Origin of the sequence: Thiococcus pfennigii, assembly GCF_016583835.1 — a bacterium.
GTDB classification, from domain to species: domain Bacteria; phylum Pseudomonadota; class Gammaproteobacteria; order Chromatiales; family Chromatiaceae; genus Thiococcus; species Thiococcus pfennigii.
On sequence record NZ_NRRW01000017.1, the window covers coordinates 1 to 57,671 of the forward strand.

44 protein-coding genes, 2 pseudogenes and 1 riboswitch (1 of these 47 running past the window's edge) are annotated in these 57,671 nt (G+C 68.1%); of the genes and pseudogenes, 30 read left to right on the forward strand and 16 right to left on the reverse strand.

Translation table 11 applies throughout. From position 1 onward, the window contains the following. A pseudogene (locus tag CKO41_RS07800) lies at nucleotides 1-176 on the forward strand (ISKra4 family transposase); the annotation flags it as partial. A gap of 114 nt (nucleotides 177-290) precedes the next feature. Then, nucleotides 291-632, forward strand: coding sequence for a hypothetical protein (locus CKO41_RS07805; RefSeq protein WP_200381751.1), 342 nt, complete (start codon nucleotides 291-293; stop codon nucleotides 630-632). Between the two features lie 608 nt (nucleotides 633-1,240). Here the strand turns inward: CKO41_RS07805 and CKO41_RS07810 are convergent. Next, complete coding sequence (locus CKO41_RS07810; protein WP_207143876.1) at nucleotides 1,241-1,657, reverse strand: hypothetical protein; 417 nt, start codon at nucleotides 1,655-1,657, stop codon at nucleotides 1,241-1,243. 38 nt (nucleotides 1,658-1,695) lie between these two features. Between CKO41_RS07810 and CKO41_RS07815 the strand changes: the two are divergent. Next, nucleotides 1,696-2,744: pseudogene (locus tag CKO41_RS07815) on the forward strand (IS630 family transposase). A 336-nt stretch (nucleotides 2,745-3,080) separates the two neighbouring features. On the opposite strand, the gene tnpC reads toward CKO41_RS07815, so the two are convergent. From tnpC to CKO41_RS07860, 9 genes are all read right to left on the reverse strand, one after another. Then, nucleotides 3,081-4,574: an IS66 family transposase gene (gene tnpC / locus CKO41_RS07820; RefSeq protein ID WP_242464095.1), complete on the reverse strand. Its 1,494-nt coding sequence runs from the start codon at nucleotides 4,572-4,574 to the stop codon at nucleotides 3,081-3,083. Nucleotides 4,575-4,709: 135 nt separating this feature from the next. Beyond that, nucleotides 4,710-5,099 carry a hypothetical protein gene (locus CKO41_RS07825; protein ID WP_200381753.1) on the reverse strand — a complete coding sequence of 130 codons (390 nt, stop codon included), beginning with the start codon at nucleotides 5,097-5,099 and terminating at the stop codon, nucleotides 4,710-4,712. Nucleotides 5,100-5,856: 757 nt separating this feature from the next. Then, nucleotides 5,857-6,147: a type II toxin-antitoxin system RelE/ParE family toxin gene (locus CKO41_RS07830; RefSeq protein WP_200381754.1), complete on the reverse strand. Its 291-nt coding sequence runs from the start codon at nucleotides 6,145-6,147 to the stop codon at nucleotides 5,857-5,859. Next, nucleotides 6,144-6,368: an addiction module protein gene (locus CKO41_RS07835; protein WP_200381755.1), complete on the reverse strand. Its 225-nt coding sequence runs from the start codon at nucleotides 6,366-6,368 to the stop codon at nucleotides 6,144-6,146. The genes CKO41_RS07830 and CKO41_RS07835 overlap by 4 nt, the downstream gene beginning before the upstream one ends. Nucleotides 6,369-6,758: 390 nt before the next feature. Beyond that, complete coding sequence (locus CKO41_RS07840; protein ID WP_242464098.1) at nucleotides 6,759-7,115, reverse strand: hypothetical protein; 357 nt, start codon at nucleotides 7,113-7,115, stop codon at nucleotides 6,759-6,761. 136 nt (nucleotides 7,116-7,251) lie between these two features. After that, nucleotides 7,252-7,551: a nucleotidyltransferase domain-containing protein gene (locus CKO41_RS07845; protein ID WP_200381756.1), complete on the reverse strand. Its 300-nt coding sequence runs from the start codon at nucleotides 7,549-7,551 to the stop codon at nucleotides 7,252-7,254. A gap of 465 nt (nucleotides 7,552-8,016) precedes the next feature. After that, nucleotides 8,017-9,363 (reverse strand): amino-acid N-acetyltransferase, encoded by a 1,347-nt coding sequence (gene argA / locus CKO41_RS07850; RefSeq protein ID WP_200381757.1) that lies wholly within the window; start codon nucleotides 9,361-9,363, stop codon nucleotides 8,017-8,019. 17 nt (nucleotides 9,364-9,380) lie between these two features. Further along, a complete protein-coding gene (locus CKO41_RS07855) occupies nucleotides 9,381-10,730 on the reverse strand; it encodes a sigma-54-dependent transcriptional regulator (RefSeq protein ID WP_200381758.1) in 1,350 nt (449 codons plus the stop codon). Nucleotides 10,731-10,751: 21 nt separating this feature from the next. Then, complete coding sequence (locus CKO41_RS07860; protein ID WP_338115552.1) at nucleotides 10,752-12,383, reverse strand: sensor histidine kinase; 1,632 nt, start codon at nucleotides 12,381-12,383, stop codon at nucleotides 10,752-10,754. A gap of 247 nt (nucleotides 12,384-12,630) precedes the next feature. On the opposite strand from CKO41_RS07860, the gene sucC reads away from it, so the two are divergent. From sucC to CKO41_RS07880, 4 genes are all read left to right on the forward strand, one after another. Further along, nucleotides 12,631-13,812, forward strand: coding sequence for an ADP-forming succinate--CoA ligase subunit beta (sucC, locus tag CKO41_RS07865; RefSeq protein WP_200251154.1), 1,182 nt, complete (start codon nucleotides 12,631-12,633; stop codon nucleotides 13,810-13,812). Next, nucleotides 13,809-14,702, forward strand: coding sequence for a succinate--CoA ligase subunit alpha (gene sucD, locus CKO41_RS07870; RefSeq protein WP_200381759.1), 894 nt, complete (start codon nucleotides 13,809-13,811; stop codon nucleotides 14,700-14,702). The genes sucC and sucD overlap by 4 nt, the downstream gene beginning before the upstream one ends. Nucleotides 14,703-14,715: 13 nt before the next feature. Next, nucleotides 14,716-16,329, forward strand: coding sequence for an NAD+ synthase (locus tag CKO41_RS07875; RefSeq protein WP_200381760.1), 1,614 nt, complete (start codon nucleotides 14,716-14,718; stop codon nucleotides 16,327-16,329). Nucleotides 16,330-16,648: 319 nt separating this feature from the next. After that, the gene (locus CKO41_RS07880; RefSeq protein ID WP_200251159.1) at nucleotides 16,649-16,987 is read left to right on the forward strand and encodes a P-II family nitrogen regulator; all 339 of its coding nucleotides are present in this window, start codon (nucleotides 16,649-16,651) and stop codon (nucleotides 16,985-16,987) included. A gap of 73 nt (nucleotides 16,988-17,060) precedes the next feature. Here CKO41_RS07880 and CKO41_RS07885 read toward each other — a convergent pair whose 3' ends face one another. Beyond that, nucleotides 17,061-17,888 carry an outer membrane protein assembly factor BamD gene (locus tag CKO41_RS07885; RefSeq protein WP_200251161.1) on the reverse strand — a complete coding sequence of 276 codons (828 nt, stop codon included), beginning with the start codon at nucleotides 17,886-17,888 and terminating at the stop codon, nucleotides 17,061-17,063. Here CKO41_RS07885 and CKO41_RS18910 point away from each other — a divergent pair. From CKO41_RS18910 to CKO41_RS07930, 10 genes are all read left to right on the forward strand, one after another. After that, the gene (locus CKO41_RS18910) at nucleotides 17,866-18,000 is read left to right on the forward strand and encodes a hypothetical protein (RefSeq protein WP_274607560.1); all 135 of its coding nucleotides are present in this window, start codon (nucleotides 17,866-17,868) and stop codon (nucleotides 17,998-18,000) included. The two genes, CKO41_RS07885 and CKO41_RS18910, sit on opposite strands and share 23 nt — an antisense overlap. Next, on the forward strand, nucleotides 17,993-19,042 hold the full coding sequence (rluD, locus tag CKO41_RS07890) for a 23S rRNA pseudouridine(1911/1915/1917) synthase RluD (protein WP_420826466.1): 1,050 nt from the start codon (nucleotides 17,993-17,995) through the stop codon (nucleotides 19,040-19,042). Before CKO41_RS18910 ends, rluD begins: the two co-directional genes overlap by 8 nt. After that, nucleotides 18,984-19,733, forward strand: coding sequence for a peptidoglycan editing factor PgeF (gene pgeF, locus CKO41_RS07895; RefSeq protein WP_200381761.1), 750 nt, complete (start codon nucleotides 18,984-18,986; stop codon nucleotides 19,731-19,733). Before rluD ends, pgeF begins: the two co-directional genes overlap by 59 nt. 206 nt (nucleotides 19,734-19,939) lie before the next feature. Further along, complete coding sequence (locus CKO41_RS07900) at nucleotides 19,940-20,461, forward strand: glycine cleavage system transcriptional repressor (protein WP_242464100.1); 522 nt, start codon at nucleotides 19,940-19,942, stop codon at nucleotides 20,459-20,461. 4 nt (nucleotides 20,462-20,465) lie between these two features. After that, nucleotides 20,466-20,999 carry a peptide deformylase gene (gene def / locus CKO41_RS07905; protein WP_200381762.1) on the forward strand — a complete coding sequence of 178 codons (534 nt, stop codon included), beginning with the start codon at nucleotides 20,466-20,468 and terminating at the stop codon, nucleotides 20,997-20,999. A gap of 90 nt (nucleotides 21,000-21,089) precedes the next feature. Then, nucleotides 21,090-23,189: a carboxy terminal-processing peptidase gene (locus tag CKO41_RS07910; protein ID WP_200251168.1), complete on the forward strand. Its 2,100-nt coding sequence runs from the start codon at nucleotides 21,090-21,092 to the stop codon at nucleotides 23,187-23,189. 152 nt (nucleotides 23,190-23,341) lie between these two features. Then, nucleotides 23,342-24,934, forward strand: a complete 1,593-nt coding sequence (gshA, locus tag CKO41_RS07915) for a glutamate--cysteine ligase (RefSeq protein ID WP_338115553.1) — start codon at nucleotides 23,342-23,344, stop codon at nucleotides 24,932-24,934. Between the two features lie 293 nt (nucleotides 24,935-25,227). After that, entirely contained in the window at nucleotides 25,228-27,429 is a 2,202-nt protein-coding gene (locus tag CKO41_RS07920; protein WP_200250132.1) for a TRAP transporter permease, read from the forward strand. A gap of 12 nt (nucleotides 27,430-27,441) precedes the next feature. Continuing rightward, entirely contained in the window at nucleotides 27,442-27,879 is a 438-nt protein-coding gene (locus CKO41_RS07925; RefSeq protein ID WP_200250130.1) for a universal stress protein, read from the forward strand. 138 nt (nucleotides 27,880-28,017) lie between these two features. Next, nucleotides 28,018-29,025: a TAXI family TRAP transporter solute-binding subunit gene (locus tag CKO41_RS07930; protein ID WP_200250129.1), complete on the forward strand. Its 1,008-nt coding sequence runs from the start codon at nucleotides 28,018-28,020 to the stop codon at nucleotides 29,023-29,025. A gap of 82 nt (nucleotides 29,026-29,107) precedes the next feature. Here CKO41_RS07930 and CKO41_RS07935 read toward each other — a convergent pair whose 3' ends face one another. From CKO41_RS07935 to metK, 4 genes are all read right to left on the reverse strand, one after another. Then, complete coding sequence (locus CKO41_RS07935; RefSeq protein WP_200381764.1) at nucleotides 29,108-31,861, reverse strand: phosphoenolpyruvate carboxylase; 2,754 nt, start codon at nucleotides 31,859-31,861, stop codon at nucleotides 29,108-29,110. A gap of 699 nt (nucleotides 31,862-32,560) precedes the next feature. After that, nucleotides 32,561-33,415 (reverse strand): methylenetetrahydrofolate reductase [NAD(P)H], encoded by an 855-nt coding sequence (gene metF, locus CKO41_RS07940; RefSeq protein ID WP_200250125.1) that lies wholly within the window; start codon nucleotides 33,413-33,415, stop codon nucleotides 32,561-32,563. A 213-nt stretch (nucleotides 33,416-33,628) separates the two neighbouring features. Then, on the reverse strand, nucleotides 33,629-35,035 hold the full coding sequence (gene ahcY / locus CKO41_RS07945; RefSeq protein ID WP_200250124.1) for an adenosylhomocysteinase: 1,407 nt from the start codon (nucleotides 35,033-35,035) through the stop codon (nucleotides 33,629-33,631). A gap of 22 nt (nucleotides 35,036-35,057) precedes the next feature. Further along, a riboswitch (S-adenosyl-L-homocysteine riboswitch) is annotated at nucleotides 35,058-35,139 on the reverse strand. Between the two features lie 50 nt (nucleotides 35,140-35,189). After that, the gene (gene metK, locus CKO41_RS07950) at nucleotides 35,190-36,359 is read right to left on the reverse strand and encodes a methionine adenosyltransferase (protein WP_200250123.1); all 1,170 of its coding nucleotides are present in this window, start codon (nucleotides 36,357-36,359) and stop codon (nucleotides 35,190-35,192) included. Between the two features lie 548 nt (nucleotides 36,360-36,907). Here metK and CKO41_RS07955 point away from each other — a divergent pair. From CKO41_RS07955 to putP, 10 genes are all read left to right on the forward strand, one after another. Continuing rightward, nucleotides 36,908-37,471, forward strand: a complete 564-nt coding sequence (locus tag CKO41_RS07955) for a thioredoxin family protein (protein ID WP_200381765.1) — start codon at nucleotides 36,908-36,910, stop codon at nucleotides 37,469-37,471. A 360-nt stretch (nucleotides 37,472-37,831) separates the two neighbouring features. Next, nucleotides 37,832-39,838, forward strand: coding sequence for a transketolase (gene tkt / locus CKO41_RS07960; RefSeq protein ID WP_200381766.1), 2,007 nt, complete (start codon nucleotides 37,832-37,834; stop codon nucleotides 39,836-39,838). Nucleotides 39,839-39,911: 73 nt separating this feature from the next. Beyond that, complete coding sequence (gene gap, locus CKO41_RS07965; protein WP_200250118.1) at nucleotides 39,912-40,910, forward strand: type I glyceraldehyde-3-phosphate dehydrogenase; 999 nt, start codon at nucleotides 39,912-39,914, stop codon at nucleotides 40,908-40,910. Between the two features lie 328 nt (nucleotides 40,911-41,238). Then, complete coding sequence (locus CKO41_RS07970) at nucleotides 41,239-42,420, forward strand: phosphoglycerate kinase (protein WP_200250117.1); 1,182 nt, start codon at nucleotides 41,239-41,241, stop codon at nucleotides 42,418-42,420. Between the two features lie 25 nt (nucleotides 42,421-42,445). Beyond that, on the forward strand, nucleotides 42,446-43,894 hold the full coding sequence (gene pyk, locus CKO41_RS07975) for a pyruvate kinase (protein ID WP_200381767.1): 1,449 nt from the start codon (nucleotides 42,446-42,448) through the stop codon (nucleotides 43,892-43,894). 261 nt (nucleotides 43,895-44,155) lie between these two features. Beyond that, nucleotides 44,156-45,220, forward strand: coding sequence for a class II fructose-bisphosphate aldolase (gene fba, locus CKO41_RS07980; RefSeq protein ID WP_200250113.1), 1,065 nt, complete (start codon nucleotides 44,156-44,158; stop codon nucleotides 45,218-45,220). Between the two features lie 211 nt (nucleotides 45,221-45,431). Next, nucleotides 45,432-45,914 (forward strand): Crp/Fnr family transcriptional regulator, encoded by a 483-nt coding sequence (locus CKO41_RS07985; RefSeq protein ID WP_200250112.1) that lies wholly within the window; start codon nucleotides 45,432-45,434, stop codon nucleotides 45,912-45,914. Between the two features lie 77 nt (nucleotides 45,915-45,991). Next, the gene (locus CKO41_RS07990; protein WP_200250111.1) at nucleotides 45,992-46,387 is read left to right on the forward strand and encodes an OsmC family protein; all 396 of its coding nucleotides are present in this window, start codon (nucleotides 45,992-45,994) and stop codon (nucleotides 46,385-46,387) included. A gap of 40 nt (nucleotides 46,388-46,427) precedes the next feature. After that, the gene (locus CKO41_RS07995; RefSeq protein ID WP_242464101.1) at nucleotides 46,428-48,260 is read left to right on the forward strand and encodes an ABC transporter ATP-binding protein; all 1,833 of its coding nucleotides are present in this window, start codon (nucleotides 46,428-46,430) and stop codon (nucleotides 48,258-48,260) included. Nucleotides 48,261-48,721: 461 nt separating this feature from the next. Continuing rightward, on the forward strand, nucleotides 48,722-50,197 hold the full coding sequence (gene putP / locus CKO41_RS08000) for a sodium/proline symporter PutP (protein ID WP_242464102.1): 1,476 nt from the start codon (nucleotides 48,722-48,724) through the stop codon (nucleotides 50,195-50,197). Nucleotides 50,198-50,220: 23 nt separating this feature from the next. Here the strand turns inward: putP and CKO41_RS08005 are convergent, their stop codons facing one another. Further along, nucleotides 50,221-53,085, reverse strand: a complete 2,865-nt coding sequence (locus CKO41_RS08005) for an adenosylcobalamin-dependent ribonucleoside-diphosphate reductase (protein WP_200381768.1) — start codon at nucleotides 53,083-53,085, stop codon at nucleotides 50,221-50,223. Nucleotides 53,086-53,632: 547 nt separating this feature from the next. Between CKO41_RS08005 and CKO41_RS08010 the strand changes: the two genes are divergently transcribed. The 3 genes from CKO41_RS08010 to CKO41_RS08020 form a co-directional block, all read left to right on the forward strand. Continuing rightward, entirely contained in the window at nucleotides 53,633-54,199 is a 567-nt protein-coding gene (locus CKO41_RS08010; RefSeq protein ID WP_200381769.1) for an OmpA family protein, read from the forward strand. A gap of 449 nt (nucleotides 54,200-54,648) precedes the next feature. Further along, nucleotides 54,649-56,361 carry a SulP family inorganic anion transporter gene (locus tag CKO41_RS08015; protein ID WP_200381782.1) on the forward strand — a complete coding sequence of 571 codons (1,713 nt, stop codon included), beginning with the start codon at nucleotides 54,649-54,651 and terminating at the stop codon, nucleotides 56,359-56,361. A 245-nt stretch (nucleotides 56,362-56,606) separates the two neighbouring features. Next, nucleotides 56,607-57,671, forward strand: the 5' portion of a protein-coding gene (locus CKO41_RS08020; RefSeq protein ID WP_200381770.1) for an ABC transporter substrate-binding protein. The gene runs 1,494 nt beyond the window's last position; 1,065 of the gene's 2,559 nt are visible here — the first part of the coding sequence; it begins with the start codon at nucleotides 56,607-56,609; its stop codon lies off the right edge, out of view.

Sequence of the window (57,671 nt, forward strand, 5' to 3'; positions counted from 1 at the left end):
TCACCGAGGCGGCCTGCAAGACCCTGGTCAAGCAACGGCTCTGCGCCTCCGGCATGCGCTGGAAGAACAAAGGCGCGAAGATCGTCCTCAGCCTGCGCGCCCTCACCCACACCGCCGGGCGGTGGACACAGTTCTGGCAGAAGATCGATCAGTTCGGGGCTCAATGCGCCGGCTGAGCACATTATGCGGAGGCCGCACCCATGCGAGACCTGATCCCAGCTACCGTGACCCCAGCCCCCGTTGGGTGGGCGAGAAGAGACCGTTCCCATCGAGAGAGGTGCGAAAGACTTATGCGTCATCGGTTGGGCTGGCGCCTGATAGGCGCAGTGCTTGGCAGTGCCTGGCTGGCGGCGGGTGTTGCCGCGGTTGACTGGGAGAAGGCGGACGAAGAACAGGCGAAGGCCGAGGCGAACTACGTCGAGGAACGGGCCAAAGCGGAGGCCAAGGCCATCGAAGAACATGAGAGGGCGCGAGCGAAATGGATCGAGGAGCGTGCCAAGGGCCAGCCAAAGTGGATCGAGGAGCGCGAGAAGGCCCGCGCCAAGGCGATCGAAGAGCGCGGCAAGGCAGAGGCCAAATGGATCGAGGAAGAGGGCAACGCCCGCGCCAAGGCCATCGAGGAGGGCTACTAGCGGAGCAAGAGTAAGATGGTTTTGTCCCCCGAGCCTCGGCTCAGGGCGGCTAATCGAGGCTGTCCAACTGCGGCGATTTCTGGGGGCGCCAGTGGGGGCGCCAAGGTCTCGTATCGTAGCAGCGCGCCTCTGCCGAGCACCGTGCCGTCCGGGTCGATGCCATGGCGGCAGGAGCCAGGGGTCAATCGATTCCGGGAAGAGAGATCCGCCTCGTCGTGCCGCCTGAACGGTTCGTCGCAGGCATCGGAGATGGAAAAGCTGAAACTGAGCCCGGGTTCTTTTCCCCCAGCGCCCGCCAGATTGGGTGGGCGCGGACTGAAATTCAGGTCAGGCGGGATGCGCTTGGCTTCCGCACCCTACGGCCCATGTCCGGCAGGGGAGAAATGCTACGATGCGAGACCTGACCCCTGCGCCTGTGTGACCCCTGCGCCTATGCCTGCGCCTGCTCTCGCGCATCCTGACCCCCGCATCCCGCACCGAGTAACGTCTGTTGTTGCGAGGAGAACGTCCTTCCTGGTGAGATTGTCCTGTGCCCGCACAACGTCAGTCAGGTGTGCAATGTGAGACCCGACCCCGGCGGCGCCCCTCCTCGTTGATCAGCTAACGTACTAGCTAACCGGCGCGCCGCTTATCGGCGCGTCCGAGTTGAGCCCCTTGTTGGGCGTAGCTATCCGCGCGAGAACGTACTTACGGAGCAACGCAGCCATTTCATGGACAGGCAAATCCTTCTCTGAAAATGGTTCGCCATGAAAGATTGAATCTCGGAGTTCCTTCAGCTTGCAAAAATCAGAGTAGTTCTTCTCGGCCTCAGCATCCTCGATGCTCGGGAACAGAACTGCCGTCACGGCTATGAATTTATCCGTTAGCCGGTATTTGTCTTTCATCACACCTTTGATACGTGCAAGAAAGCGTTCACGTAACGTCGGTTGATGTGCATTAGTGAATGGAGAGAGGAAGGCCTGTTCGTATACTCTTTTAATGAAAATTTTGAGAAAATTTCCTCTTAAAACATTCTGTTTCGGCAAACCTGCCAGAGAGCATTTAGAGGCACAATACACTCATCATGTATAATTGTGATTTTTCTGCAGCCGAACTACGCGGAATTCGCCGCCATCGTTACCACCACCCGGATCCAGTCGTGCGTAAGCGGATGACGATTCTGTGGTATAAAAGCCAGGGCTTACCGCATCAAGAAATCGCCAAGCTGAGTGATGCGGCGCCGAATACCGTGACAGCGACGATTCGGACCTATACAGAAAAAGGGCTAACGGCCTTGGTGGAACGGAACTTCCACTGTCCCGCGAGTCAACTCGATCCGTATCGCTCGGAGCTTGCAGCCTATTTCGCTGCGCATCCGCCGCGGACATTGAAAGAAGCCGCCGCCGAGATCGAGCGGCTGACGGGTTTGTCTTTCACGCTCCCGCATGTGCGTAACTTCCTCCTCTCGCTTGGCCTTAGCCGAAAAAAACAGGAAGCGTTCCAGGACAGATGGATGATAAGAAGCGAGAAGAGCAAAAATCATTTATTTGCAATCGGTTAGAGTCAAACCTCGAGGAGGCAAAACAAGGTAAAAAGCACGTATACTTCGTCGATGCGGCACACTTTGTGTTGCAACCTTTCCTCGGCTTCCTGTGGTGCTTTCAGCGCTATTTTGTCTACTCTGCATCAGGACGACAGCGCTTCAATGTACTTGGAGCCCTCAATGCGATCACACATGAAGTGGTGACGATCACCAATGATTCTTACATTAATGCACTAAGCTTCTGCGACCTGCTAAGAAAATTAGCAGCAAAGCATGCTGGCGAGGCCATTACATTGTTTCTGGACAATGCGCGCTATCAAAAATGCGAAGTTGTCACGGCGCTTGCCGAGCAACTCAAAATTGAACTGATCTATCTTCCTTCATACTCGCCAAACCTCAATTTGATTGAGAGACTTTGGCGGCATGTCAAGCAGGAAGTCTTGTATTCCCGCTATTATGACTCGTTCCCCAAATTCAAAGCGGCCATCATGGCCTGCGTTGATGCCACAACATCACAAGAGAAAAAGTCGCGGAGAACCCTTTTTTCGCCCAAGTTTCAAATTATAAGAAAATCGCAGATATTGCATTAATGGGGTATAACTTTTGAAGGACTTCGCGATCAGAATTTCAAGCGCAGCCCAGCCCGACAGAAATGCTTTCAATCGATCAGTGCCGTAATCAGACATTTGAGAAAAAAGTCGTTCGACAGAATCGAGATCATTCTCCTGATTCAATGCTACGTAGCGGATACCAATCCGCGCAGCCGCTTCATTAGAAAGGGGAGTGGATACGGAGGTTTCAGCACTCATTGAGAAAGAAATGCTGTAAATGGGTTTTCCCGCGTCGTTAAGCAAGTGCGTTCCGTCGGCCGTAACCATTTAGCCCCCCCCCCGCTTCGGACGGCCTGCCGGGGGTTGGGCGTGCTGTCAGATAGCGGGCGCTGGTAGGGGCGGTGCCGGCAACCCTTGGCGTCGTTGGCCGATGACCTCAGCGATGTACGGCCAAGGAGAGACGCCACGCTTGCGGCAGGTCTCGATGACGCTGGCCAGCAGGGCGAAGGCGCGGGTGCCCTGCGCAGTGCGGGTGCCCATGCCGATGCGCCGGGCGATCACCCAGTGGCGCAGGGCGCGCTCGGCTTCGTTGTTACTCAACGGCAGCTCGGGATGATCAAGTACCACCCAGAAGGTATCCCAGTCATTGAGGAGCTCGCGGGCCAGTGCCCGGGTTTTCTCGTGCGGGCAATCCGCCAGGCGCAGGCAATGCTGGAGCAGCCCGTTGAGTAGCGGTGCATGCGATTCGCGCAGTCCAACCGGCGGGGGCGCGCCGCGGGCCTCGTAGACGGCTTGCATGACGGTGGTGATGACATCGAGCACGTGGCGACCGAGTTCGCAGCCCTGCGCCGCGAAGCCCTCCTCCAAGGCGCGGGCCTTGCGGATGATGTGGGGCAGGCAGCGCAGGCGCTGATCGAGCTCCCGGTAGGCCCAATAGCCGTCGCTCATCAGCCAGTTGCCAAAGCCCTCGCCGAGCACCCGCTGGACCATCTCGCGCGTGCGCCGTCCGACGATGAACAAGGTGGCAGTGGCGCAGGTGAACACCCACAGCCACAGGAGCTTGCCATGCTCCTTCCAGCTGGTCTCGTCGGCATACAGCAGCTCGACATTGCGCACCGTCGCGAGGATCTCCTGCTCGACCACGGGCTCGAGCGCGCGGGCGGCCTCATGGACGCACTGGTTGATCAGCGCCGTGGACAATGACAGGCCCAGCCAGTCGCTCAAGAATTCGCGCACCTTCGCGCGTGACAGACGCATGCGCTGGGTCAGCGCACAGATGAAGGCCACCAGTGTCGGTCCCGCGAGGTGCCATTCGCTCAGCTTGACCGTCCAGGCGGCCTCCTCGTCGCAGCGCCCAGGCAATGCCCGGCTCCAATGCCCGCAGGGGCAAAGCATCTCCCAGTAAATGTGCTTGGTGTGCTGCACCACCAGGCCACTGCCGCCAGCGGCGGCAGGCACCAGATCCAGCATGTAGCGGGCGTTGTGGGGCCGATGCGCGTGAGACGCCTCCTCCAGAGGGCGTCCGCATCGGGCACAGCCGTGCGGCGCGTGGACCTGCTCGGCATCGATCGGAAGTGCTTGGGTGCGGCTGTGCCCCGGTGCGCCCTTGCGTCGACCCGGGCGCGCGGCGTCCTGCTTCGCTGCCTTGTTCGCCGGCGTGCTCCGGGATGGCTTCTCCTGGCACTGCGCACCCGGCTCTCCCGCCGGTTTCGTCTCGTGCTCGCCCGCAGCAGAAGCCACCGGCGTCTCGTCCTGCTCCTGTGTCTGCTCCCACGGTGCCCGTGTGCTCGGCGGCCGCGAGCTGTTGCGCGAATTCTGCGCCAGCTTCTCGCGTGCCGCCTTCAGGTCCGCCAACGCCTTGCCCAGCAACGCCTGCGCCTGCTCCGGCGTGAGCTTCGCCAGGGCCGCCTCGTCAAGTTATCTGAGATCGTGGTCGCTGAGGTGCATTGCCGGGGCGCCGCAGAGGCGCAAATCCAACCTTGCGCGCTATCCTCGCACACCCAATCAGATTTGTCCTGCAAACTGCTGATCCTTCCCGAGCGGCAAGTTTCCGGTCCATCCGGGGTGGGGGGCTAAACGGTTACCGTCGGCCAGATAAGCAAAGCGCGATGGCGCCTCACTTTCGAAAGCAACGGCAACTTTCATGGCTTCGATGTCAGCTTGGTGTAGCTGCCTCACTCGGTTCTTCTCGATTGCATCGAAAGTGACAATAAAAGTGTCGTGCTCGCGGAGTGGCTCCTTGACCGAGGCTTCGATCTTCCCGTGCGCCTGAAAGAGAAGAACTGCCTGCGCACCAGCCTTCTTCTTGCGCTCTGCCTTGATTTCCTCAACCTCTGAAGCGAGTACAGTTTGAAAGTCCGCTGGTCCCCGTTGGCCCACTATGCCCTTCAGCATCAGGCGGCCAACTGCGGAGGCCTCATAAATTTTTGCGAGGAGAGTGTCGGGATCTCGAGTCAACGTGAACCGAGCGCTTTCTGAGCTCGCCAGCTCAATTGGTAGAGAATCTTCCCGGAGAGTTATTCCTCCGACCACTGCCCAAGCCGCTGTGTACGTGTATCTCATCAATCGTTAGACGCCCAAAGTTGACTAGACTGTGGCCTATGCCTTGCGTGCTGCACTGCAGACAGACTGGCGCGATATTTGATCTCTACAATGTCGACCAGGAAGGCAACAAGCTCGCTCAATGCCATTAGGTTAAGTTCTACCGGCATCGCTTTTAGTTGGGTAGGTGCCGGGGTCTCGCATCATTGCATTCCGCCCCGCCAGCCTGTTTCGGGGCAGTTCTTGCGTCGCTGCATTCCGCCCCTCACGATGCGCCCCACGGTTGCCGACTGCCTGGGGAAGCTGGCGGCGATCCGAATGAGTTGCGCCTGATACAGTTCTTCGGCAAAGCACAGGGAGCAGTGTCTTGCGGCTTGCTCGCAACGATCAAGTCGTACCGCATAAGTCCCTGGGGGCACATCGTTGGTCTTGTCCGCAAGGCGCGACTGGCGGCCCCGGGCCGTTTGCCGATCCGGAGGAGGGCGGCGGAGTCGATCGCCCTCGTTGGTGAGCCGCTTAGACAAAAGCCGCGAGTGGTGCTCACGGTCCGCCACCAGCGACCGGGCGCCTCCAGGACGAGCCGATGCATTCGACTTCGGGAGGGGCCGACTCACGCGCGATGCTGCCAGTAGTCGGGAGCCCGGTGAAGGTTCATCACCGCCAGGATCAGGATGCCGTCGCGTACTTCGCTGTACAAGACACCGTAGGGAAAGCGCTTGACGAGTGATCTTCGAACGTCGCCGCCGAGGATGGGCCACGCCTTCGGGAAGTCGACGACGCGCTGGATGGTCTCGTACACTTCAATCGCAAAATCGTAGCCAAGGCCGGACTCGATGGATTCGTAATAGTCGATCGAGAGGTTCAGCTCGGCTTCCGCTTCGGGATGGAAGCGATAGCTCATCGCTTGAAACGCTTCCGGATGCGGTCGAACACCGCCTCTCCAGGGACGGCATCGACCTTGCCCGCGCGCAGCTCAGACAGCCGACGTTTGGCCGCGGTCGCCCAATGGGCATCGATCTCCGACTGCGGCGGATTCAGACTCCGGAGCAACGAGTCCACCAGCAAGGCACGTTCCTCGACGGGCAAGTCGATCGCGTGTTCGATCAGCTCTTTTGTGTTCATCGATCATCACCTCGAAGCGGGTAGCTGGCGTCCGGTCTCCAAATCACGCGAAGTGTCCACGTCCACGTCAAGCCCGCTTCCTCATTGAGCGTTCGCGGGATGGCGCGGCCCGCGCATCCTGATCGATTGCCATCCGTTGGCGGGGCCACCGTTGGCGGGGCCAGATCTCACCGTTGGCGGGGCCAGATCTCACCGTTGGCGGGGCCAGATCTCGCATCGTTGCACTCCACGATGCGCCGCACCGTCGCCAAGTGTATGCCGAAATCGCCGGCTACTTTAAGGAATCGAGCCGACCACCTCTCCTCCCATCGGGCACGCAGCGGGACGGCTCGGCCCTATGCCGGCGGAGACGAACGGCGAAGAGATCCGGTTCCCATAGCGTTGCGCCCTTCAGAGCCAACCGCGTCGACGGATTTCGGCATGCATACGGTCGGCGGCGTCGAGCAACAGTGGGACGCTTTCGTGACCGGTCTGTAGGGCGTCGGCGAGCACGACAGGATCCTCGATGTACGCGTGGATCATCTGATTACGGAGTCTGCGGACGGTCATCCATGCGTCGGCGGACGACAGCAGGCCCAAGCGCTCGGCCCGATCCAGGTTGTCGATGGCCGCTCCGACCCGCTCGCCCAATGCCCGCAATAGCTCGGGGAGAAGCTTATCGCCGAGCGTGTCCTGCAAACGTCCGAATCGGCTGACGAAGGCGTCGACGCGCTCGGCGAGGTCGGGCTGGTGCGCCAGTTGGGCCACGGCCTCAGTTGGGCCACGGCCTCGGCGGTGAAGGGTCGCTGGAATAGACGATGGTCGGTGGTCTGCAAGTGTTTCATTTCCCTCTGCGTGACCCGCACGAGGAAGCGCAGCCGTTGAAGGGCATCGGGAACCGGAGTCACAGCGGAACACCCTCGCGATCAGCGACATCGTGAATCGGCAGGCGCCGAAGCCCGGGGGCACTGACCAGGACGTCGACGCGGCGGCCATCCATCGCGCGGGACACCCGTGCAGACAGGGCCGCGGCGAGTCGCGCTGGATGGTCGATCGGCTCGTCGATCGCGATCAGCAGATCCAGGTCACCACCGCGAACGTCGCCTTTTAGCCGAGAGCCGAATACCCGGACGAGCGCGCGCGGTCCGAAGACCTCGTGCACGGCCTGGCGAATCTGTTGTTGCTGGATTGGAGTGAGGCGCATTGGTGGCCGGTGAAGTCACGCAATTGGTGGGTATGGCGAGTGAAGATCGGTGCCAAGCATTTCTCGGCTCGCGAGGTCAGGGGCCGCGGGTCCATTCCTGGCTTTGGCGGGTCCCACGGCGGAGATTGGGGTCGTGCACGCCAAAATAATCGGCGATGTCGTTGAATGAATCGAGGCCGATGTCGGGTTACGGCGCGCGCGAGCCTGTCCTTTCGCAGCGACCGCTGTGCCGGCGCGCCTAACCCGGTATCTACGGGCCGTGCCGAGCTTCGCCGGGACCGAGGTCGGGTTAGCCCCTCGGGGCGTAACCCGACGGCCGGCTTCTCGGCGATCGCCTGCCCCGATCGCCCGCGAGCGGGCTCCTACCGGCGCAGGCGAAGGCTGCGGGGTGCGCCTTTGCCCGTCTGCATGCTCGCGTCGATCGGAACGGACCCGTCTTGCTTGGGGCTTCTGCCCGACCGCTCGTCACAGCCGTTTGAAATAGACCTGCGAGCGGCGCTGGTAGTTGTAGAGGGCCTGTTTGGCCATCGGCAGGTCGGCGAGGTCGGCGGGTTCGAAGCCGCGCTCGCGGAACCAGTGGGCGGTCTGGGTCGTGAGCACGAAGAGGCGCTCGATGCCCAGCGCGCGGGCCTGTCGCTCGATGCGCTCGAGCAGCTTTTCGCCGCGCCCGCCGCGTTGGTAGTCCTCGTGCATCGCGAGGCAGGCGAGTTCGGCCATGCGGTCGTCCGGGTAGGGGTAGAGGGCGGCGCAGCCGATGATCATGCCGTCGCGCTCCAGGACGGAGAAGCGGTCGATCTCGGTCTCGAGGCGCTCCCGGGAGCGGCGCACGAGGACGCCGAGCGCCTCGAGGGGGTGGAGCAGTTCGAGGATGCCGGCGACGTCGTCGATGCGGGCGGCACGGAGGTCTTCGAAGGGCTCGGCAGTGATCAGGGTGCCGCTGCCGTCGCGGGTGAAGAGCTCGCGCAGCAGGGCGCCGTTCTGGCGGCGGCTGAGGATGTGCACGCGCCGAATGCCGCGCCGGCAGGCCTCGGCGGCGGCGCGTAGCGCGCCGGCCAGGTCTTCGGGCAGCGGCGCCGGGCCGGCGAGGCGGGCGTCGACCTCGGAGACGAGCAGGTGCGGGACGAGCCGCCCCGCGGCGTCGGTGACGCCGGGCTCCTCGGTGAGGAAGATGAGCTTGTCGGCCTCCAGCGCGATGGCCGCCGAGCGGGCGACGTCGGCGGCGCTCAGGTTGAAGACCTCGCCGGTCGGGGAGTAGCCGATCGGCGGCAGCAGGGCGACGGCGCCGCTGTCGAGGCGCTGGCGCAGTGCCTGGCGGTCGACGCGCCGCACGGCGCCCGTGTAGCGGTAGTCGACGCCGTCGAGGACGCCGAGCGGGCGGGCCGTGACGAAGTTGCCCGAGGCGACCGGGATGCGCACGCCCTGCATCGGCGAGTTGGCCAGTCCGAGCGAGAGCAGGGCCTCGATCTCGATGCGGGCGACGCCCGCGGCCTCCTTGACGCAGGCGAGCGCCTCGTCGTCTGTGACGCGCAGGCCGTTGACATAGCGCAGCTCGATGCCGTGCCGCGCGAGGCGCTGCTCGATCTGCGGCCGTGCGCCGTGGACCAGGACGAGGCGAATGCCGAGGCCGTGCAGCAGCGCCAGATCGTGGATCAGCACCGGGAAGTCGGGCGCGGCGACCGCCTCGCCGCCGAAGGCGATGACGAAGGTGCGGCCGCGATGGGTATGTACGTAAGGCGTGGACTGGCGCATCCAGTCCACGAACGGGTCGGTGTCGGTCGCGGGGCGGACCGTCGCGGGCGGCTCGTCGGCCATCGGGGTGCCCTTGCGGTTCAGTCCAGGCCGAGCTTGTTCAGCCGGTAGCGCAGCGAGCGCAGCGTCATGCCGAGCCTCTTGGCCGCCGCGGTGCGGTTCCAGCGGGTCTCCTCCAGCGCCTGGAGGATCGCCTTCTTCTCGATCTCGCCGAGGTAGTCCTCGAGCGGCAGGTCGCTCTGCGTGGGATTGGTGGCCGTCGGCGTCGGCGTCGCACCCTGGGGCAGGTAGACCTCGTCGGCGCCGATCAGGTCACCGTCGCACAGCGCCGCGGCCCGTTCGAGGATGTTCTCCAGTTCGCGGACATTGCCCGGGAAGCGGTGGCCGACCAGTTTCTTTAGGGCGCCGTCGCTGAGCTTGAGGCTGTCGTGGCCGGTCTGCTTGGCGATGCGCCCGAGGATACGGGTGGCGAGCAGCGGGATGTCCTCGGGCCGCTCGCGCAGGGCCGGCATCCGCAGCTCGATGACGTTGATCCGGTAGAAGAGGTCTTGGCGGAAGGCGCCCTTGTCGACCTCGGCGTTCAGGTCGCGGTGGCTCGCGCTGATGATGCGCGCGTCGACTGGCACCTCCTGCTGGGCGCCGACGGGGCGGACGCTCTTCTCCTGGATTGCGCGCAGGAGCTTGACCTGGGCCGGCAGCGGCAGGTCAGCGACCTCGTCGAGGAACAGGGTGCCGCCCTCGGCCGCCTGGAAGAGGCCCTGTTTGTCGCCGACGGCCCCGGTGAAGCTGCCCTTCTTGTGGCCGAACAGCTCGCTCTCGACGAGCTCCTGGGGGATTGCGCCGCAGTTGACGGGGACGAAGGGGCCATCGCGGCGCGGCCCTTCGGCGTGGATCAGCCGCGCCGCGACCTCCTTGCCGGTGCCGCTCTCGCCGGTGATGAAGACCGGCGCCTGGTTGCGCGCGATCTTGCCGATCATGCGGCGGATCTCGCGCATCGGCCGGGAGTTGCCGAGCAGTTGCCCGGAGATCTGGTCACCTTCGCCTTCGCCGCTCGGGGTCGTCTCGCGCAGCCGCAGTGCCGACTCGACGAGGCGGCGCAGCACTTGGAGGTCGACGGGCTTGGAGACGAAGTCGAAGGCGCCGGCCTTCATCGCCGCGACGGCCGATTCCATGTTGCCATGGGCCGTGATCATCGCCGCGGGCAGGTCCGGATAGTGTTCGCTGATGTGCGCGACCAGTTCGATGCCGTTGCCGTCGGGCAGCTGCATGTCGGTCAGGCACAGGTCGAAGCGCTCGCGCGCGAGCAATTGCCTGGCCTCCCGGAGGTCCGCCGCCGTGTGCGCGTTGACGCCCATCCGCGCCAGCGTGATCCGGATCAGGTCGAGGATGTCCGGTTCGTCGTCGACGACGAGGGCTTGTGCTTTGGTCATGCGTTCTCCGACGCTCCTGGCTCAGGTCTGGAAGGTCAGGCGAAAACAGCATCCATGCGGCTGCCGGGCAATATACTCCAGCAGGACGCCATTGGTCTCGGCCAGCTCGCGGGCGATGTAGAGCCCGAGTCCGGTGCCGCTGGCACTGGTCGTGTAGAAGGGATTGAAGATCTCCTGCGCCTTGTCCGGGGCGATTCCGGGGCCGTTGTCGAGGACCTCGATGCGCGTGGTGCCGCGGCGGCGCTCGACCTGGATCTCGACGAACGGCGCGCGCTCGCCGTGGGTCCCGTGCTTGAGGGCATTTTCGCACAGGTTCACGATGATCTGGCGCAGGTGGCGCGCGTCGACGGTCACCACCGATTCGGTATCGGCGCGTTGGCGCAGCGCGACCGTCTGCGGGCCGACGCCGTGGCTCGCGCGGAAGTCCTCGCAGAGTTCGCGCAGCCAGGGGCCGAGGTCGATCGCCTCGGGCTGGGGCTGACGGCGGCGCGAGAGCTGCAGGATGCTCTGGATGATCTCCTCGATGCGCTCGCCGTTGCGCCGAACGATGTCGAGCAGGTGACGGTCGTCGGCCGCGAGCTGCGGCGATTCGGCCAGGAGTTGGGCCGCGTGCGAGATGGCGCTCAGGGGATTGCGGATGTTGTGCGCGATGCTCGCGGTCAGGGTCCCGAGCGAGGCGAGCTTGATCTGCTGGGCCTCCTTCGTGAGTTCCTGCTGGTCCTCGAGGAAGATCACGACGCCGCTGGCGCGGCGCTCGCCGAGCCATTGCAGGCTCGGGCGCAGCTCTCGGTGGCCGGCCAGGATGGTCGCCGTTGGGCGCTGGAGGGATTTCCTCGAGACCTCGACCGAGTGGTCGAGCCAGGCAGCGAGTTGCGGCGCGATCGCGGCCAGCCGGGCGCCGGGATGGACATCGTTTTGGCCGAGCAGTTGCTTGGCGGCGATGTTCAGCATCTGGACCTGGCGCTCGCCGTCGACGATCAGGATGCCCGTCGTCATGCTCTGGATGATGAAGGCGTTGAGTTTTGCGAGGTCCGCGATATCGACCTTGCGCCGGGCCGCCAGCCATTCGGCGGCGCGGATGCGCCGATACAGGACCTGCGCGAGCAAGGCCACGGTGAAGAAGGTGACGCCGAGGAGCCCGGCCTGCGTGTAGTGGGGGCTCGCGAGGTCGTGGTAGAACTGACTGAAGGTCGCCTCGCCGATGACGGCGATCGCGGCCAGCGACGCGAAGAACAGCGACAGTCGGCCCTCCATGAGCAACGCGCCGGCGGCGACGGAGATCGCCAGCAGCAGGCCGAGGCCGCTATCGACACCGCCGGCGGCGTGCATCAGCAGCGTGAAGACGACGATGTCGACGGTGATCGTCAGTTGCAGCTGACGCTCCGGACCGGGCCATCGCCGGATCAGGCCGACGGCGCCGACGAGGAGCATCAGCGCGTAGACCGGCAGGACGATCCAGACCAGCGGGGCCTGCTCCGTGCCCTGCGCGGGCAGCGCCCCGTGGACCGAGAAGACCGACGTGAGGCTGACCGCGAGCAGCAGCCGGAAGAGGAATAGCCAGCGCAGTACGGTCCAATTCGGGTAGGGCTCGGGCTCCGAGGGGAGGGCCCCGCGGTCGGACGCGGCGATACCATGCGGGAGGAGGTCGTTCACGATCGGTGGCACCTGCGCTGGTCGGTTCCGAAGGGCGAGCCTTGGCGGGGAAAGTTACTTGAAGGGGCGCGTACTTGGCAAAGTGCGGGGCGATCCACGGCGATCTCATGGTGTCGCGGTGGGCCGTGCCTCGGGCCGATCGTCGGGCTGTCGCCGTCGGTCGCATCTGCTATTTTGGCAGGCGACGCAATTTCCCGGACAATATCGGTCGGTGCGCCGCGCCCGGTCGCAATGGTGTGAGGTCCCAGTGAATCTGCACGAGCATCAATCCAAGCAACTGCTCGCCGAGCACGGCGTCGCCGTGCCGCGCGGTGTGACGGTCGCCGCCCTCGACGAGGTCCCGTCGGCCCTCGCCACGCTCGGCGGCGCGCGCTGGGTCGTCAAGGCCCAGGTCCATGCCGGCGGGCGCGGCAAGGCCGGCGGCGTCGTCTTGGCGGAAAGCCCGCAGAGGGTGCGCGAGGCCGCCGCACGGCTCCTCGGCGAGCGGTTGGTGACGCATCAGAGCGGCCCGGCGGGTCTGCCGGTGACGCGGCTGCTGATCGAGGAGACCACGGCGATCGCCCGCGAGCTCTATCTCGCCGTCCTCGTCGATCGCGAGGCGCGCCAGGTCGCCTTCATGGCCTCGGCCGCCGGCGGTATGGACATCGAGGAGGTCGCCGCGAGCACCCCGGAGCGGATCCTGCTCGCGCGCGTCGCCCCGGCGATGGGTCTGCAACCCTGGCACGGCCGGCGGCTCGGTTACGGGCTCGGCCTCGATCCCGAGCAGATCCGTGCACTCCAGGACCTGCTGGGCAGGCTCTACCGACTGTTTCTCGAGAGCGATGCGGCCCTCATCGAGATCAACCCGCTGGTCGTCACCGAGGCCGGCGCGCTGGTCGCCCTCGATGCCAAGATCGTGCTCGACGACAACGCCCTCTACCGCCACCCGGCGCTGCTGGCGCTGCGCGATGCGAGCCAAGAGGACGCCCGCGAGGCCGAGGCCCGTGCCCACGACCTCAATTACATCAGCCTCGATGGCAACATCGGCTGCATGGTCAACGGCGCCGGCCTGGCGATGGCGACGATGGACCTGGTCAAGCTCCACGGCGGGGCGCCGGCGAACTTCCTCGACGTCGGCGGCGGCACGACGGCCGAGCGCGTCGCCGAGGCCTTCAAGCTGATCCTCTCGGACCCCAAGGTCGAGGCGGTCCTGGTCAACATCTTCGGTGGCATCGTGCGCTGCGACCTGATCGCCGCCGGCATCATGCAGGCGGTGCGCGAGGTCCATCTCGCCGTGCCCGTGGTCGTGCGCCTGGAGGGCACCAACGCGGCGGCCGGGCTCGAGATGCTCGCGGCGAGCGACCTGCCGATCATCACCGCCGCCAGCCTGAGCGAGGCGGCCGACAAGGTGGTCGCGGCGGCACGCGAGACCGCGGGGGAGGGGCGATGAGCATCCTGATCGACAAGGATACGCGGGTCATCTGCCAGGGCTTCACCGGCCGGCAGGGGACCTTCCACAGCGAGCAGGCGATCGCCTACGGCACCAACCTGGTCGGCGGCGTGACGCCGGGCAAGGGTGGGCAGAGCCATCTCGGGCGGCCGGTCTTCGACACGGTCCACGCCGCGGTCGCCGCGACCGGCGCCGACGCCTCGATGATCTATGTCCCGGCGGCCTTCGCTGCCGATGCGATCCTGGAGGCCGCCGACGCCGGCATCGGCCTCGTGGTCTGCATCACCGAGGGCATCCCGGTCCTCGACATGCTGCGGGTCAAGGCGGCCCTGGCCGGCACCGAGACCCTGCTGATCGGGCCGAACTGCCCCGGCATCATCACGCCGGGTGCCTGCAAGATCGGCATCATGCCGGGGAGCATCCATCGCCCCGGGCGGGTCGGCATCGTCTCGCGCTCCGGGACCCTGACCTACGAGGCGGTCTTCCAGACCACCGAGATCGGCCTCGGGCAGAGCACCTGCATCGGCATCGGCGGCGATCCGATCCAAGGGCTCGACTTCGTCGACTGCCTGGCGCGCTTCGAGGCGGATCCCGATACCGACGGCGTGCTCCTGGTCGGGGAGATCGGCGGTGGCGCCGAGGAGGCGGCCGCGGCCTTCATCGCCGAGCGGATGGAGAAGCCCGTCGTCGCCTATGTCGCCGGGGTCACGGCCCCGCCGGGCAAGCGGATGGGTCATGCCGGGGCCATCGTCAGCGGCGGCCGGGGGACGGCCGAGGGCAAGTACGCCGCCCTCGCGGCGGCCGGCGTCACCGTCGTGCGCTCCCCGGCCGAGATGGGCGCCTGCATGGCCGAGCGGCTGGCGGGGCGGCCCGGCCCGCGTGCGGCCTGAGGAGCAGCCGACGTTGCGCATCCTGTTGGCACAGATCAATCCCCTGGTCGGCGACGTGGCCGGCAATACCGAGCAGGTCCTGGCACTTGCCGCCGCGGCGCGCGACCGCGATGCGGCCGACCTGGTCGTCTTCCCAGAGCTCACGCTGACCGGCTATCCGCCGGAGGATCTGCTGCTGCGCCCCGAGTTCATCGCCCGCGTCGGCGCGGCGCTGGAGCGCCTGCGCGCCGAGTTGCGCGGCATCACGGCCATCGTCGGCTATCCGCAGGCCTCGGTCGGCGGGCTCTACAACGTCGCCGGGGTCATCGGCGATGGTGAGCTGATCGCCGAGTACGCGAAGCAGACCCTGCCGAATTACAGCGTCTTCGACGAGAAGCGCTATTTCCGCCCGGGCCAGGCGCCCTGCGTGTTCCAGCACCAGGGGCGGCGCATCGGTCTGACCATCTGCGAGGACATCTGGGAGGAGGGTCCAGCGCGGCAGGCGGCCGAGGCCGGGGCCGAGGTACTGATCAACATCAATGCCTCCCCGTACCACCAGGGCAAGCAGGCCCAGCGCGAGGAGTTGGTCGGGATGCGGGCGCGCGAGCACGGCCTGGCGATCCTCTACGTCAATCTGGTCGGCGGCCAGGACGAGCTGGTCTTCGACGGCGGCTCGTTCGCCGTCGACGCCGCCGGATCCGTGGTCCGGCGCGCGCCCGCGTTCGAGCCCGCCGAGCTGCTCGTCGAGCTGACCCGCGAGTCGCCGAGCGAGCCGTTGCGGCCCGTGCCCGGCCAGCTGGCCGCGGTGTTGCAGGAGGAGGCGGCGGTCTACCAGGCCCTGGTCCTCGGCGTGCGCGACTATGTGCGCAAGAACGGCTTCAACGGCGCCGTGCTCGGGCTCTCGGGCGGCATCGATTCGGCCCTGACGCTCGCCGTGGCCGTCGACGCGCTCGGCGCCGAGTGGGTCGAGGCGGTCCTGATGCCGTCGCGCTACACGGCCAGGATGAGCATCGAGGATGCGGAGGAGGAGGCGCGCCGCCTCGGGGTGGTCTCGCGGATCATCCCGATCGAGCCGGCCTTCCAGGCCTTCCTCGGGCTGCTCGCCGAGCCCTTCGCGGGGAGTGCGCCCGATGTGACCGAGGAGAACATCCAGGCGCGCTGTCGCGGCGTCATCCTGATGGCGATCAGCAACAAGTCCGGCAAGATCCTGCTGACGACCGGCAACAAGAGCGAGATGGCGGTCGGTTACGCGACCCTCTACGGCGACATGGCCGGCGGTTTCGCACCGATCAAGGACTGCGCCAAGACCCTGGTCTACCGCCTGGCCCGCTGGCGCAACCGCTCGGCGCCGGTGATCCCGGAACGGGTCCTGGAGCGCGCCCCGAGCGCCGAGCTCGCCCCGGATCAGACCGACCAGGACAGCCTGCCGCCTTATGCGCTGCTCGATGAGATCCTGCGCCGCTACATCGAGCTCGATCAGGGGGTCGCCGAGATGGTCGCGGCCGGCCTCCCGGAGGCCGAGGTCCGGCGTGTCGCCCGCCTCGTCGATCGCAACGAGTACAAGCGCCGGCAGGCCCCGCCCGGGGTGCGCATCACCAGCCGGGCCTTCGGCCGCGACCGCCGCTATCCGATCACGAGCGGTTTCTGAGTCGCCTGGCCGGCCGTCGGGTTGCGCCCCGAGGGGCTAACCCGACCTACGGCCACGGCGGAGATCGGCACGGCCGCGTCGGTGGGGTGAGGCGCGCCGGCACGACAAGGAACGGACTCGCGCGCGTCGCAGCCCGACAGCGGCCTCGGTCGGGGCGGTGCTGGTTGCGCCCCGGCGGCTTCCTTATACTGGCGGCATGGTAGGGGCGCGGCCGAGCATGCCCCTTGCGATGGACGGATTCCCGCCCCACTACCGAGGAGCGCGGCGGCGGCCGACGGCCGCCCCTCGCCGGGGCCGATTTCGAGCTTTGGAGATACCCATGAAGAAGGTTGAAGCGATCATCAAGCCGTTCAAGCTCGACGACGTGCGCGAGGCGTTGTCAGCGGCCGGCATCACCGGCATGACCGCGATCGAGGTCAAGGGTTTCGGTCGCCAGAAGGGCCACACCGAGCTCTATCGCGGTGCCGAGTATGTCGTCGACTTCCTGCCGAAGGTCAAGATCGAACTGGTCCTGGCCGACGACCTGGTCGATGCCTGCATCGAGGCGATCACGAATGCCGCGCGTACCGGCAAGATCGGCGATGGCAAGATCTTCGTCTGCGATGTCGAACGCGTCGTGCGCATCCGCACCGGCGAGGAGAACGAAGCGGCGGTCTGATGCGCCGCCCCGACGTGGTCTGCCGCGTCGGGGCCGACCACGCCTCCCTGCCTTCGTGGGGTCGGCGGGGCCGTCAGTTCTCGTCGAGTTCGAGGTAGTTCCAGATCTTGCGCGCCAGGCCGACCTCTTCGGGCGATTCGGTGTCGTCGACGAAGCGACCGGCCTCGCGGTTGACGGCCAGCACCTGCTCGGCGGTGCGGGCCAACTCCTCTTCCCCGAGCGCCTCGTAGGCGTCGATCAGGACGACGAGTGCGTCCTCGACGGCACTGGTGCGCTGGAAGCGCTCGATCACGTAGTTGGCCCGGTTGGCGGCGGCGATGTAGGCGCCGCGCTTCATGTAGTAGCGGGCGACGTGGATCTCGTACTTGGCCAGGTTGCTGCGCAGGTAGACCATGCGCTGGCGTGCGTCCGGCGCGTATTTGCTGTCGGGGAATCGCTGCACGAGGACCGCGAAGTCGTTGAAGGAGTCGAGTGCCGAGCCGGGATCGCGCTGGGATGGATCGGTCGGGATATAACGGTCCAGGAAGCCGACGCTGCGGTTATAATTGACGATTCCCTTCAGATAGTAGGCGTAGTCGACGAACGGGTTCTGCGGATAGAGCTTGATGAAGCGGTCGGCGGCGGCGATGGCCTCGTCCGGTTCGTCCGCCTTGTAGTGGGCATAGGCGGTGTCGAGCTGCGCCTGCATCGCGTAGCGCCCGAACGGGTAGCGGGTCTCGATCTTCTCGAACAGCTCGAGCGCGCGCGCGTAATTGGCCGCATCCAGCTCCTTGGACGCCTCGGTGTAGAGTTCGGCGGCGCTCCAATCCTCCGTCACGTCGGCCCCTTGGCTGAGCCACGCGCAGCCGGAGATCGTGAAGGCGAGGAGGAGGCTGACGATGATCGAGAAGATTTTGGACATGCTCGGCTCGGGTCGCGGAGAGACGCTCGAAGTATACCGCAAGGGCCGCCACGCGGGATCGGCCCGCGCCGCTCGGCCGCGCATCGCCTCACGCGGGGGCCGTGATGGCTGAGCCGCTCCCCGGGACGATTCCAGGACAGATGACCGACGAGCTCGCCCCGCGCACGCTGGAGATCGCCGCGGAGCAGAGCGGCCGCCGGCTCGATCAGGTCCTCGCGGAGGCCTTTCCGCAATTCTCGCGCAGCCGCCTCCAGGCCTGGATCGCCGACGGACGGGTGCGGGTCGATGGGGCGGTGCGGCGCTGCCGCGACAAGGTGAAGGCCGGCGAGCAGGTCGTCCTCGAGCCCGTCGTCGAAGCGAGCGGTGAACTGGTGGCGCAGCCCATCCCGCTGCGCATCGTCTTCGAGGACGAGGAGATCCTGGTGCTCGACAAGCCGGCCGACCTCGTCGTGCATCCGGCCGCGGGCAATCCGGATGGGACCCTGCTCAACGCCCTGCTGCACCATGCCCCGCAGTTGGCGCGGTTGCCGCGTGCCGGCATCGTCCATCGCCTCGACAAGGACACGACCGGCCTGCTCGTGGTCGCCAAGACGCTGACGGCGCACCGCTCCCTCGTCGCCCAACTGCACGCGCGCACGGTGCGCCGCGAGTACCGGGCGCTGGTGAGCGGTGTCGTCGTCGCCGGCGGGCGCGTCGACGCGCCGATCGGCCGGCACCCGACGCAGCGCACGCGGATGGCGGTCGTGCGCGACGGACGTCCGGCCGTCAGCCACTATCGGGTCTTGGAGCGCTTCGCGGCCCATAGCCTGCTCGCGGTGCGCCTGGAGACCGGGCGGACCCACCAGATCCGCGTCCACATGGCCCATGTCCAACACCCGCTGGTCGGCGACCCCGTCTACGGCGGGCGGGTTCGGGTGCCGAAGGGGGCATCGCCGCGCGCGGGGGCCGCACTGATCGCCTTTCCCCGTCAGGCGCTGCAGGCCATCGCGCTCGGGCTGGCGCATCCGCGCACCGGCGCGCCGCTGCATTTCGAGGTCCCGCTGGCCGCCGATCTGGCCGCCCTGTTGGCCTGCCTACGCGAGGAGGAGGTTGCCGATGACGCGCTGCGAGCCGAGCTGGATCGTCCCGACCTGGCCGGCGCCGCCTGGCGTTAGGGCGCTGGCGACGACGCGCCTGGGCGGCGTGAGCCTGGGCCCCTACCGGGGCCTCAACCTCGCCGACCACGTGGGCGACGATCCGGCGGCGGTCGCGCGCAACCGTGCGCTGCTGGCGGGCCAGGCCGGGCTCCCGGCCGAACCCGACTGGCTGCATCAGGTCCACGGGTGTACGGTGGCGACCGCCGGCACCGCCGAGGCCTGTGCCGAGGCCGACGCCATCGTCGCCGAGCGGCCGGGGCTGGTCTGCGCCGTGCTGACCGCGGACTGTCTGCCGGTGCTGCTCTGCGACCGGGCGGGCGAGCGGGTGGCGGCCGTGCACGCCGGCTGGCGGGGTCTCGCCGGCGGCGTCCTCGAGGCCGCGATCGCCCGCCTGGGCGGCCCCCCGGAGCAGGTGCTCGCGTGGCTCGGCCCGGCGATCGGTCCGCGCGCCTTCGAGGTCGGCCCCGAGGTCCGCGCGTGCTTCATCGCCGCCGACCCGGCCGCCGCGCAGGCCTTCCGCCCGCGGCCGCCGGACAGGTGGCTGGCCGACCTCTATGGCTTGGCCCGCCAGCGGCTCGCGCGCGCCGGCGTGACGCGGGTCTGGGGTGGGGAGTACTGTACCTATGGCGACGCCGGGCGTTTCTTCTCCTATCGGCGCGATGGGACCTGCGGGCGCATGGCGACGCTGATCTGGCGCGACGCGGCTTGACGGGGTGCGCTGCGCTAGGGTAAACCCGAATCGAAGGCCGCCGGTCGCGCACCCGTCAGCGCACCCGCGTCGCCGCGACCGACGAAGACGGACGGGTCTGGCGTGCCGGCCTTCCCCGCCTCGCCCTCTCGCGGAGGGCTGGCGAGCGAAGGGGCGCCTGCGGCGCATTCCCGCGGTAACCCGACAAATCCCTATCGAGGTGTCCATTGGCTGACTGGAACATGCTGACGCTGGTCGGCGAAGATCGCCCCGGCATCGTCGCCGCCGTGACCCGCGCCCTGTACGATGCCGGTTGCAATCTTGGCGAGGCCTCGATGATCCGCCTCGGCGGCAACTTCACGATCATGTTGATGGTCAATGGCGGACAGCCGGGCGCGCGGCTCGAGGAGGCCCTGGCGCCGGTCGCGGCCGACCTCGGTCTGCGCTGCCACATCGATCCGATCCCCGGGGCACTGGATCGCCATCCGGTGCCCAACATCCAGGTGCGGGTCATGGGTGCCGATCGGGCCGGCATCGTCGCCGAGGTGACGGAGGTCCTGGCGGCGACCGGGTTCAATATCCTGGAGCTCGATTCGAGCGTCTGCGGCGAGCCGGGGCGCCCACTCTACATCATGAACATCCTCGGCTGTTCCGGCGAGGCGCTGGAGGTGCTCGACGAGGCGATGGCGGGGCTGCGGGCGCGTGGGGTCTCCATCGACATCGCGCCCATCGAGACGATGATCGGCTAGCGCGATGGCGGTTCTGCCCCTGCTCACTGTCCCGGACGCGCGCCTCGGGCAGGTCTCGGAGCCGGTCGTCGATTTCGATGCCGACCTGCGCCGTTTCGCCGCCGATCTCGAAGAGACTCGCCTCGCCGGGCCGGCGGCGGTCGGCATCGCGGCGCCGCAGGTCGGGCGCTTCCAGCGCCTCATCATCATCGACGTGCCGCCGAAGAAGGGCGGGGCGACACACGGCCATCTGGTCCTCGTCAATCCCGAGATCGTCCACTGGGAGGGTTGGGAGATGGGCCGCGAGGGCTGCCTCTCGGTGCCGGACTACACGGGCAACGTGATCCGGGCCACGCGCCTGCGGCTCCAGGCCCAGACCCTCGATGGCACCGCGCGGGAGTTGGAGATGGAGGGTTTCGAGGCACGTGTCGCGCAACACGAGATCGATCATCTCGACGGGCTGCTGTTCGTCGACCGGGTCGTCAGCCGCCGCACGGATCTCTTCCGGCGCAAGGTCTATCGCTCCCGCGGGCGCCCCGCGGGGTCCGACGGCCATTGATGCAAGGCGGCGACGGGCCCATGATGGTCGTCATCCAGGCCCCGCCGACCGCCCGGCCAATCGACAGAACTGCTTTGTGAGTGCACCCTTATGAGGTTGAGCCTTCGAATCCTGATTGCCATCCTGCTGGCCCTGCTCGTCACGGGGGCGGGGCTCGCCCGGCAGCAGGAGGTTGCCCTCGCGGAGCTCTCCCCAGAGCATCGGCACATGCAGATGATGCTGGTGATGAACAACGTCTTCGAGCGCCATCACTACCGCAAGCTGTCGCTCGACAGGCCGTTCACCGCGGAGGTCCTCGACAACTACCTGGGCGCGCTCGATCCCAACCGCTCCTTCTTCCTGGCCCGCGACGTGGAGCGGTTCGAGCGCAATCTCGGCCGCATTGCCGAGGACCTGCGGCAAGGTCAGGTCGCGGCCGCGTTCGACATCTTCCGTCTCTACCGGATGCGCGTCGAGCACCAGGTCGACTACGCGCTCAAACTCCTCGAACGGCCATTCGACTTCAGCGTCGAGGAGACCTATGCCTTCGACCGCTCCGAGGCGCCTTGGGCGACGAGCGACGTCGAACTCGACGAGATCTGGCGTAAGCGGGTCAAGAACGATGCGCTGAGCCTGCGTCTCGCCGGCAAGGACGACGAGGGGATCCGCGAGCAGTTGCGCAAGCGTTACGAGGGCGTGGCGCGACGCGTGCGCCAGTCGACGGGCGACGATGTCTTCGAGATGTTCGCGAACGCCTTCGGCCAGACGCTCGAGCCGCACACGAGCTTCATGTCCGCCGCCACTTCGGAGAATTTCGACATCAGCATGCGCCTGTCGCTCGAGGGGATCGGGGCGGTCCTGCGGGCCGACAACGACCTGACCGTCGTGCAGCGCACGATCCCCGGTGGGCCGGCGGCGGAGTCCGGGCAGATCCACTCGGGCGATCGCATCGTCGGGGTTGGCGAGGGCAGCGAAGGGGCGATCGAGGATGTCGTCGGCTGGCGGCTCCAGGACGTCGTCGACAAGATTCGCGGCCCCAAGGGTAGCCTCGTGCGCCTCCAGGTATTGCCGCGCGCCGTCGGTCCCGATGGGCCGACGCGCGAGATCAAGCTGGTGCGCAACGAGATCAAGCTCGAAGACCAGGCCGCCCATGCGCGCGTCTTCGACGGGCTCGACAATGCCCCCGGGCTGCGCATCGGGGTCATCGAGATCGCCGCCTTCTATCGCGATTTCCAGGGCGAATCCGAAGGACGCAAGGACTTCCGCAGCACCACGCGCGATGTCCGCCAACTGGTCGAGGACCTCGAAGAGCAGGGCATCGACGGCCTGGTGATCGATCTGCGCGGCAACGGCGGTGGCTCGCTGACCGAGGCGACGGCCCTCACCGGGCTCTTCATCGATCGTGGGCCTGTGGTGCAGATCCGGGACTCGGCCGGGCGCCTCGAGATCGAGAAGGACCCAGAGCCTGGCGTCGTCTACTCCGGGCCGTTGGCGGTCCTCGTCGATCGCGACAGTGCCTCGGCCTCCGAGATCTTCGCCGGGGCGATTCAGGACTACGCACGCGGTCTGGTCATCGGCGAGCCGACCTTCGGCAAGGGTACGGTTCAGACCCTGATCGACCTCAATCGCTACGTGCCGGGGGGTGGGGCGGATCTCGGTCGCCTGCGCCTGACGATGGCACAGTTCTATCGCGTCAGCGGCGGTAGCACCCAGTTGCGCGGGGTCGAGCCCGACGTCCCCCTGCCGCCGGCCGGTGACGTCGCCGACCATGGCGAGCGGTCGCTGGAGAATCCGCTGCCTTGGACGCAGATCGCCGCCCTCGATCATGCCCGTTTCGAGTCGCTCGACGTCGCAGAGTTGCGCCGGCGCTCGGCGCGGCGCGTGACGCAGGATCCGGGTTTTCGGATGCTCGTCTCCCGCGACGCGATCCTCGCCGAGATCGCCGATGAGCAGGAGGTCTCACTGCGGGAGGCCGACCGACGCGCCGAGACCAAGCGGCGCGAGCGGCTGCTCGAGGAGCAGAAGAATGCCTTTCTGCGCACACGCGGTATCACGCCCGTGCCGCCTGAGGAGGAGCATCCGGACGAGGAGGCGCTCGAGCAAGAGCGCGAGGCGATCGCCGGGATCCAGCTCGAGGAGGCGGCGCGGATCCTGGCCGACGCCGTCCAGGCCGACAACGTTCACCGTCCGCGGGCGGCGATGCGCGACTGAACCCGGCCTCCGGGCACGCGATCGCAAGGGCGCAGTCCTCGATCTGCATCGTCCCATGTCGCCTGTCATCGTCTCGGAGCCGCCTCCGGGAGGATCGCGGGCGTGTCCCCTTCCATCCGATGGCCGCCGTGCCGATTTTTCGAGCCCCGCCCGTGAACGACCGCTACGAGACCTTGGAGCGCCGGCTGAATGGCCTGGCGCAGAGCTGCGATCCATCCCAACCGCTGGTCGGTCTGATCGGACTGGAAAAGGAGGGCCTACGGGTCGCCGCCCCGGGCACCGTGGCCATGACCGGACACCCGGTGGGTTGCGGCTCGCCGCTCACGCATCCCTACATCACGACCGACTTCTCCGAGGCCCTGCTCGAGCTCATCACGCCACCGCTGCCGAGCGGGCGGCAGGCCCTCGATTTCCTGCGCGACCTGCACGGCTTCGTCTATCGCCACATCGACGATGAGCTGATCTGGGCGGCCAGTATGCCCTGCGTCCTCGAGGGCGACCGGCCGATCCCGCTCGCGCGCTACGGCCGTTCGAACGCGGCGCGGATGAAGACCGTCTACCGACGCGGGCTCGGCAATCGCTACGGCCGCACGATGCAGATCATCGCCGGGGTGCACTTCAATTTCTCGTTCGCCGATGCCCTCTGGGCGCGCTATCGGGCGTTGGAGGACGATGCCCGGGCGCCCCGGGAATTCCGCGACGACCTCTACATGGGTCTGATCCGCAACCTCCAGCGCGTCGGCTGGCTCGTGCCCTACCTGTTCGGCGCCTCGCCGGCCGTCTGCAAGAGCTTCTTGCAGGGCCGGGCGGCCGATCTCTGTGCCTTCGATGAACACACCGCGTATGCGCCCTATGCCACGTCGCTGCGCATGGGCGATATCGGCTATCAGAACCAGCAGGAGGAGGGCACCGGGATGAAGGCCAATTACGACAGCCTCGACTCCTACGTGCGCAGCCTGACCTGGGCGATCGAGACCCCCTGCCCGCACTACGAGCACATCGGCGTCAAGGTCGGCGGGCGCTACGAGCAGCTCAACGCCAACGTCCTGCAGATCGAGAACGAGTACTACAGCACGGTGCGCCCCAAGCAGGTTACCGGCTGGATGGAACGCCCGACGTTGGCCCTGCATCGGCGCGGCATCGCTTACATCGAGCTGCGCTCGATGGACGTCAACGCCTTCGCGCCGCTCGGCGTCGACGAGGAGCAGATCGACTTCCTGCGCGTCCTCGCCCTCTTCTGCCTGTTGCACGAGAGCCCGCGCATCAGCGCCCGGGAGCGCCGCGCGATCGACCGCAACCAGGTCCTCACCGCCCACCGCGGCCGTGACCCGGATCTCCGGCTGGAGCGCGACGGGGCGGAGGTGCGGCTGCGCGACTGGGCCGTGGAGTTGTTGGATGCGATGGCCCCGATCGCCGCCTTGCTCGACGGCGGCCGCGACGGCCCGTGTCGGCGCAGCCTGGCGTCTCAGCGTGAGAAGGTCAGCGACGCGACCTTGACCCCCTCGGCGCGGATGCTCGCCGAGATGCGCGCGCACGGCGAGGGCTTCGCCCAGTTCGCGCGCCGCCTCAGCGAGGCGCATCGCGACTGGTTTCGCGCTAGGGCGTTGGCGCCCGAGCGCCTGGCCGAGTTCGAGCGCCTGACCGTGGCATCCGAGGCGCGCCAGGCCGAGATCGAGGCGGCGGATACCGAGGACTTCGACAGCTTCCTGGCCCGCTACTTCGCGCAGCGCTTCGACAACGCCTAAACCTGGAGGGGCTGGGGGGATGCGGGCGCCGTAGCCGACCGGCCGCCGTGACGGCGGGCGAGGGGAAGGGTGCGGAAAAAACAAAGCCGCCCCCGAATCAGGCGGGTGGGGCGGCTTTCCAAGGAGGATTGGATGTTTGCGGGAATGATTCTAGGGAGCTGCCCCCCTTGTGGCATTGAGAATCCGCAATTCCAGCTGGGGAATGCGTCGGCGGTCGGTTGACGGTGGGCGCCGAGTTCGTCAGGCTAAGCCCGCGCCCGCAGGCGTTCCATCCTTGCCGCTGGGAGACCGCTATGGCGAACTCGGACCCGTCCCTCGACAGCCTGACTCCAGAGGAGCGCAAGAAGGTCGAGGCGCTGATGCAGCAGGACGTCAAGGCCGAGCGGCGGGTACGCGGGCCTTGGCTGTGGCTGACATCGGCGCTCGGCGCCGCCATGGTGCTGGTCTACTTCTACGGTGCCGGCGTCCAGGCCCTGGATACCCAGTATCACCTGGGCGTCTATGTCCTGATCACGTTCGTATTGGTGTTCCTGCTCTACCCGGCCGGGGGGCGCGTCGCGGTGGCGGTCATGTCGGTCTGGGGCGGCACCCTGTTGGCGGTCGTCGCGAGCAGCCTCTGGCTGTTCGACTCGCCGACCGCCTTCTACGAGCAGATCACGCTGTTTCGCGAGACCTGGGAATACGACGGGTTCGCCGAGGCCTGGGCCAACGACCGCGCCAACCTGCCCCTCGCGCTGCTACTGGTCCTGCCGTTCACGGTCGTCCTCTTGCCGCTCGATCAATGGTCGTCGCGGCGCTTTCACCACGCACCGACCGCGAGCGACCTGATCATGGCGCTGGTGATCGCGGCCACCGTCCTCTACTGGATCAGCCAGTTCGAGGCGCTCAACTACCGCGCCGGGGCCGAAAATCCGCTCGATCACCTGGTCAGCATCGTCGGCCTGCTACTCGCGCTCGAGGTCTGCCGGCGCGTGCTCGGCTGGGCCATCACGCTGATCGGCATCGGGATGATCGCGTTCGCGCTGTTCGGCCCCCATCTGCCCGAGCTCTTCGCGCACCGCGGCTTTCGCTTCGAGCGGCTCGCGACCTCGTTGTTCCTGACGACGAATGGCGTCTTCGGGATCATGGCCAGCGTCCTGGCGACCTATGTGATCCTGTTCATCTTCTTCGGTGCCTTCCTGCAGAAGTCCGGGGCCGGCAAGTTCTTCATCGAGCTGCCGCTGGCGCTGACCGGGCGCTCCGCCGGCGGTCCGGCCAAGGTCGCGGTGATGTCCTCGGCCCTATTCGGGTCCGTGTCGGGCAGCGCCATCGCCAACACGGTGTCGTCCGGGTCCTTCACGATCCCGATGATGAAGCGCGCGGGGTTCAAGCCGCACGTCGCCGGGGCCATCGAGCCGGCCGCGTCGATCGGCGGGATGTTCCTGCCGCCGATCATGGGCGCCGGCGGGTTCCTGATGGCCGAACTGACCGGCATGCCCTATTCGCAGATCATGCTCTTGTCGGTCGGCCCGGCCCTGCTGTACTTCCTGTCGGTCTTCTTCATGGTGCATTTCGAGGCCAAGAAGCAGGGCCTGACCGGTGGGCAGGACGAGGCGCTACCGCATTGGCGGCTGGTCCTGCGCGAGGGCTGGTTCTACGCGCTGCCGCTGGTGATCATCACGGTCCTGATGCTGACCGGTCGCTCGCCGGGGAATGCCGCCTTCTGGGCGACGCTGTCGTGCATCGCGGTCAGTTGGGTCCGGCCGGAGACCCGCATGGGGCCGCGCGAGATCTGGGAGGCGATCCAGATCGGGGCGCGCAACACGCTGATCATCGGCGCGACCATCGGTGTCATCGGCGTCATCGTCGGGGTCATCTCGCTGACCGGGATGGGCCTGAAGTTCTCCGACTTGGTGATCTCGCTGGCCGGCGACAGCCTGTTCGTCGCCCTGGTGCTGATCGCGATCGCCTCGCTGGTGCTCGGCATGGGGGTACCGGTGACGGCCGCCTACCTGATCGTCGCGGTCCTCGCGGTCCCGGCGCTCGGCAACTATGGCGTCGCCGCGATCGCCGCGCACATGATCGTCTACTGGCTGTCGCAGGATTCCAACATCACGCCGCCCGTATGCGTGGCGGCCTATGCTGGCGCGGCGATCGCCGGGTCGGATCCCTGGCGAACGGGCTGGACCGCGTTCCGTTTCGCGAAGATGCTCTACGTGATGCCGCTGTTGTTCGCCTATGTCCCGGCCATCCTGCTCGATGGCACGCCGGCGGAGATCGTCGTCGCCTTCGTCTCGGCGACCCTCGGGACCATCGCCTTCGGTGCCTTCGCGATGGGATTCCTGCGGCGGCGCACCAAACTGTATGAGTGGCTGTTGCTCGGGTTCGCCACCCTGCTCCTGTTCTGGCCGGGGCTCGTCTCGGACGCGGTGGGCCTGCTCGTGATCGGCGTCGTCTGGTGGCTCCAGCGCGACGTCGCGGTGACCGGCGCCGCCGGTTCGGTATCGATGCGATAGGAGGCAACCCAGATGACCAAGATCCAGACCATCCTCTTGGCGACCGACTTCTCGCAAGGGGCGGCGCGCGCCTGCGACATGGCCGCGACCCTGGCCCGGGCCCATGGCGCCTCGCTGATCCTGCTGCACGTGATCACCGAACTCGGCGATCGCCACGCCCGGCTCGTCTCCGCCGAGGTCATCGAACGGCTGAGCGCCGAGGTCGAACGCCATGCCGTCGAGGACATGCACGGCTTTCGCGAACGGCATTTCCAGGACCTGCCGGTCGTCACCGAGATCCTGATCGGGCGCGCCCACGCCGAGATCGTCCGCTACGCGCGACAGGTGCAGGCCGATCTGATCGTGATGGGCACCCACGGTCGGGCCGGTCTCGAAAAGATGCTGCTCGGGTCGACGGCGGAAAAGGTCATCCGCAGCTCGCCGATCCCGGTCCTGACCGTCCGGGAGTAGCCGTCGGCCGTCAGCCGGCCGAGGCGGTCGAGGGTGGGCCCCGGCCTGCCCGGCCAAGGGCTCGGAGCCCCATCCCGCACGACCGACCTCGGTGCCGCCGGGGCGCGTCATTAGATCCACCACCATGAGGAGATTGGCATGAATGAAGCGAAGCCCTTTCGATCCAGGGCCACCCTCGGCCGTCTGCTGACCGCTGTCGCGGTGGTCGCGTTGTTGGCCGTGCCGCTGCTCGGTTCGGCCCAGGTCCAGCGCCTGGCCTTCTCGGGAGGTCCCGACGGCGGCACCTTCCAGTTCTTCTCGAACGGTATCGCGACCTATCTGTCCCGCCACATGGAGGGCGTCGACGTCTCGAACATGGCCTCGGCCGGGTCGGTCGAGAATCTGCGCCGGGTCAACGCGCGCGATGCCGACTTCGGCATCGTCTACTCGGGCGATCTGTACCTTGGCGCAACCGGGCAGTTGACCAACGACACCAAGCGCTATCGCAACGTCCGCGCCCTGTCCTATCTCTATGGGGCGCCGGCCCATCTGGTGGTCCGGGCCGACTCGGACATCACCGAGGTACGGCAATTGGCCGACAAGCGCGTTGCGGTCGGCCCGGCCGGCTCGGGCGCGGCGGCCTCGGCGCAGCGCTTCTTCGAGAGTCTCGGCCTGTGGGATAAGATCCGCCCGCAGTTCATCGGCTACAACCAGGGCGCCTCGGCGCTCGGCGACCGTCAGATCGACGCCCTGTGGGTCTTCGCCGGCTTCCCGAACGCCTCGGTCATCCAGGCCGCGACCAGCAACCGGGTGCGGCTGCTCCAGGTCCATGCGGCCGCGCAACAGGGCACCCTATTCGACGATCATCCCTATTACACGAAGGTGACGATCCCGGCCGGGACCTATCCGGGCGTCGATTACGATGTCGAGACCATCGAGGATGGCGCCCTGTGGGTCGCCGGTCGCCATCTGGCGAAGGATCTGGTCGCGCAGGCCGTCGCCACCATCTACTCGGCCGACGGTCTGGCCTTCATGCGCTCGGTGTCCGAGGCGGCCAAGGCGATGACCATCGAGAACGCGTTGAACGGCATCGTCACGCCGGTCCATCGCGGCGCGCAAGGCTTCTGGGTCGAACAGGGCAAGACCCTGACCAAGGACCAGCGCTAGCCTCGCACGGCGGATCGCCCGATCGGGCATCCGCCCGACGCGCCGGTGGGCGAGCGCCGCGCTCGGCCGGCGCCGGCGGGTCTCAACCGGTGGCGCCGAGGCCCCCGGCGATCGCATTGACGCTCAAGAGCAGCGTCCGCAGCAGGGCGTCGGCCTCGCCGTTGCCCGCCGCCCCGGCCGCGCGCCAGCGCTGCAGCAGGCCGACCTGGTGGTGGTGCAGCGGCACCAAGGCCCGATGCCGCACCTCGAGGACGCGGTGGATGCGTGGCCGCGCCTCGGCGAGCGGCGCCCCGTAGAGGCGCTCGAGGACCTCCGCGGTGCGGGCATGTTCGTCGAGGATCTGCTGGAGCAGGCGCCCGCGCACCGCGTCATCGGGCACGAGCTCGGCGTAGAGGCGCATGATCTCGGGCGACGCCTGGGCCCAGGCGGTGGCGGCGTTACTCGCCATGTAGTGGAAGGGTGCCCACCGATCGCCGTCCCCGGCCTTCGCGCGCAGGAGTGCGTCGAAGGCCTCGGGGGCCTCGTCGACCAGGGTCTGAAGCGCCGTGCCGAGGCCGAACCATCCAGGCAGCACGAAGCGCGCCTGATTCCAGGCGAAGACCCAGGGGATGGCCCTGAGGTCCTGAAGCGTGCGCTGGCCCGTCCGCCGGGCGGGCCTGGAGCCGATGCGGCTCTGTTCGATGGCATCGATCGGCGTCGCGCACTCGAAGAAGGAGAGGAAGCCAGGCGCCTCGACGAGCGCGCGATAGGCGCGCAGACTCGTCTCGGCGAGCCGGTCCATGATCTCGGGCAGCGGGGCCGGGTCTTCCCCGCCGCGGCGATCGCGCAGCGTCCGCCCGAGCGTCCCCGCAAGCAGGAGCTCGAGGTGGTTTACGGCCGTGACGCGATTCGCGTACTTCTGGGCAATGATCTCGCCCTGCTCGGTGACCCGGAGGTCGCCCCCGAGGGTGCCGGGAGGAAGGGCGGCGAGGAAGCGATGGTTCGGTCCGGCGCCGCGGCCGATGGTACCGCCGCGGCCATGGAAGAAGCGGATGCGCACACGATGCCGCGCGCCGATATCGGCGAGCGCCCGTTGCGCCCGGTACAGCGCCCAGAAGCTCGCGGCGAAGCCGCCGTCCTTGCCGCTGTCGCTGTAGCCGATCATGACCTGCTGCACCGGCTCGCCGTCGTCGGCCTGCCGCTCCAGGGAGTGTCGGACGATGGGCTCCCGCAAGAAGGCATCGAGGATCTCGGGCGCGGCGCGCAGGTCCTCGATCGTCTCGAACAGAGGTACCACGGGTAACGGGCACCAGACCTGCGGGCCGTCGCGCCGAAGCAGCCCGGCGTCGCGCGCCAATACGAACACGGCGAACAGATCGGCGGCGCTGCGCGTCATGCTGACGATCAGCGCGCCGAGGCCGCCCGTGCCGTGCCGTTCGATCTCGGCGACGAGGACCCGGTAGCAGCCGAGGACTGCCGCCGCCTCGGGGCCGGTCTCGTCGCGCGGATGGGCGAAGGGCCGCACGACGGCGAGCTCCCGCGCGAGCAACTCGCGACGGCGCGGTTCTGCCCAGGATGGGAAGTCCGCGCCGCCCTTGATGCCCGCGAGCGTCAACAGCTGCGCGAGCGCCCGGTCGTGAAAGGCGCTGTTCTGGCGGATATCGACGCGCGCGAGGTGAAAGCCGAAGGTGCGCACGAGGCGCAGGACGGGATCGACATCCGTCTGCGCGAGGCGCTCGGCGCCGATCGCCTGGAGGCTGGCGCGCACCCGCAGCAGGTCGGCCTCGAGCTCGCCGGCCTGTCGATAGGCGCCCTTCGGCGCCTCGCCCTCGGCGGGCGGCAGGGCCGCGCGCAGGAGGTTGATGGCCTGGCGCCAGGGCTCTTCTTGGTTGCGCGCCAGCGCCTGGGCGCCGGCCTGGCCGAGCGCCGCGGCCTGGGTCGCGATCCAGCGGGCCAACTCCACCGGCGGCGTCTGGCGGTAGGCGGAGAGGCTGACGCGGGCGGCGAGATGGGTGAGTTCGTCGTCCAGCAATTCGAGGGCCGAGCGGCGGAAGGTCGCGAGCGTGGCCGCCGTGACCTCCGCGGTCACGAGCGGGTGTCCGTCGCGATCGCCGCCGACCCAGTCGCCGAACACGAGCCGCGGCCGGGCGAGGGGGTCGGCGAGCAGCGCGGGGTCGAGATTCGCTCGCCGCCAGGCCGCCTGCAGGCGCTCCTCCAACCAAGGCAGCACGGTCGGGAAGACCTGCCGGAGGTAGTGCAGCACATTGCGGAGCTCGTCGGCGACCGCCGGCTTCTCGAGGTAGACCTCGCCCGTGCGCCAGAGCCGTTCGATCCCAGCCGTCACCTTCGCCTCGAGCGCGGCACGCTCCGACGGCGTCCACATCGTATTCTCCAGATCGACCAGCAGTCGGTAGAGCGCCCGATGATGGTGCAGGACCGTCTCCCGCTTGGCCTCGGTCGGATGCGCGGTGAGGACGGGTTCGATGCGGAGCTCCCCCAGCGCCGCGGCGATCGCCGGGCCATCGAGGCCGTCGGCTTTGAGGCGCGCCAGATGCTGGTCCCAAGAGCCGGATTCCTGAACGAGCCCACCCGCGACCTCGCGCGCCCGCCGGCCCTGCGCGATGGCGTTCTCCTCGGCCTGATGCAGCAGCTGAAAGGCGATCGAGAAGGCCTGCAGGCAAGACTCCGCCTTGGCCTCCGGCCACGCGGCCGCGACCGCTCCGTCGCCCCAGCGCTCGCGCCAGGGCAGTGCGCGCGCGACCTCGTGCTCGCCCAGGCCTTCGAGGACGGTGGCGAACGAGCCCATCAGCAGCGTCAGGGTGGCATCGATCTTCGGGGCGTCGAGGCGACTGGCCATGGCTTTCCTCCCGACTGATGAAAGGCCCCCGGGTGAAGGACCGCGGAATCCGCCCCGGCGCCGGCTGGACCTTGCGACATGCTGCCTACGATCGTAAGAGCGGGTGCCCGAGGACACAACCAACGGACCGCGGCCTTGGTGGGGTCGCGTCGCCGGCTGTCGGGTTACGCCCCTGAGGGGCTAACCCGACCTACGGCCCGGCGCAGATCGGCACGGCCCGTAGGTCGGGTTAGGCGCGCCGGCACGACGTTCGGTGAGAAGGAACAGGCCGACGCGCGCCGTAACCCGACGGCGGCCTCATGAGATGGACAGAGGTAAGCCCGTCGGGTTAGGCGCGCCGGCACGACGTTCGCTGAGAAGGAACGGGCCGGCGTGCGCCGTGACCCGACATCGGCCTGGGGGTCAGGTTGCCGGCCGTCGGGTCACGCCCTGGGGGCTAACCCGACGGCGCTTGCGGGCGACCAACTCGCGCGTGGCGGCGAAGATCGCCCGCAGGCAGGCCCCTATCGACGCGAGGGTCGCAGGCCGCAGCGTGCGGTCTCGGGAATTGCGCAGTCTTGCACGACCGCCTCGGTGGCCATCGCCGTTGCGATGAGCGCTGTGCCCGGTGTCTCGATGGTGCCTGCCGGGCGCCGGGTCGCGGCGCCGGCAGGCCCATCCTGGTTGGCGTCTCGGCCCTTCTGCCCGCCTGGCGCGCGGCTAGCGTGCGTTGGACAGACCGAGTCGGTCCCAGAGCCTGAGCACGGGGCCGGCCTGGTTCATCGTGTAGAAGTGCAGGCCCGGGGCGCCGCCGGCGAGGAGCCGTTGGCAGAGGTCGGCGACGACCTCGTGGCCGAAGGCGCGCAGGCTCGCGAGATCGTCGCCGTAGCCCTCCAGGCGGCGGCGGATCCAGCGTGGGATCTCGGCACCGCAGGCGTCGGAGAAGCGGGCCAGTTGGGTGAAGTTGGTGATCGGCATGATGCCGGGCACGATCGGGATGTCGACGCCGCGCGCCCGACAGGCGTCGACGAAGGCGAAGTAGCCGTCGGTGTTGAAGAAGTATTGGGTGATCGCAGCGTCGGCGCCGGCCTCGACCTTGCGCACGAAGTTGTCGAGGTCGCGGGCGGCGCTGGTCGCCTGCGGGTGGACCTCGGGATAGGCGGCGACCTCGATGTGGAAGTGTGCGCCGTGCTCGGCGCGGATGAAGGCGACCAGTTCGTTGGCGTAGCGGAAGTCGCCGTTCGTCCCTCGGCCCATGCCCGAGGGCAGGTCGCCGCGCAGGGCGACGATCCGCCGGATGCCCTGGTCGCGGTAGCGCTGCAGGAGTTCGCCGACCTCGGCGCGGGTCGCGCCGATGCAGGTCAGGTGGGGGGCCGTGTCGAGGCCCTGCGCGCACAGCCAGTCGACGGTCTCGAAGGTGCCGGCGCGGGTGGAACCGCCGGCGCCGTAGGTGACCGAGATGTAGCGTGGCCCGACGGCGCGCAGGCGCTCGACCTGGTCCTTGAGCTTGGCCATGCCCTCGGGCGTCTTCGGCGGGAAGAGCTCGAAGCTGAATATCGGGGAAGGTTCTGTCATCGAAGGGGCCTCCAGCATCAACCGAACTGCCATGGCGAGCGCCGTCGTGGCGCGAGGTCGCCGGACGGCCGCAGGCCCGGGCACCGGGCGGCCCGTGACGGGCGCGCTCCGGTGTCCGGGTGGCCATCCCGGTGCCTCGGCCGCCGGCGGCGGTCGCGGTGGGTCCCCCCGCCGGCGTGCAGCCGGGCAGGGGGCGAGCGGGGTGCCGCTCGGTCAGTAGCGATAGTGCTCGGGCTTGTAGGGCCCCTCGACGGGCACGCCGATGTAGTCCGCCTGGTCCTGGGAGAGGCGCGTCATCTTGGCGCCGATCTTCCCCAGGTGCAGCCGGGCGACCTCTTCATCGAGCAGCTTCGGCAGCACGTAGACGCCGATCGGGTAGTCGTCGGTCCGGCAGAAGAGCTCCATCTGGGCCAGCACCTGGTTGGTGAAGCTCGCCGACATGACGAAGCTTGGGTGGCCGGTGGCGCAGCCGAGGTTCACGAGCCGGCCCTTGGCGAGCAGGATGATCCGTCGCCCGGACGGGAAGATCACGTGGTCGACCTGGGGCTTGATCTCCTCCCACTGGCAGACGCTCAGCCCCGCCACGTCGATCTCGTTGTCGAAGTGGCCGATGTTGCAGACGATGGCCTGGTCCTTCATCGCCGCCATGTGGTCGTAGGTGACGATGTCCTTGTTGCCGGTCGAGGTGACGAAGATGTCGGCGATCGGGGCCGCCTCTTCCATCGTGATGACCTTGAAGCCCTCCATGGCCGCCTGCAGGGCGCAGATCGGGTCGACCTCCGAGACCCAGACGGTCGCGCCCAGGCCGCGCAACGATTGGGCGCAGCCCTTGCCGACGTCGCCGTAGCCGCAGACCATCGCGATCTTGCCGGCGATCATGACGTCGGTGGCACGCTTGATGCCATCGACGAGCGACTCGCGGCAGCCGTAGAGGTTGTCGAACTTCGACTTGGTCACCGAGTCGTTGACGTTCATCGCCGGGAAGAGCAGGGTACCCTTCTTGGCCATCTCGTAGAGGCGATGCACGCCGGTCGTGGTCTCCTCGGTGACGCCCTTGATGTTGGCCGCGACCTGGTGCCAGTGCTGCGGGTTGCGGGCGAAGACGCGCCCGAGCAGGCGCAGGACCGCGGTCCATTCCTCGTTGTCGGCCGACGTGGGCTCCGGCACGCCGCCGGCCTTCTCGTACTCGACGCCCTTGTGCACGAGCAGGGTCGCGTCGCCGCCGTCGTCGAGGATCATGTTCGGGCCGGCGCCGTCGGGCCAGGACAGGGCCTGCTCGGTGCACCACCAATACTCTTCCAGCGTCTCGCCCTTCCAGGCGAAGACCGGGATCCCGGCGGCGGCGATGGCCGCGGCGGCGTGATCCTGGGTCGAGAAGATGTTGCAGGACGCCCAGCGGACCTCGGCGCCGAGCGCGGCCAGCGTCTCGATCAGGACCGCGGTCTGGATGGTCATGTGCAGGCTGCCGGTGACGCGCGCACCGGCGAGCGGCTTCTCGGCGCCGTACTTCTCGCGCAGGGCCATCAGGCCGGGCATCTCGGTCTCGGCGATGCGGATCTCGCGGCGGCCCCATTCGGCCAGGGACAGATCGGCGACCTTGTAGTCAGGTTGCTCACTCATGGTAGTCATCTCCGGTGATTATCTTGAGTGAGCGCCGTTGTGCGAATTGCGCCCCGTCTTCGAGCCTGGCGGGCCAGCGGCCCGTTGCAGCGCTCCTCGAAGTGGGGATCGAGCTGTGATCGGATGGTTCGAACGATATTGGCCCCTCGTCGCGTCAGAGGCCGGCGGCCTCGCGCAGGGCGTCGGCCTTGTCGGTGCGCTCCCAGGTGAGCTCGGGCTCGGTGCGGCCGAAGTGGCCGTAGGCGGCCGTCATCCGATAGATGGGCCGGATCAGGTCGAGCATGCGCACGATGCCATAGGGGCGCAGGTCGAAGTGCTCGCGCACCAGCCGCTCGATCTTCTCCTCGTCGATCTTCGCGGTGCCGAAGGTCTCGATCGAGATCGAGGTCGGCTCGGCGACGCCGATCGCGTAGGACACCTGGATCTCGCAACGCTCGGCCAGGCCGGCGGCGACGACGTTCTTCGCGACATAGCGCGCGGCATAGGCGGCCGAGCGGTCGACCTTCGTCGGATCCTTGCCCGAGAAGGCGCCGCCGCCGTGACGCGCCGCGCCGCCGTAGGTATCGACGATGATCTTGCGCCCGGTCAGGCCGCAGTCGCCGACGGGGCCGCCGATGATGAAGCTGCCGGTCGGGTTGATGTGGAACTTGGTGTCGCGGTGCACCCACTCGGCCGGGATCACCGGGCGGATGATGTGCTCCATCACGGCCTCGCGCAGGTCCGCATAGCCGATGTCCGGGTCATGCTGGGTCGACAGGACGATGGCGTCGGCGGCGACGACCTTGTTGTTCTCGTAACGGAAGCTGACCTGGCTCTTGGCGTCCGGACGCAGCCACGGCAGTTGGCCGTTCTTGCGCACCTCGGCCTGGCGCTTGACCAGACGGTGGGCGAAGGTGATCGCCGCCGGCATCAGCACGTCGGTCTCGTTGGTCGCATACCCGAACATCATGCCTTGGTCGCCGGCACCCTGTTCTTCGGGCAGGGCGCGGTCGACGCCCTGGGCGATGTTGGCCGACTGCTTGCCGATCAGCGACATGACGGCGCAGGTCGAGCCGTCGAAGCCGACCGCCGAGTTGTTGTAGCCGATGTCGTTGACGACGCCGCGCACGACCTGCTCGAAGTCGACGGTCGCGTTGGTCGTGATCTCGCCGGCGACGATGACGGCGCCGGTCTTGATCATGGTCTCGCAGGCGACGCGTGCCCGGGCCGGGTCGGCGTCCTGAGTCAGGATGGCGTCGAGGATGGCATCCGAGATCTGGTCGGCGACCTTGTCCGGATGGCCTTCCGAGACGGACTCCGAGGTGAAGATGAAGTTTTTCGACATAGTTGAGGGATCACTCCGCAACTCGTTTGACGACTGATCGCGACCCGGTTGGTAGGTCCGGGCGGGATCGGCGAATGGCGCATGTCCGGGTGCCTTGAGGGTCCGAGGTGCCCGGCCTGAAGGGTCGTCGGACGACGACCCTCCAGGGCCCCTGGTGAAGTCCCGCGCGCCGATGGGGACGCCGTGATCGACGGCGCCTTCCGCGGGACGGGCTGGCCGACCATTGTGGCATCGATGCTAACCCTCTGTAAAACGGGCCGTGCCGACGGGGGTGCCCGGCGTCGGCCTGCGGTGCGCTCGCCGTCGGGGCTCGCGACGGGCCGCTTGGTCGGGTCTGCCGAGGCCTGGGGCGCGGTGTGCGCGGCGCCGCCCTCGATGCCGGTCTTGTGTGCGAAATAGGGGCGCGTTGTCAGCGGCTTGGGTCATTGGATTTCGGTCCGATTGGGGTAACATGGCCGCGATCCATGGGGCGCCGACCGGGCGCTCGGCGTCCCTCGGCGCCAGCGCCGCGATGGGCCCTGCGAGTAACCTTGTCAGGAGCGAAGCCGATGGTCTCACTGCAAACCCCCGTCTGCGATTTCGGCCAGCCGGCACCGGACTTCGCGTTGCCCGGCGTCGACGGCCGCGTCTGGACCCGCGATCAGTGCCGGGGCGAGAAGGGGCTGCTGGTCATGTTCATCTGCAACCATTGCCCGTACGTCAAGGCGGTGCGCGACCGCATCGTGCGCGACGCCCGCGAGCTGGCCGCGCTGGGCATCGGCTCGGTGGCGATCATGGCCAACGACCCGAGCGACTACCCGGAGGACTCGTTCGAGAACATGCAGCGCGTCGCCGCCGAGTGCGGCTTCCCGTTTCCGTATCTGCTCGACGAGACCCAGGCCGTCGCGAAGGCCTTCGGGGCCGTCTGCACCCCGGACTTCTTCGGCTACGACGCCGGGCTCGGACTCCAGTACCGCGGGCGCCTGGATGCGAGCCGCAAGGAGGCCGCCCCGCCGGATGCGCGCCGCGACCTGTTCGAGGCGATGCGCGAGGTCGCCGCGACCGGGCGCGGCCCGCGCGAGCAGATCCCGAGCATGGGCTGCTCGATCAAGTGGCGCGGCGAGGGCGACTGATCGCGGACCGCCGGGGCGCGATGGCCGGCGCGGTGGCGGCTTCGTTGCCCGGCGCCTACTCAATGGTCAACATATGCGAGTCCTATAAATCTTATTTTCTGGTACCATAAAGCCAGTCTTTTTGGCTGTCGCCACTCGGTTGGGCAAGAATAGCGGCCTTGTCGCGCCTTCCCTCGTCGGCTCCGATCGGGGTTGGAGGGGTCGGAGCGGGTCGTCGCCGTCGGTTCCTTCGATCGACCGCCCGGCCGTCTCCGCCGTTCGCCCACCATGGCTCGAATACCGGCCGCCCGGGGTCGCGAGCGACCTCGGCACGTGGCACGCTTGATTCATCCCTAACAGAAATAGTACGAGGAGGGGCCAATGTCCTCACGCAGAGAACTTGCCAACGCCATCCGTGCCCTCAGCATGGATGCGGTCCAGAAGGCCAACTCCGGCCACCCGGGCGCGCCGATGGGCATGGCGGACATCGCCGAGGTGCTGTGGAACGATTTCCTCAAGCACAACCCGGCCAACCCGAAGTGGCCGGACCGCGATCGCTTCGTGCTGTCCAACGGCCATGGCTCGATGCTGCTCTATTCGCTGCTGCATCTGAGCGGCTACGACCTGGGTATCGAGGACCTGATGCAGTTCCGCCAGCTGCACTCGAGGACCCCCGGTCACCCCGAGTACGGCTACGCCCCGGGTGTCGAGACCACCACCGGCCCGCTCGGCCAGGGCATCACCAATGCCGTCGGCATGGCGATCGCCGAGAAGGCCCTGGCGGCCCGGTTCAACCGCCCCGGCCACGCCATCATCGATCATCACACCTATTGCTTCCTCGGTGACGGCTGCCTGATGGAGGGCGTCTCGCACGAGGCCTGCTCGCTCGCCGGGGCGCTCGGGCTGGGCAAGCTGATCGCGATCTACGACGACAACAACATCTCGATCGACGGCGAGGTCCGCGGCCACGGTGGAGTCCCGGGCTGGTTCCTCGACGACACCCCGAAGCGCTTCGAGGCCTACGGCTGGCACGTGATCCCGCGGGTCGACGGCCATGATCCCGAGGCGGTCAAGGCCGCGATCGAGGAGGCCCGCGGCGTCACCGACCGGCCGACGCTGATCTGCTGTCAGACCATCATCGGCTGGGGTTCGCCGAACAAGCAGGGCAAGGAGGAGTGCCATGGTGCCGCCCTCGGCGACGACGAGGTCGCCTTGACCCGCCAGGCGATCGGCTGGAGTCATCCGCCCTTCGAGATCCCGGGCCACGTCTACGACGGCTGGAGCGCCAAGGCCAGCGGTGCCCAGGCCGAGGCCGCGTGGAACGAGCGCTTCGCCGCCTACGCCCAGGCCCACCCGGAGCTCGCCGCCGAGCTGAAGCGCCGCCTGGCCGGGGAGTTGCCGGCCGATTGGCAGGCGCAGGCCCAGGCCTTCATCGACTCGGTCGTCGAGAAGGGCGAGACGATCGCCTCGCGTAAGGCGTCGCAGAACGCACTGAACGGCTTCGGTCCGCTGCTGCCGGAACTGATGGGCGGTTCCGCCGACCTGGCCGGCTCGAACCTGACCATCTGGAAGGGCTGCCAGGGCGTCGGCAAGGGCGACGAGGGCGGCAACTACATCTACTACGGCGTGCGCGAGTTCGGCATGTCGGCGATCATGAACGGCATCGCGCTGCACGGTGGCTTCGTGCCCTACGGCGCGACCTTCCTGATGTTCTCCGAGTACGCGCGCAACGCCCTGCGCATGGCGGCGCTGATGCGGGTGCCCTCGATCTTCGTCTACACCCACGATTCGATCGGCCTCGGCGAGGACGGCCCGACGCACCAGCCCGTCGAGCAGATCCCGACCCTGCGCATGATCCCGAACATGAGCGTCTGGCGCCCGTGCGACGCGGTCGAGTCGGCCGTCAGTTGGAAGCTCGCGATCGAGCGGCGCGGCGGGCCGAGCTGCCTGATCTTCTCGCGTCAGAACCTGCCGCACGTCCCGCGCAGCCCCGAGCAGGTCGCGGCGATCGCCCGTGGCGGTTACGTCCTGCGCGACTGCGCCGGCACCCCGGAGGCGATCCTCATCGCCACCGGCTCCGAGGTGGATCTGGCGCTCAAGGCCGCCGAGGCCCTGTCCGGGCGGCGCATCCGGGTCGTCTCGATGCCCTCGACCGACACCTTCGATGCCCAGGACGAGCACTACCGCGAGGCCGTATTGCCGACGGCCGTGACGGCGCGGGTCGCCGTCGAGGCGGCGGTCACCGACGGCTGGTGGAAGTACGTCGGCCGCCGCGGCGCGGTCGTCGGCATCGACCGCTTCGGCGAGTCGGCCCCGGCCGGCCAGCTCTTCAAGGAGTTCGGCTTCACCGTCGACAATGTCGTCGCCGCGGTGAAGGGCGTCCTCTGACGGAATCGTCGGGGCGCGCGCGGCCGCGCCCCACCCGCCAAATCCCTACCCTGCAATCAGGAGCTACGAGAAGATGACGATCAAAGTTGGCATCAATGGGTTCGGCCGCATCGGCCGTATGGCCTTCCGGGCGATCTCCAAGGAGTTTCCGAACATCGAGGTCGTCGCGATCAACGACCTGTTGGATCCCGACTACCTCGCCTACATGCTGAAGTACGACTCGGTGCACGGCAATTTCGCCGGTGACATCGCCGTCGACGGCAACGCCATGATCGTCGATGGCAAGCGGATCCGCCTCACCGCCGAGAAGGACCCGGCCAATCTCAAGTGGGGCGATGTCGGTGTCGACGTCGTGCTGGAGTGCACCGGCTTCTTCCTGACCACCGAGTCCTGCGAGGCGCATCTCGCCGCCGGGGCCAAGAAGGTCGTGCAGTCCGCCCCGTCGAAGGACACGACGCCGATGTTCGTCTACGGCGTCAACCACAAGACCTATGCCGGCCAGGCCATCATCTCGGCCGCCTCGTGCACGACCAATTGCCTGGCGCCGGTGACCAAGGTCCTGAACGACAACTGGGGCGTCAAGCGCGGCCTGATGACCACGGTCCACGCCGCCACGGCGACGCAGAAGACCGTCGACGGCCCGTCGAAGAAGGATTGGCGCGGTGGCCGCGGGATCCTGGAGAACATCATCCCGTCCTCGACCGGCGCCGCCAAGGCCGTCGGCAAGGTCCTGCCCGAGCTCAACGGCAAGCTGACCGGCATGGCCTTCCGCGTGCCGACCTCGGACGTCTCGGTCGTCGACCTGACCGTCGAGCTCAACAAGGAGGCCTCCTACGAGGCGATCTGCGCGGCGATGAAGGCCGCCTCCGAGTCCGGCGACCTGGCCGGGGTCCTCGCCTACACGGAGGACAAGGTCGTGGCGACCGACTTCCGCGGCCGCAACACGCCGTCGATCTTCGACGCCGAGGCCGGCATCGCGCTCGATCCGACCTTCGTCAAGGTCGTGGCCTGGTACGACAACGAGTACGGCTACACCTGCAACATGCTGCGCATGCTGGAGCACGTCGCCTGAGGCGATCCCGCCGGGCGGTCCGGGCGCGCGGCGCGGCACCCGACGGGGTGCCGCGGCCGGCGGCGCCCGGGCCCGCCGAGCGATGCGGAAAGCCCACCGGCTTTCCAGATCGCTTCACCCTTGAAGGAGAGCAGACAGCCGCCAGCCGCCAGCCTATCGCCCGTTCCTAAGGACTTTTCGCTCGTTCGCTCTTCACCGAAGGGTGAGTCGCGGATTGGGGCAGAATATCGCTAAAGCGCTGATTGGCCTGCGCTGGCGGCTGGAAGCCGGAAGCTGACTGCGCCCTTCAGGCCACCAGATAACGAAACCATAGACGAGGATCCCATCGATGTCCTTCATCAAGCTCACCGATCTCGATCTCGCCGGCAAACGCGTGCTGATCCGCTCGGATCTCAACGTACCGGTCAAGGACGGCAAGGTCACCTCGGATGCCCGCATCACCGCCTCGCTGGCGACCTTCGAGCACTGCCTGAAGGCCGGCGCCAAGGTCCTGGTCATGTCCCACCTCGGGCGTCCTGAGGAGGGCGTCTACTCCGAGGCCGACTCGCTCGCCCCGGTCGCCGCCGATCTCGCCGCCAAGCTCGGCAAGCCGGTGCGCCTGATCAAGGACTATCTGGACCAGGTCCCCGAGGTCGCCGATGGCGAATTGGTGCTGCTGGAGAACGTGCGCTTCAACAAGGGCGAGAAGAAGGACGACGAGGCGCTGTCCAAGCGCTACGCGGCCCTCTGCGACGTCTTCGTCATGGACGCCTTCGGCACCGCCCACCGCGCCCAGGCCTCGACCCACGGGGTCGGCAAGTTGGCCCCGGTCGCCTGTGCCGGTCTGCTGCTCGCCCAAGAGCTCGAGGCGCTGAAGAAGGCCCTGGCCAGCCCGGCCCGGCCGATGGTCGCGATCGTCGGCGGCTCCAAGGTCTCGACCAAGCTCACGGTCCTCGAGGCCCTCTCGGAGAAGGTCGACCAGCTGGTCGTCGGCGGCGGCATCGCCAATACCTTCCTCAAGGCCGCCGGCCACAACGTCGGCAAGTCGCTGTGCGAGGGCGACCTGGTGCCGACCGCCAAGGCCCTGATGGAGAAGATGGCGGCGCGCGGCGCGAACATCCCGATCGCGGTCGACGTGGTCGTCGGCAAGCGCTTCGATGCCGAGGAGCCGGCCGTCCTCAAGGGCGCCGACGCCGTCGCCGACGACGACATGATCTTCGACATCGGACCCAAGTCCGCCCAGGAGCTCGCCGACATCATCGCCAAGGCCGGGACCATCGTCTGGAATGGCCCGGTCGGGGTCTTCGAGTTCGACCAGTTCGGCGAGGGCACCAAGACCGTGTCGCTGGCGATCGCCGAGGCCCCCGGCTTCAGCCTGGCCGGCGGCGGCGATACGATCGCCGCGATCCAGAAGTACGGCATCTACGATCGAGTCTCCTACATCTCGACCGCCGGCGGGGCCTTCCTCGAGTACCTCGAGGGCAAGACCCTGCCTGCCGTCGCGATGCTCGAGGCCCGGGCCAAGAACTGAGGTGACCGCGGCTAGAGGCTGTCCCATGCCAAGAAGAACCAAGATCGTAGCCACCCTGGGGCCGGCGACCGATGACGCGCGCGTCATCGATGCCCTGATCGCCGCCGGGGTCGATGTGGTCCGGCTCAACCTGTCCCACGATGGCCACGCGCGCCACCGCCAGCGCGCCGAGCAGGTGCGCGAGCGGGCCGCTGCGCTCGGGCGCGACGTCGGCCTGTTGCTCGACCTGCAAGGGCCGAAGATCCGCATCGGGCGCTTCCGCGCCGGGGCGATCGAGCTCGATACGGGGGCGCCGTTCGCGATCGACGCCGACTGCGCCCTCGACGACGGCGACGAGGCCCGCGTCGGTACCACCTACCCGGCCATCATCGACGACCTGCGCCCCGGCGACCGGCTGCTGCTCGATGACGGGGCGATCGAGCTGGAGGTCGAGGCGCTCGCCGGTCGGGCCGCCCACTGCCGCGTCCTGATCGGCGGGCAACTGTCGAACAACAAGGGCATCAACAAGAAGGGTGGCGGCCTCTCGGCCCCGGCGCTGACCGACAAGGACAAGGCCGACATCGCCTTCGCCGGCGAGATCCAGGCCGACTATCTGGCCGTCTCCTTCGTGCGCCATGCCGACGATGTGCGCGAGGCGCGGGCGCTGTTCACCGAGGCCGGCGGCTTCGGCGGCATCGTCGCCAAGATCGAGCGCGCCGAGGCCCTCGCCGACATCGATGCCATCATCGGCGCCTCGGATGCGGTGATGATCGCCCGCGGGGACCTCGGCGTCGAGATCGGCGACGCCGAACTGCCGGCGGTGCAGAAGGAGTTGATCCGCCGCGCGCGCGAACTCAACTGCGTCGTCATCACGGCGACCCAGATGATGCAGTCGATGATCGAGCATCCGTATCCGACCCGGGCCGAGGTCTTCGACGTCGCCAATGCCGTCCTCGATGGGACCGACGCCGTGATGCTCTCGGCGGAGACCTCGATCGGGCGTTACCCGGCCAAGGTCGTCGCGGCGATGCACCGCATCTGCGAGGAGGCCGAGAAGCAGCGCAGCGCGCGGCGCTCGACGCACCGCATCGACTCGGTCTTCGGCCGCGTCGACGAGGCCATCGCGATGGCCACCATGTACACCGCGAACCACCTCGGCGTGAAGGCGATCGCGGCCCTGACCGAGACCGGCTCGACGGTCAAATGGATGTCGCGCATCAGCTCGGGCATCCCCATCTACGCCCCGACGCGGCATGTCGCGACGCGCCGCAAGGTGACGCTCTTTCGCGGCGTCTATCCGGTATCCTTCGACGTGTCGAGCGCCGACATCCACGAGGTCAATCGCGATGTCGTCGAGGTGTTGCTGAGCCAAGGCATCGTGCGCGATGGCGACCTGGTGATCATCACCAAGGGCGACCGATCGGGCGTCGAGGGTCAGACCAACATCATGAAGGTCATGCGCGTCGGCGAGCACCGGCTTCCGACCGACGATTAGGGCCGATGCAGAGACAACCGATACGAGCACGCGGAAGACAAGAAACTACGAAATGCGCGAAAGTCGCGAAAAAACGGCAGATTCTCCCGCGTATATTCTGCCTTTTCGTGTGTTTCGGTGCTTAGAAGAAGATGCGCCGGTTGTTTTGAATCGCCACTTTAGGACCGAGCATCCCGGCGGACGGTCCGGGCCCGTTCGCCCGGCTGCCGCCGGCGGCCTTCACCCCATTCCCAACCAGCAGAAAACCGAGGAGATTCCACCATGGCACTGATTTCACTGCGACAGATGCTCGATCACGCGGCCGAACACGGCTACGGCGTGCCGGCCTTCAACGTCAACAATCTGGAGCAGATGCGCGCCATCATGGAGGCGGCGGATCAGACCGACTCGCCGGTCATCGTCCAGGCCTCGGCCGGGGCGCGCAAGTACGCCGGCGCCCCCTTTCTGCGCCACCTGATCCTGGCCGCGATCGAGGAGTGGCCGCACATCCCGGTCTGCATGCACCAGGACCACGGCACCTCGGCGGCCGTCTGCCAGCGTTCGATCCAGCTCGGCTTCAGCTCCGTGATGATGGACGGCTCGCTCGGCGAGGACGGCAAGACCCCAACCTCCTACGAATACAATGTCGAGGTCACGCGCCGCGTCGTCGAGATGTCCCACGCCTGCGGCGTCTCGGTCGAGGGTGAGCTCGGCTGCCTCGGGTCGCTCGAGACCGGCCAGGCCGGCGAGGAAGACGGCATCGGCGCCGAGGGCACGCTCGACCACAGCCAACTCCTCACCGATCCCAACGAGGCGGCCGACTTCGTGAAGAAGACCGGGGTCGATGCCCTGGCGATCGCGATCGGCACCTCGCACGGCGCCTACAAGTTCACCCGTCCGCCGACGGGCGACATCCTGGCCATCGAGCGCATCAAGGAGATCCACACCCGCATCCCGACCGTGCACCTGGTCATGCACGGCTCCTCCTCGGTGCCGCAGGAGTGGCTGAAGATCATCAACGAGTACGGCGGTGACATGGGCGAGACCTACGGCGTGCCGGTCGAGGAGATCGTCGAGGGCATCAAGCACGGCGTGCGCAAGGTCAACATCGACACCGATCTGCGCATGGCCTCGACCGGGGCGATCCGCAAGCACCTGCACGACAATCGCTCGAACTTCGATCCGCGCAAGTACTTCGAGGCCGCCACCAAGGCGATGAAGGAGATCTGCGTGGCGCGCTACGAGGCCTTCGGGACGGCCGGCAACGCCTCGAAGATCCGCCCGCTGAGCCTCGAGGCGATGACCTCCCGCTACGAGAAGGGCGAGCTCGAACCGAAGGTCAACTGATCGACCCGCGCGGTCGCCGCATCAAGGGACGCCTCGGCGTCCCTTGTCGCTTCGTCGGAGGCCCTCGCGGGGACCTGTCGCGGTGCGCGATGGGCGCGGCGCGACAAATCGCCTAGACTTCGCTCTGCGCCGGTACGCTACGAGTGCGGGCGATTCCGTCAAGCTGTCATTCGCGCTGGGTGAGCCGCGCTAGAGAGAGGGTGAGCGAGCGATGAGCCAAGTGGACAAAACGAACGTATTGCGCGCCTCGGTGTTGGGTACCGAGCTCGACGAGTCCGAGGCGCAGGTCCTCGCCGAGCGGATGGGGGTGCTCGAGGTCAAGGGCGACGAACTGCTGGTCGACGAGGGCGAGGAGCAGCGCACGCTGTTTCTCCTCGCCGCCGGACGGCTCTGCGTCTGCAAGACCGTCGGCGGGGTCGAGCGGCGCGTCTATCAGATGCGCCCGGGCGAGTGCGCCGGCACGCGCGCCTTCATCGACGGTTCGATGCGCAAGGCCGGCCTGCGTGCCGTCGGCGATTGCACGGTGCTGACGCTCGAGCCGGAGGATTTCGAGGCCCTGATCGAGAGCCACCCGCGTCTCGTCTACAAGGTCATGCGGGCGATCTTCCGCATCACGCATGCGAACCTCATGCGCGTCAACATGGAGAGTTCGGAACTCAGGAACTACGTCGTCAGGAACGGTGGGCGCTATTGAGGGGCTCGGTACGCGGTGCGGACCCGATCCGTGGCCGCCCGTTCGATCGCGCCTGAAGCGATTCGAGGAGGTATGGCATGTCTGAGCGACTCGAGGTGAGGTTTCCCGGCGGCAAGCGTATCGATGTCGAGGTCGGTGGCTTCGTGATCCACACCGATCAGGGCGCCAAGGCCGGCGGCGCGGGGTCGGCTCCGGAGCCCTTCGCGCTCTTCCTGGCGTCGCTGGCCGCCTGCTCCGGCATCTATGCGCTGAACTTCTGCGAGAGCCGCAAACTGCCGACCGACGGCTTGGGACTCGCGATGGACTGGTCGCGCGAGCCCGGCGCGGCCCAGGCCAACGCCACCCTGCGGCTGCGCCTCCCGCACGGCTTCCCCGACCGCTATCGCGACAGCATCGTGCGCGCGATGGACCTCTGCGCGGTCAAGAAGCACATCATCGACCCGCCGCACTTCGAGATCCTGATCGAGGACTGAGCAGGGCCGCACGACGACCCGCCACGTCCCGTCGCGCCCCTTGGCGTACGCACCGCGCACCATCCCCCCTTCGGATTCCGCCGAGCCGGGTGCCGCCGTCGGCTATCGCTGGCGCGACCTCCTCGGGATGATCCTGGAGCACCGCCGCGAACTCGCGTTCGCGAACCTGGTCGCGTTGCTCGCGGCCCTGGTCGCGGTGCCGGTCCCGCTCCTGATGCCGATCCTCGTCGACGAGGTGCTGCTCGAGCGCCCGGGCGTCGCCGTGGCCGTCATCGACGGCCTCGCCCCGGCGGCCTGGCACGGACCGCTCCTCTATGTCGGCGCGGTGTTGGCGGTCTCGGTCCTGCTGCGCCTGATGGCGGTGGCCCTCGGGGTCGTGCAGAGTCGGCAGTTCACGATCATCTCCAAGGACATCATCTTCCGGCTGCGGCACGACCTGCTGCGGCGGCTCGAGCGGGTCTCGATGGCCGAGTACGAGACCCTCGGCAGCGGCACCGTCGCCTCGCACCTGGTCACGGACCTCGACGCGATCGACGCCTTCGTCGGCAGCGCCGTCGCCAAGCTCATCGTCGCCGCCCTCAGTATCGCCGGGACGGCCGCCGTGCTCCTCTGGATGCACTGGCAGCTCGGGCTCTTCATCCTGCTCCTCAACCCCCTCGTCGTCTACGTGACAGTGGTCTTCGGGCGGCGCGTGAAGGAGATGAAACGGCGCGAGAACGGCGCCTACGAGGCCTTTCAGCAGAGCCTCGCCGAGACGCTGGAGGCGATCCAGCAGATCCGCGCCGGCAACCGCGAGCGCTTCTACATCGGTCGCAGCATCGCCGGGGCCGATGCGATCCGCCGTTGGTCCTGCGCCTTCGCCTGGAAGAACGACGCCGCCGGGCGCCTGTCGTTCGTGGTCTTCCTGGTCGGCTTCGACCTGTTCCGGGCCGTGAGCATGTTGATGGTGGTCTTCTCGGACCTCTCGATCGGCGAGATGCTGGCGGTCTTCGCCTATCTCTGGTTCATGATGGCACCGGTGCAGGACGTGTTGAACGTCCAGTACGCCTATCAGGCCGCCGATGCCGCGCTGCATCGCATCAATCGCCTGTTTCGGTTGCGGCTGGAGCCCCGCTGGCCGCACCGGCGCGATCCGTTCACCGCTCGGCGCGGCGTCGGCGTCGCGCTCGAGGCGGTCAGCTTCGCCTACGGCGATGGTCCGCCGGTGCTCGATCGAGTCTCGCTCGCGATCGCCCCCGGCGAGAAGGTCGCCCTGGTCGGGGCGAGCGGGGCCGGCAAGACGACCCTCGTCCAGGTCGTGCTGGGGCTCTATGCGCCGAGTTCGGGGCGGATCCTCTTCGATGGCGTGCCGATCGAGGAGATCGGCATGGACGTGGTGCGCGACCATGTGGCCACCGTGCTCCAGCATCCGGCGCTGTTCAACGACACGGTGCGGATGAACCTGACGCTGGGTCGCGAGATGCCCGAGGCGCGCCTCTGGGAGGCGCTGCGGGTGGCGCAGCTCGGGGCCGTCGTGCGCGGCCTCGACGCGGGGCTCGAGACGGTCGTCGGGCGTGGCGGCATCCGCCTCTCCGGTGGCCAGCGCCAGCGCCTGGCGGTCGCGCGGATGGTCCTGGCCGATCCGCAGGCCGTGATCCTGGACGAGGCGACCTCGGCCCTCGACAGCGAGACCGAGGCGCGCCTGCACGAGGCCCTGGAGCGGTTCCTGGTCGGGCGCACGACCTTGATCATCGCCCACCGCCTGAGCGCCGTGCGCCGCGCCGACCGGGTACTGGTGCTCGAACGCGGGCGCATCGTCGAGCAGGGCCGCCACGAGGACTTGATCGATGGCGAGGGGCTGTATGCGGCCCTCTATGCGCGGCAGATCGGGTAGTGGCCGGCCGGGACCTTTGATCCTAGAAACGGCAGTTGACCGCTTCGCGATCGATTCAAGTCGTTGAAATCTTATCGAATACTTGCGCGACGCAGGTTCGCCAGCGAGGTGAGGGGCGCTACGACCCCCGAGGCACGCCCCGCGCGGCGCCCGGCGGTGTTACAACTCGTTGCAATAGCGCAGCCATTGCGCCCCCTCGTGCCTTGCCGGACACCCCGCGGGACGCACCTCAGAGGCCGTCCAACTGCCGCTTCTAGTGTTGATAGCCATCTCGGGTACGCACCGCGTACCATCTGCCCTTCGGGGGCGATCGGGTACGGCAGGGACCTGGCCCCGGAATCGGTCCTCGGGCATCGATCCCGGGGTCGGGCGGCGGGCGCTCGGTGCGTGGTGCGCACCCGGCGCCGGTGCGGGCGTGCGGATCTGGTACGGCGGGGGGTGATGCGATGGTTGATACGGGCATGGCGGTGACCGCCACCTTCGTCGTCTATCTGGCCATGATGCTCGGCATCGGCGCCTGGGCCTACCGGCGCACCAGCGACTCCTCGGGCTACTTCCTCGGCGGGCGCAGCCTCGGGCCTTGGCCGGCGGCGCTCTCGGCCGGGGCCTCGGACATGAGCGGTTGGCTGATGCTCGGCCTGCCGGGCTTCGCCTTCACCTCGGGGCTCGGGTCCCTGTGGCTCGCCGGCGGGTTGCTCGCCGGGACCTGGCTCAACTGGCGCCTGGTCGCGCGGCGCCTGCGGACCTTCAGCTACCTCGCCGACGACGCGCTGACGATCCCCGAGTACTTCGCCAACCGTTTCGGCGACCGCGGCCACTGGCTCCAGGGCCTCTCGGCCGTCTTCATCCTGCTCTTCTTCCTCTTCTACACGAGTGCCGGCCTGGTCGCCGGCGGCAAGCTCTTCGAGACCGTCTTCGGCTTGAACTACGAGGTCGCCGTCGTCGTCGGGGCGCTCTGCGTCGTCTCCTACACCCTCTTCGGCGGCTTTCTGGCCGTCTCCTGGACCGATCTGGTGCAGGGGCTGCTGATGGCGGCGGCCCTGCTCGTCGTGCCGATCATCGCGATCCAGGGGACCGGCGGCGTCGATGCGTTGCTCGCGACGCTCGGGCAGGACCATCCGGCGCTGCTCTCGCCATGGGTCGACGGGGCGGGCGAGCCGTTGACGCTGATCGCGATCGTGTCGCTGGCGGCCTGGGGGCTCGGCTATTTCGGTCAGCCGCACATCCTGGCGCGCTTCGCCGGCATCCGCAGCGGTGCCGACGTGCCGCTCGCGCGGCGCATCGCCGTCGGTTGGTCGGCGGCGACGATGGGCGGCGCGATCCTGGTCGGGCTCGCCGGCGTCGCCTATGTCGACGCCAACCTCGGCGGCCAGCTCGCCGATGCCGAGACCATCTTCATGGTCCTCGTCCATGCCCTGACCCACCCGGTCGTCGCCGGCATCCTGCTCGCGGCGATCCTCGCGGCGATCATGTCGACGGCCGACTCCCAGCTCCTCGTCTCGTCCTCGGCCCTCGCCGAGGACCTCTATCGCCAGCTCGCGCGCCCCGCCGCCAGGCAGCGCGAGATCGTCGCGGTCGGACGGGGGGCGGTGGTCCTCCTGGCCGTCGTCGCCACCTGGCTCGCCTTCGATCCGGACAGCTCGGTCCTCGGGCTGGTCGGCTATGCCTGGGCCGGTTTCGGCGCCGCGTTCGGTCCGGTCCTCCTGCTGTCGCTCTACTGGCGGCGGATGAATCGGACCGGGGCGCTCGCCGGGGTCCTCGTCGGCGGCCTGACCGTGGTCGCCTGGAAGCCGCTCGAGGGCGGCCTGTTCGATCTCTACGAGATCGTCCCGGGGATCCTCTTCGCGACCCTGGCCATCGTCATCGCGAGCCTCGTCACGGCGCCGCCGCCGCGGGCCGTGCGCGAGGGGTTCGAGCGCTGCCGCGCGGGACTCTGAGTGCGCGCGGCCGGCGCCACGCGCTACCCGCAGTCGCCGATCCAGCCGCAGGCGCGGCAGCGCTTGCAGCCCTCCACGCGCACGACGGCCAGCGCCCCGCACTCGGGGCAGCGGGCGCCGATCCCCGCGGCGCCGATCTCCGGCGGCGGGGCGCGTTGGATCGGCGGGGCGACGACGCCGAGCGGGCTCACCGGGCGGCCGTCCTCGTCGAGCAGGCCGAGGGTGTGGTAACGGTGGGTCATCAGCGCGGCCAGGTAGGCGACCGTCGAGGGGTAGCGCCGCTGGCGCCGGCTGCCGGGCGCCGGGGCCAGGAAATCGCCCTGCGGTTCCTCGAAGTTCAGCAGCTTGCGCAGCTTGCGGGCGATCCAGGCGGTGTCGACGACGCGCATGTCGTAGGACAGCGACTTGCACAGCCCGTCGAGGACCCGCGGGTACTCGCCCGAGAGCCACACCGAGTAGGGGCGGCGCTGGCCGTCGGGTAGCACCAGCTCCTTCAGAAACAGCACGCAGTCGTCACCGGTCGCCGGGTTCTCGATGTCGACGGTCCAGGATAGGGTGCCGTCCGGTCCGGTCTTGGGCTCCTTCGGCGAGATCAGGGCATCCTTGACCGGGCTCGCCTCGTGGGCGTCGAAGGCCCCCAGGGCCTGGCAGCGGTAGTGGACGATCCGGGCGAAGGCGCTGACGATGCTCGGCACCTGGACCGGTTCGCCGTCGGGCGGCATCGCCAGCGCGAAGGCGTCGTCGCCGCTGGTGCGCATCAGGGCCGTGAGCTTGAGCTTCAGCCAGGCGCGGTCGCTCGAGTACATGTCGTGCGAGAGGTTCTTGGCCAGGGCCGCGAGGCCGCGCGGCGGCTCGCCGGTCACCCAGACCTCGAAGGGGTAGGGGGCGTCGTTCTCGATGTGGCCGACGAAGACGGCGAACTTGGCCCCGCCGGGGTGACGCACGAGGAAGGTCCAGGCCGGATTGCCGGCGACCAGTCGCGGGCGCGAGGGCCAGCGCACGCTGTTGAGCGTGAACTCCGGCAGGCGTTCCAGGCGCACGCGCCGGTCGGGGTCGGACTGCACCAGGTCCTCGACGGTGCCCTCCGGCAGGTCGGCGCTCGGCTTGGCCGCCGCGAGGATCGACCCGGTGATGGGGTTGGGGCGGAAGGTCGCGAGCGACTTGGCGCCGGCGCGCCAGGCCTCGAGGTAGATGTCCTCGAAGTCCTCGAACGGATAATCGGTCGGAATATTGACGGTCTTGGAGATGGCCGCGTCGACGTAGGGCTGCAAGGCGGCGACCATCAGGGCATGGTCGCGCGCCGGGATCTCCAGCGCCGAGACGAAGCTGGAGGGCAGCTGGGCGGCCACCTCGGCCGGCGCCCGCGAGGCCAGGCCGTGTCGGGCGCGGTAGCGGCGGAAGGCCTGGTCCTCGACCAGGTGGACGTCCCAGCCGCCGTTCGCCGTGCGGATGCGCCGCTCGTAGTACCAGCTGAACGGCGGCTCGATGCCGTTGGAGGCGTTGTCGGCGAAGGCCAGCGAGATGGTCCCGGTCGGGGCGATCGAGAGCAGGTGGGAGTTGCGGATGCCGTGGGCGCGGATCGCCTCGCGGATGTCGTCGGGCAGGCGCATCGCGAAGCCCGAGGCCAGGTAGCCCTCGGCGTCGAAGAGCGGGAAGGGGCCGCGTTCCTGGGCGAGCGCGATGCTCGCCCGATAGGCGGCATCGCGCATCGTGCGGGCGATCGCCGCCGCGAGTTCGCGGGCCTCCGCACTGTCGTAGCGCAGCCCGAGCAGGATCAGGGCGTCGCCGAGGCCGAGCATGCCCAGCCCGACGCGGCGCTTGGCCTGGGCCTCGGCCGCCTGTTCCGGGATCGGCCAGGGGGTGGCGTCCAGGACATCGTCGAGCATCCGCACGCCGATCGCGACGAGCTGGCGCAACCCCTCCCAGTCGAGCTGGGCCTCGTCGGTGAAGGGGTCCTCGACCAGCCTCGTGAGGTCGATGCTCGCCAGGCAGCAGCAGCCGTACGGCGGTAGCGGCTCCTCGGCGCACGGATTGGTCGCGGCGATGGATTCGCAGTAGGCGAGGTTGTTGTCGGCGTTGACCCGGTCGACGAAGAAGACCCCGGGCTCGCCGTGGTCGTAGGTCGAGGCCATGATCGCGTCCCACAGCGCGCGGGCGGGCAGGGTGCGGTAGACCCAGAGGCCGTCGTCGCGCTGGTAGGCGCCGAGCTCGGCGACCAGGGCCGGGGTCGGCGCGCGGCGGTGCACGAGCGCGAAGTCGCGGTCGGCGAGGACGGCCTCGATCAGCGCATCGGTGACGGCCACCGAGAGGTTGAAGTTGGTCAGCTCGCCGGCCTCGTCCTTGGCCTGGATGAATTCGAGGATGTCGGGGTGGTCGCAGCGTAGGATCGCCATCTGGGCGCCGCGCCGTGCCCCGGCCGAGATCACGGTCGCGCAGGAGCGATCGAAGACCCGCATGTAGCTGATCGGCCCGGAGGCCTCGGCGCCGGTGCCGCCGACCAGGGCGCCGCGCGGGCGCAACGGCGAGAAGTCGTAGCCGACGCCGCCGCCCAGGCGCATCGTCTCGGTCGCCTGCTGGAGGGCCAGATAGATGCCCGGGACCCCCTCGGCATCGTAGCCCGAGACGCTGTCGCCGATCGGCTGGACGAAGCAGTTGATCCAGGTCGAGCGCTGGGTCGTGCCGGCCGCGGCATTGATTCGCCCGGCCATGACCAGACCTTGCCCCTGGGCGGCGAGGAAGCGCGGTGCCCAGCGCTGGGGCTCGGCCTCGACGGCGGCTAGCGCCTCGGCGACGCGGCGTCGTACCGCCGCGACCGAGTCCTCGCCCCCCCGGCAATACTTTTCGATCAGGACCTTGGTGGAGATGGTCTGTGGTGATTCCTCGCTCATCCGTCGTCCCTCTTCGCCATGCTGTATTCCGGGATCGCGCGCGGTCGGTTCGGTCGCTCGATGCGCCCTTGCGGCGGGGGCCGGGGTCCGTCGGACAGCCGGCGGCGCGCCCAACCGCCGGTCGATGGCGTGCGGTGTCGACGCGCGCCGGCGGGTCGCCCCGCCGCTTGGGCTCGGGTCGTCCGGGGCGGGGTAATTTTGCAAAAAGACAACAGTCGCATTGTCGTCACCAAACCGGTCGACTTTTATTGGTTAGTTAAAACAATTACTTGCGTCTCTATCGGGTAGGGCGCGGTGATGGATTCGTGCGAAAAGACAAAATTTGTTGCACTATTATCCGCAACATACGTTACACTAGGATACGGGTAGACCATTCGCGTATCGACGGCCTTTTTTGCGCGTCCTCGAGTGGCGGAGCCCGCAAACAGGAGCCTACAGCGTGGCGGGAAGGCGGCTATCGGTTGCTTTTCCGCTCTCTGCGAGTGGCAGTGATCCGGGTTGCCGACTTTTGGCCACATCTGTAAACCCTGAATCAGAGGAAAACACCATGTCCAAATCAAGAAGTGCCCTCCGTGCCGCGCGGTTCGTCGCACCTGTTCTACTCGCGGCCGGCCTGGCCGCGCCGTTCGCGGCCAGCGCCGAGATGATCGAGCGTTTCTGGTCGTCGGCCGAGCCGCAGACCGCCTGGGTGACGAGCTATGGCGAGTGCTGGCAGAGCCTGGGCGGGCCGACCGATCTCCAGCCCTGCGTCACCGCCGTGGTCCCTGAAGAATTCGTCGTGCGCCTGAATTTCGAGTTCGATAAGTACCAATTGCAGAACATCGTCAACGACGACGAACTGCGTCGGCTCGATTCCTACATCGCCGACGTCAAGACCACGCCGGCCAACGAGTACCTGACGGTCGTCGGCCACACCGACGCGAAGGGTTCCTACGAGTACAACGACGTCCTCGGCCAGCGTCGCGCCAACACCGTGCGCGACTACCTGATCTCCAAGGGCATCCCGGAGAGCCAGATCGGTCCGGCCCAGAGCATGGGCGAGCGCGACATGCTGCCCGAGTTCAGCCCCTACGCGCTGGAGCAGCGCCGGGTGACGATCAAGAGCGAGGGCTGAGTCCCCTCGTTTGCAGACTCGCGCGGCCCCGTTCGCGGGGTCGCGGCGAGGTGTCGAGAGGCCGCCGCGAGGCGGCCTTTTCGTTGGCTGCTCGCGATCCGCCGGTCGTTGGCCTCGCCGGTAGCCGACCACGCCGCCCTTGGAGCCGATGCCCCGCCGGCGCTAAACTCTGCGCCACGAAAGACAACAACGCCCGGGCCAGGGGCGATGCGCGCGCTGGGCGAGCCGTTTCGCCTGGCGCGGCGGTCTCTCTCGCCAGCCTCCCCGTCGCGATCGGCGCGGCCGTCCGCCGCGGCCTGCGTCTGTGCGCGGGTCCGCTCCTGACGCCGTGCGACCTCAGCCGCGGCCTTGCGCTCGACCCCGGCTGCCGCCCTTCCGCACCACGAGGTGACTCGAAGTTGAAGAAGCCTTCCGCCGCCTGGTCAGGCTGGTCCTGGCTGTTCCCGTTCATGACCTGGCTGCCCGGCGTCGGGCGCACCGAGATCCGGGCCGACACCTTGGCCGCGATCACCGGCGTCATCGTCGTCCTGCCCCAGGCGGTGGCCTTCGCGACGATCGCCGGCATGCCGCCCCAATACGGCCTCTATGCCGGGATGGTCCCGGCCATCGTCGCGGCCCTGTTCGGCTCGTCGCGCCACCTGGTCTCGGGGCCGACGACGGCGGCCTCGGTGGTCCTCTTCTCGTCGCTGTCGGTGATGGCGGTCCCGGGCACACCGGACTATGTGACCCTGGCCCTGACCTTGACCTTCATGGTCGGCGTCATCGAGTTGGCGCTCGGCCTCGCGCGGATGGGGGCCCTGGTCAACTTCATCTCCCATTCGGTCGTCGTCGGCTTCACGGCCGGTGCCGCCGTGCTGATCGCCGCCAAGCAGTTGAAGCACTTTTTCGGCGTCGAGATCGACAGCAGCGGGCACCTGCACGATATCCTGATCCACTTCGGCCAGCACCTGGCCGAGATCAATCCCTGGGCGACGGCGGTGGCCCTCTCGACCCTGCTGATCGGCCTCGCCGTGAAGCGCTGGTGGCCGAAGCTCCCCTACATGATCGCCGCGATGGTCGGCGGCAGCCTGGTCGCCGCCGGGCTGGATCTCGTCGTCGGTCCCGAGGTCACGCGGATCGCCACCGTCGGGGCGCTGCCGGCGGGGCTGCCGCCGCTCTCCGCGCCCGATCTGACCTTCGACCACATCCGGGAACTGGCCCCGACGGCCCTCGCCGTGACCCTCTTCGCGCTCACCGAGGCGGTCTCGATCGGTCGGTCGCTCGCCGCCCGCGGCGGTTACCGCATCGACGGCAGTCAGGAGTTCGTCGGCCAGGGCCTGTCGAACATCGCCGGGTCCTTCTTCTCGGGCTATGTTGCGACCGGCTCGTTCAACCGCAGCGGCGTGAACTTCGCCGCCGGGGCGCGCACACCGCTCGCCGCGATCCTCGCCGGGGTCATGCTGATCGGCGTGGTGCCGCTCGTCGCGCCGCTCGCGGTCTGGTTGCCGAAGGCGGCGATGGCGGGCCTCTTGTTCCTGGTCGCCTGGGGGCTGATCGACTTCAAGGAGATCCGCCACATCATACACAGCTCCAAGCGCGAGATCTCGGTGCTGGCGGTGACCCTCTTCTCGGCCCTGTTCCTTGAGCTGGAGTTGGCGATCTTCGCCGGCGTCTTGCTGTCGCTGGTCCTCTATCTGGAGCGCACCTCGAAGCCGCGCGTCGTCACGCTCAATCCGGATCCGCGTCTGCCGAACCGGGCCTTCTCCAGCGAGCCGGACATCGCCCAGTGTCCGCAGCTGCGGATCATCCGCATCGACGGCTCGCTCTTCTTCGGCTCGGTGCCGCACGTCGAGGGCATCTTCGACCAGATCCGCGAGGCCTATCCCGACCAGAAGCACCTGGCGATCGTCGCCGATGGCATCAACTTCGTCGACCTGCAAGGTGGCGAGGCCCTGCGGCGCGAGTTCGCGCGCCGCCGGGCCGCCGGCGGGGGGCTCTACCTGATCAATGTCAAACAGGGCCTCTGGGAGGATATGGAGCGTTGCGGTTGCTTCGATGGCGACGGCGCACGTAATGTCTTTCAGACCAAGTCGGCGGCCATTCGCGCCATCTACCAGAAGCTCGACAAGGCGGTCTGCAAGGGCTGTCCGCGGCCGATCTTCCGCGAGTGCGGGGCGCGCTAGCCCGTGCACCCTGCTCGACTGGGACCGCGGCGGCCTGCGCGCGAAAGGGGGGCAATGCGGGTACCATGGGACCTGATATCCCGCAGGGGCCCGCGCGCGGGCGAGGCGATAGGCATCGGGCGCCGTAGCGGCCTTCGCCGCGCGGGTGAGCAGGACTCACGTAAAGCCTCTTCGCGATTGCAACGACTGGAATCCATGATGAAGCGGTCAACTGCCGTTCTTAGGTCGAAGCCCTGTTCACGCTGATGTGGAAGAAGGTTGCACGACCGCTGCTGGCCCTGGCGCTGCTCGCCGCCTTGATGCTCCTGCTCCTGCAAGGCGGCGGCGCGGACCGGCGCGCGGCGGGCGCCCAGGGCGTCCCGCTGAGCGACGCGGCCCTGGCCGAGCGGCGCGGCGCGCTGGTCGACGAGGTCGTCTTCACGCAGGAGGGCGACCTCGGCAAGATCTCCGGTCTGATCGGCAACGGCGGCCTCGACGTCTATGGCCAGGGCATCACCAACACGACCCTGTTCCGGCGCCTGCGCGACTCGCAGAGCGCCGCCTACGACCTCGCCTACGGCTCGTCGATGGAGGTCACCGTCAACCCGGTCGGGCCGCGCTTCGCGAACGGCGATCTCAACCCCTTCCAGGTCCCGGCCATCCGCGAGGCCCTCAACTGGCTGATCGACCGACGCCATGTCGCCGACGAACTCTACGGCGGGCTGGCCGTGCCGCGGTTCCTGCCGCTGAGCACCGCGTTCGTCGACTATGCCCGGCTGGCGGATCGCGCGCGGGCGCTGGAGCTGCGCTACCGCCATGACCCCGAGCGTGCCGGCGCCGTGATCGGCCGCGAGATGACCGACCTCGGCGCCCGCCGCGAGGACGGCCGGTGGCTCGTCGACGGCGAGCCGGTGCGCATCCGGGTCCTGATCCGCACCGAGGACACCCGCCAGCAGGTCGGCGACTACCTGGCCAATCTCCTCGAGGACCAGGGCTTCACCGTCGAGCGCCTCTACCGCACCGCCGAGGAGGCCTCGCGCATCTGGATCGCGACCGACCCGGCCGCCGGCGGCTGGCACCTCTACACCGGCGGCTGGGTCGCGACCGCGATCAACCGCGACGAGTCGGACAACCTGACCTACTACTACACGCCGCGCGGTCGCCCGGAGCCGCTCTGGCAGGCCTACAGCCCCGACCCCGAGCTCGATCGGATCGCCGAGCGGCTGGAGCGCGGCGACTACGCCAGCACCGCCGAGCGCGAGTCGCTGCTGCTGCGTGGCCTGGAGCTCGCGATGCGCGACTCGGTGCGGGTCTGGGTCGTCGACCAACTC

What these genes read in the sequence shown, in the direction of transcription:
- CKO41_RS07805 (WP_200381751.1), top strand. Translation starts at nt 291, where the DNA reads ATGCGTCATCGGTTGGGCTGGCGCCTGATAGGCGCAGTGCTTGGCAGT.
- CKO41_RS07825 (WP_200381753.1), bottom strand. Translation starts at nt 5,099, where the DNA reads ATGCTGAAGGGCATAGTGGGCCAACGGGGACCAGCGGACTTTCAAACT.
- CKO41_RS07830 (WP_200381754.1), bottom strand. Translation starts at nt 6,147, where the DNA reads ATGAGCTATCGCTTCCATCCCGAAGCGGAAGCCGAGCTGAACCTCTCG.
- CKO41_RS07835 (WP_200381755.1), bottom strand. Translation starts at nt 6,368, where the DNA reads ATGAACACAAAAGAGCTGATCGAACACGCGATCGACTTGCCCGTCGAG.
- CKO41_RS07845 (WP_200381756.1), bottom strand. Translation starts at nt 7,551, where the DNA reads ATGCGCCTCACTCCAATCCAGCAACAACAGATTCGCCAGGCCGTGCAC.
- argA (WP_200381757.1), bottom strand. Translation starts at nt 9,363, where the DNA reads ATGGCCGACGAGCCGCCCGCGACGGTCCGCCCCGCGACCGACACCGAC.
- CKO41_RS07855 (WP_200381758.1), bottom strand. Translation starts at nt 10,730, where the DNA reads ATGACCAAAGCACAAGCCCTCGTCGTCGACGACGAACCGGACATCCTC.
- sucD (WP_200381759.1), top strand. Translation starts at nt 13,809, where the DNA reads ATGAGCATCCTGATCGACAAGGATACGCGGGTCATCTGCCAGGGCTTC.
- CKO41_RS07880 (WP_200251159.1), top strand. Translation starts at nt 16,649, where the DNA reads ATGAAGAAGGTTGAAGCGATCATCAAGCCGTTCAAGCTCGACGACGTG.
- CKO41_RS18910 (WP_274607560.1), top strand. Translation starts at nt 17,866, where the DNA reads ATGATCGAGAAGATTTTGGACATGCTCGGCTCGGGTCGCGGAGAGACG.
- CKO41_RS07885 (WP_200251161.1), bottom strand. Translation starts at nt 17,888, where the DNA reads ATGTCCAAAATCTTCTCGATCATCGTCAGCCTCCTCCTCGCCTTCACG.
- rluD (WP_420826466.1), top strand. Translation starts at nt 17,993, where the DNA reads ATGGCTGAGCCGCTCCCCGGGACGATTCCAGGACAGATGACCGACGAG.
- pgeF (WP_200381761.1), top strand. Translation starts at nt 18,984, where the DNA reads ATGACGCGCTGCGAGCCGAGCTGGATCGTCCCGACCTGGCCGGCGCCG.
- def (WP_200381762.1), top strand. Translation starts at nt 20,466, where the DNA reads ATGGCGGTTCTGCCCCTGCTCACTGTCCCGGACGCGCGCCTCGGGCAG.
- CKO41_RS07910 (WP_200251168.1), top strand. Translation starts at nt 21,090, where the DNA reads ATGAGGTTGAGCCTTCGAATCCTGATTGCCATCCTGCTGGCCCTGCTC.
- CKO41_RS07920 (WP_200250132.1), top strand. Translation starts at nt 25,228, where the DNA reads ATGGCGAACTCGGACCCGTCCCTCGACAGCCTGACTCCAGAGGAGCGC.
- CKO41_RS07925 (WP_200250130.1), top strand. Translation starts at nt 27,442, where the DNA reads ATGACCAAGATCCAGACCATCCTCTTGGCGACCGACTTCTCGCAAGGG.
- CKO41_RS07930 (WP_200250129.1), top strand. Translation starts at nt 28,018, where the DNA reads ATGAATGAAGCGAAGCCCTTTCGATCCAGGGCCACCCTCGGCCGTCTG.
- CKO41_RS07935 (WP_200381764.1), bottom strand. Translation starts at nt 31,861, where the DNA reads ATGGCCAGTCGCCTCGACGCCCCGAAGATCGATGCCACCCTGACGCTG.
- metF (WP_200250125.1), bottom strand. Translation starts at nt 33,415, where the DNA reads ATGACAGAACCTTCCCCGATATTCAGCTTCGAGCTCTTCCCGCCGAAG.
- ahcY (WP_200250124.1), bottom strand. Translation starts at nt 35,035, where the DNA reads ATGAGTGAGCAACCTGACTACAAGGTCGCCGATCTGTCCCTGGCCGAA.
- metK (WP_200250123.1), bottom strand. Translation starts at nt 36,359, where the DNA reads ATGTCGAAAAACTTCATCTTCACCTCGGAGTCCGTCTCGGAAGGCCAT.
- CKO41_RS07955 (WP_200381765.1), top strand. Translation starts at nt 36,908, where the DNA reads ATGGTCTCACTGCAAACCCCCGTCTGCGATTTCGGCCAGCCGGCACCG.
- tkt (WP_200381766.1), top strand. Translation starts at nt 37,832, where the DNA reads ATGTCCTCACGCAGAGAACTTGCCAACGCCATCCGTGCCCTCAGCATG.
- gap (WP_200250118.1), top strand. Translation starts at nt 39,912, where the DNA reads ATGACGATCAAAGTTGGCATCAATGGGTTCGGCCGCATCGGCCGTATG.
- CKO41_RS07970 (WP_200250117.1), top strand. Translation starts at nt 41,239, where the DNA reads ATGTCCTTCATCAAGCTCACCGATCTCGATCTCGCCGGCAAACGCGTG.
- pyk (WP_200381767.1), top strand. Translation starts at nt 42,446, where the DNA reads ATGCCAAGAAGAACCAAGATCGTAGCCACCCTGGGGCCGGCGACCGAT.
- fba (WP_200250113.1), top strand. Translation starts at nt 44,156, where the DNA reads ATGGCACTGATTTCACTGCGACAGATGCTCGATCACGCGGCCGAACAC.
- CKO41_RS07985 (WP_200250112.1), top strand. Translation starts at nt 45,432, where the DNA reads ATGAGCCAAGTGGACAAAACGAACGTATTGCGCGCCTCGGTGTTGGGT.
- CKO41_RS07990 (WP_200250111.1), top strand. Translation starts at nt 45,992, where the DNA reads ATGTCTGAGCGACTCGAGGTGAGGTTTCCCGGCGGCAAGCGTATCGAT.
- putP (WP_242464102.1), top strand. Translation starts at nt 48,722, where the DNA reads ATGGCGGTGACCGCCACCTTCGTCGTCTATCTGGCCATGATGCTCGGC.
- CKO41_RS08005 (WP_200381768.1), bottom strand. Translation starts at nt 53,085, where the DNA reads ATGAGCGAGGAATCACCACAGACCATCTCCACCAAGGTCCTGATCGAA.
- CKO41_RS08010 (WP_200381769.1), top strand. Translation starts at nt 53,633, where the DNA reads ATGTCCAAATCAAGAAGTGCCCTCCGTGCCGCGCGGTTCGTCGCACCT.
- CKO41_RS08015 (WP_200381782.1), top strand. Translation starts at nt 54,649, where the DNA reads ATGACCTGGCTGCCCGGCGTCGGGCGCACCGAGATCCGGGCCGACACC.